57 protein-coding genes and 2 tRNA genes (2 of these 59 cut by a window edge) are annotated in these 55,709 nt (G+C 64.3%); 25 read left to right on the top strand and 34 right to left on the bottom strand.

All coding sequences use genetic code 11. The annotated features are described in order from the left end of the window. The 5 genes from GRI68_RS12405 to glpX form a co-directional block, all read right to left on the bottom strand. Nucleotides 1-755: the 5' portion of an SDR family NAD(P)-dependent oxidoreductase gene (locus GRI68_RS12405; protein WP_160617566.1), read on the bottom strand. 10 nt of this gene lie to the left of the window's left edge; the window shows 755 of its 765 coding nt (coding positions 1-755); it begins with the start codon at nt 753-755; its stop codon lies off the left edge, out of view. Between the two features lie 99 nt (nt 756-854). Further along, nucleotides 855-1,484, bottom strand: coding sequence for an outer membrane beta-barrel protein (locus GRI68_RS12400; protein ID WP_160617565.1), 630 nt, complete (start codon nt 1,482-1,484; stop codon nt 855-857). Nucleotides 1,485-1,583: 99 nt separating this feature from the next. Further along, nucleotides 1,584-2,387, bottom strand: coding sequence for an inositol monophosphatase family protein (locus tag GRI68_RS12395; RefSeq protein WP_160617564.1), 804 nt, complete (start codon nt 2,385-2,387; stop codon nt 1,584-1,586). Between the two features lies 1 nt (nt 2,388). Continuing rightward, nucleotides 2,389-3,324 (bottom strand): ribose-phosphate pyrophosphokinase, encoded by a 936-nt coding sequence (locus GRI68_RS12390; protein WP_160617563.1) that lies wholly within the window; start codon nt 3,322-3,324, stop codon nt 2,389-2,391. A gap of 86 nt (nt 3,325-3,410) precedes the next feature. Next, nucleotides 3,411-4,421, bottom strand: a complete 1,011-nt coding sequence (glpX, locus tag GRI68_RS12385) for a class II fructose-bisphosphatase (protein WP_160617562.1) — start codon at nt 4,419-4,421, stop codon at nt 3,411-3,413. A gap of 77 nt (nt 4,422-4,498) precedes the next feature. On the opposite strand from glpX, the gene GRI68_RS13680 reads away from it, so the two are divergent. Next, nucleotides 4,499-5,035: a hypothetical protein gene (locus GRI68_RS13680; RefSeq protein WP_199799760.1), complete on the top strand. Its 537-nt coding sequence runs from the start codon at nt 4,499-4,501 to the stop codon at nt 5,033-5,035. A gap of 12 nt (nt 5,036-5,047) precedes the next feature. On the opposite strand, the gene GRI68_RS12375 is transcribed toward GRI68_RS13680, so the two are convergent. Continuing rightward, nucleotides 5,048-5,890: a hypothetical protein gene (locus tag GRI68_RS12375; RefSeq protein WP_160617561.1), complete on the bottom strand. Its 843-nt coding sequence runs from the start codon at nt 5,888-5,890 to the stop codon at nt 5,048-5,050. Nucleotides 5,891-6,234: 344 nt separating this feature from the next. Between GRI68_RS12375 and GRI68_RS12370 the strand changes: the two genes are divergently transcribed. From GRI68_RS12370 to GRI68_RS12355, 4 genes are all read left to right on the top strand, one after another. Continuing rightward, a complete protein-coding gene (locus tag GRI68_RS12370; protein ID WP_160617560.1) occupies nt 6,235-6,918 on the top strand; it encodes an energy transducer TonB in 684 nt (227 codons plus the stop codon). Between the two features lie 66 nt (nt 6,919-6,984). Then, entirely contained in the window at nt 6,985-7,797 is an 813-nt protein-coding gene (locus tag GRI68_RS12365) for a MotA/TolQ/ExbB proton channel family protein (protein WP_160617559.1), read from the top strand. An 82-nt stretch (nt 7,798-7,879) separates the two neighbouring features. Then, entirely contained in the window at nt 7,880-8,413 is a 534-nt protein-coding gene (locus tag GRI68_RS12360; protein ID WP_199799759.1) for an ExbD/TolR family protein, read from the top strand. Between the two features lie 48 nt (nt 8,414-8,461). Further along, a complete protein-coding gene (locus tag GRI68_RS12355) occupies nt 8,462-8,926 on the top strand; it encodes an ExbD/TolR family protein (protein ID WP_160617558.1) in 465 nt (154 codons plus the stop codon). A 66-nt stretch (nt 8,927-8,992) separates the two neighbouring features. Here the strand turns inward: GRI68_RS12355 and GRI68_RS12350 are convergent, their stop codons facing one another. The 6 genes from GRI68_RS12350 to GRI68_RS12325 form a co-directional block, all read right to left on the bottom strand. Then, the gene (locus tag GRI68_RS12350) at nt 8,993-11,473 is read right to left on the bottom strand and encodes a ligase-associated DNA damage response DEXH box helicase (RefSeq protein WP_160617557.1); all 2,481 of its coding nucleotides are present in this window, start codon (nt 11,471-11,473) and stop codon (nt 8,993-8,995) included. A 40-nt stretch (nt 11,474-11,513) separates the two neighbouring features. Beyond that, a complete protein-coding gene (locus GRI68_RS12345; protein WP_160617556.1) occupies nt 11,514-12,407 on the bottom strand; it encodes a DUF2059 domain-containing protein in 894 nt (297 codons plus the stop codon). A gap of 53 nt (nt 12,408-12,460) precedes the next feature. Further along, the gene (locus tag GRI68_RS12340) at nt 12,461-12,790 is read right to left on the bottom strand and encodes a DUF4282 domain-containing protein (RefSeq protein ID WP_160617555.1); all 330 of its coding nucleotides are present in this window, start codon (nt 12,788-12,790) and stop codon (nt 12,461-12,463) included. An 81-nt stretch (nt 12,791-12,871) separates the two neighbouring features. After that, on the bottom strand, nt 12,872-14,275 hold the full coding sequence (gene pgmG / locus GRI68_RS12335; protein ID WP_160617554.1) for a phosphoglucomutase/phosphomannomutase PgmG: 1,404 nt from the start codon (nt 14,273-14,275) through the stop codon (nt 12,872-12,874). Next, a complete protein-coding gene (locus GRI68_RS12330) occupies nt 14,272-14,571 on the bottom strand; it encodes a J domain-containing protein (protein ID WP_160617553.1) in 300 nt (99 codons plus the stop codon). The genes pgmG and GRI68_RS12330 overlap by 4 nt, the downstream gene beginning before the upstream one ends. After that, nucleotides 14,568-15,374 carry a division plane positioning ATPase MipZ gene (locus GRI68_RS12325; RefSeq protein WP_160617552.1) on the bottom strand — a complete coding sequence of 269 codons (807 nt, stop codon included), beginning with the start codon at nt 15,372-15,374 and terminating at the stop codon, nt 14,568-14,570. The genes GRI68_RS12330 and GRI68_RS12325 overlap by 4 nt, the downstream gene beginning before the upstream one ends. A 67-nt stretch (nt 15,375-15,441) precedes the next feature. Between GRI68_RS12325 and panC the strand changes: the two genes are divergently transcribed. After that, nucleotides 15,442-16,290 carry a pantoate--beta-alanine ligase gene (panC, locus tag GRI68_RS12320; protein ID WP_160617551.1) on the top strand — a complete coding sequence of 283 codons (849 nt, stop codon included), beginning with the start codon at nt 15,442-15,444 and terminating at the stop codon, nt 16,288-16,290. Nucleotides 16,291-16,403: 113 nt separating this feature from the next. Then, nucleotides 16,404-17,624, top strand: coding sequence for a GGDEF domain-containing protein (locus GRI68_RS12315; protein WP_160617550.1), 1,221 nt, complete (start codon nt 16,404-16,406; stop codon nt 17,622-17,624). 92 nt (nt 17,625-17,716) lie between these two features. Here GRI68_RS12315 and GRI68_RS12310 read toward each other — a convergent pair. From GRI68_RS12310 to GRI68_RS12270, 9 genes are all read right to left on the bottom strand, one after another. Then, nucleotides 17,717-17,790, bottom strand: a tRNA-Gly gene (locus tag GRI68_RS12310). Nucleotides 17,791-17,827: 37 nt separating this feature from the next. Continuing rightward, nucleotides 17,828-18,382 carry an adenine phosphoribosyltransferase gene (locus tag GRI68_RS12305; protein WP_160617549.1) on the bottom strand — a complete coding sequence of 185 codons (555 nt, stop codon included), beginning with the start codon at nt 18,380-18,382 and terminating at the stop codon, nt 17,828-17,830. A 17-nt stretch (nt 18,383-18,399) separates the two neighbouring features. After that, nucleotides 18,400-19,278, bottom strand: coding sequence for a cytochrome c1 (locus GRI68_RS12300; protein ID WP_160617548.1), 879 nt, complete (start codon nt 19,276-19,278; stop codon nt 18,400-18,402). Between the two features lie 34 nt (nt 19,279-19,312). Then, the gene (locus GRI68_RS12295) at nt 19,313-20,605 is read right to left on the bottom strand and encodes a cytochrome b (RefSeq protein WP_160617547.1); all 1,293 of its coding nucleotides are present in this window, start codon (nt 20,603-20,605) and stop codon (nt 19,313-19,315) included. Between the two features lie 10 nt (nt 20,606-20,615). Beyond that, a complete protein-coding gene (gene petA / locus GRI68_RS12290) occupies nt 20,616-21,206 on the bottom strand; it encodes a ubiquinol-cytochrome c reductase iron-sulfur subunit (protein ID WP_160617546.1) in 591 nt (196 codons plus the stop codon). 219 nt (nt 21,207-21,425) lie between these two features. Further along, nucleotides 21,426-22,142 carry a peptidoglycan editing factor PgeF gene (pgeF, locus tag GRI68_RS12285; RefSeq protein ID WP_160617545.1) on the bottom strand — a complete coding sequence of 239 codons (717 nt, stop codon included), beginning with the start codon at nt 22,140-22,142 and terminating at the stop codon, nt 21,426-21,428. Beyond that, on the bottom strand, nt 22,135-24,792 hold the full coding sequence (gene pepN, locus GRI68_RS12280) for an aminopeptidase N (RefSeq protein WP_160617544.1): 2,658 nt from the start codon (nt 24,790-24,792) through the stop codon (nt 22,135-22,137). The genes pgeF and pepN overlap by 8 nt, the downstream gene beginning before the upstream one ends. 68 nt (nt 24,793-24,860) lie before the next feature. Further along, nucleotides 24,861-25,799, bottom strand: a complete 939-nt coding sequence (locus GRI68_RS12275; RefSeq protein WP_160617543.1) for a DMT family transporter — start codon at nt 25,797-25,799, stop codon at nt 24,861-24,863. After that, nucleotides 25,796-26,821: a threonine aldolase family protein gene (locus GRI68_RS12270; RefSeq protein ID WP_160617542.1), complete on the bottom strand. Its 1,026-nt coding sequence runs from the start codon at nt 26,819-26,821 to the stop codon at nt 25,796-25,798. The genes GRI68_RS12275 and GRI68_RS12270 overlap by 4 nt, the downstream gene beginning before the upstream one ends. Nucleotides 26,822-26,869: 48 nt before the next feature. Between GRI68_RS12270 and GRI68_RS12265 the strand changes: the two genes are divergently transcribed. Continuing rightward, nucleotides 26,870-27,169, top strand: a complete 300-nt coding sequence (locus tag GRI68_RS12265) for a GNAT family N-acetyltransferase (RefSeq protein WP_160617541.1) — start codon at nt 26,870-26,872, stop codon at nt 27,167-27,169. A gap of 15 nt (nt 27,170-27,184) precedes the next feature. On the opposite strand, the gene GRI68_RS12260 is transcribed toward GRI68_RS12265, so the two are convergent. Continuing rightward, nucleotides 27,185-27,259 (bottom strand) — tRNA-Thr (locus GRI68_RS12260). A gap of 132 nt (nt 27,260-27,391) precedes the next feature. On the opposite strand from GRI68_RS12260, the gene GRI68_RS12255 reads away from it, so the two are divergent. From GRI68_RS12255 to GRI68_RS12205, 11 genes are read left to right on the top strand one after another with little or no spacing between them, the layout of a single operon-like run. Continuing rightward, nucleotides 27,392-27,556 (top strand): hypothetical protein, encoded by a 165-nt coding sequence (locus GRI68_RS12255; protein WP_160617540.1) that lies wholly within the window; start codon nt 27,392-27,394, stop codon nt 27,554-27,556. 36 nt (nt 27,557-27,592) lie between these two features. Beyond that, complete coding sequence (gene gpmA / locus GRI68_RS12250; protein WP_160617538.1) at nt 27,593-28,279, top strand: 2,3-diphosphoglycerate-dependent phosphoglycerate mutase; 687 nt, start codon at nt 27,593-27,595, stop codon at nt 28,277-28,279. A 1-nt stretch (nt 28,280) separates the two neighbouring features. After that, nucleotides 28,281-28,766 carry a 5-(carboxyamino)imidazole ribonucleotide mutase gene (gene purE, locus GRI68_RS12245; RefSeq protein WP_160617536.1) on the top strand — a complete coding sequence of 162 codons (486 nt, stop codon included), beginning with the start codon at nt 28,281-28,283 and terminating at the stop codon, nt 28,764-28,766. Between the two features lie 23 nt (nt 28,767-28,789). Continuing rightward, on the top strand, nt 28,790-29,851 hold the full coding sequence (locus GRI68_RS12240) for a 5-(carboxyamino)imidazole ribonucleotide synthase (protein WP_160617980.1): 1,062 nt from the start codon (nt 28,790-28,792) through the stop codon (nt 29,849-29,851). Then, nucleotides 29,835-30,347 (top strand): dihydrofolate reductase, encoded by a 513-nt coding sequence (locus GRI68_RS12235; protein WP_325063808.1) that lies wholly within the window; start codon nt 29,835-29,837, stop codon nt 30,345-30,347. The genes GRI68_RS12240 and GRI68_RS12235 overlap by 17 nt, the downstream gene beginning before the upstream one ends. Nucleotides 30,348-30,352: 5 nt before the next feature. Continuing rightward, nucleotides 30,353-31,558 carry a dipeptidase gene (locus tag GRI68_RS12230; RefSeq protein ID WP_160617979.1) on the top strand — a complete coding sequence of 402 codons (1,206 nt, stop codon included), beginning with the start codon at nt 30,353-30,355 and terminating at the stop codon, nt 31,556-31,558. Beyond that, on the top strand, nt 31,555-32,475 hold the full coding sequence (locus GRI68_RS12225) for a bifunctional riboflavin kinase/FAD synthetase (RefSeq protein ID WP_160617532.1): 921 nt from the start codon (nt 31,555-31,557) through the stop codon (nt 32,473-32,475). Before GRI68_RS12230 ends, GRI68_RS12225 begins: the two co-directional genes overlap by 4 nt. A 22-nt stretch (nt 32,476-32,497) precedes the next feature. Continuing rightward, on the top strand, nt 32,498-33,556 hold the full coding sequence (locus GRI68_RS12220) for a glycerophosphodiester phosphodiesterase family protein (protein ID WP_160617530.1): 1,059 nt from the start codon (nt 32,498-32,500) through the stop codon (nt 33,554-33,556). Nucleotides 33,557-33,596: 40 nt separating this feature from the next. Further along, a complete protein-coding gene (locus tag GRI68_RS12215; protein ID WP_160617528.1) occupies nt 33,597-36,716 on the top strand; it encodes an isoleucine--tRNA ligase in 3,120 nt (1,039 codons plus the stop codon). Beyond that, nucleotides 36,713-37,282 carry a signal peptidase II gene (lspA, locus tag GRI68_RS12210; protein WP_160617526.1) on the top strand — a complete coding sequence of 190 codons (570 nt, stop codon included), beginning with the start codon at nt 36,713-36,715 and terminating at the stop codon, nt 37,280-37,282. Before GRI68_RS12215 ends, lspA begins: the two co-directional genes overlap by 4 nt. Continuing rightward, complete coding sequence (locus GRI68_RS12205) at nt 37,279-37,686, top strand: DUF3035 domain-containing protein (protein ID WP_160617524.1); 408 nt, start codon at nt 37,279-37,281, stop codon at nt 37,684-37,686. Before lspA ends, GRI68_RS12205 begins: the two co-directional genes overlap by 4 nt. A gap of 251 nt (nt 37,687-37,937) precedes the next feature. Here the strand turns inward: GRI68_RS12205 and GRI68_RS12200 are convergent, their stop codons facing one another. Then, nucleotides 37,938-39,260 (bottom strand): hemolysin family protein, encoded by a 1,323-nt coding sequence (locus GRI68_RS12200; RefSeq protein ID WP_160617522.1) that lies wholly within the window; start codon nt 39,258-39,260, stop codon nt 37,938-37,940. 139 nt (nt 39,261-39,399) lie between these two features. Here GRI68_RS12200 and GRI68_RS12195 point away from each other — a divergent pair, with 139 nt between their 5' ends. After that, nucleotides 39,400-40,083 carry an OmpA family protein gene (locus GRI68_RS12195; protein ID WP_160617520.1) on the top strand — a complete coding sequence of 228 codons (684 nt, stop codon included), beginning with the start codon at nt 39,400-39,402 and terminating at the stop codon, nt 40,081-40,083. Nucleotides 40,084-40,086: 3 nt separating this feature from the next. Here GRI68_RS12195 and GRI68_RS12190 read toward each other — a convergent pair whose 3' ends face one another. Then, nucleotides 40,087-40,887, bottom strand: a complete 801-nt coding sequence (locus GRI68_RS12190; RefSeq protein ID WP_160617518.1) for a 3'(2'),5'-bisphosphate nucleotidase CysQ — start codon at nt 40,885-40,887, stop codon at nt 40,087-40,089. Between the two features lie 104 nt (nt 40,888-40,991). Between GRI68_RS12190 and sucC the strand changes: the two genes are divergently transcribed. The 3 genes from sucC (at nt 40,992) to GRI68_RS12175 (ending at nt 43,995) form a co-directional block, all read left to right on the top strand. After that, nucleotides 40,992-42,191 carry an ADP-forming succinate--CoA ligase subunit beta gene (gene sucC, locus GRI68_RS12185; RefSeq protein WP_160617516.1) on the top strand — a complete coding sequence of 400 codons (1,200 nt, stop codon included), beginning with the start codon at nt 40,992-40,994 and terminating at the stop codon, nt 42,189-42,191. 105 nt (nt 42,192-42,296) lie between these two features. Continuing rightward, entirely contained in the window at nt 42,297-43,043 is a 747-nt protein-coding gene (locus tag GRI68_RS12180) for an electron transfer flavoprotein subunit beta/FixA family protein (RefSeq protein WP_160617514.1), read from the top strand. Nucleotides 43,044-43,062: 19 nt separating this feature from the next. After that, complete coding sequence (locus GRI68_RS12175; RefSeq protein WP_160617512.1) at nt 43,063-43,995, top strand: electron transfer flavoprotein subunit alpha/FixB family protein; 933 nt, start codon at nt 43,063-43,065, stop codon at nt 43,993-43,995. Nucleotides 43,996-44,123: 128 nt separating this feature from the next. Here GRI68_RS12175 and GRI68_RS12170 read toward each other — a convergent pair whose 3' ends face one another. The 7 genes from GRI68_RS12170 to GRI68_RS12140 all read right to left on the bottom strand — a co-directional run bounded on the left by GRI68_RS12170 (nt 44,124) and on the right by GRI68_RS12140 (nt 51,705). Next, nucleotides 44,124-44,648, bottom strand: coding sequence for a GNAT family N-acetyltransferase (locus GRI68_RS12170; protein WP_160617511.1), 525 nt, complete (start codon nt 44,646-44,648; stop codon nt 44,124-44,126). Between the two features lie 17 nt (nt 44,649-44,665). Then, a complete protein-coding gene (locus tag GRI68_RS12165) occupies nt 44,666-45,874 on the bottom strand; it encodes a DUF445 domain-containing protein (RefSeq protein ID WP_160617978.1) in 1,209 nt (402 codons plus the stop codon). Between the two features lie 65 nt (nt 45,875-45,939). Then, on the bottom strand, nt 45,940-49,152 hold the full coding sequence (locus GRI68_RS12160) for an efflux RND transporter permease subunit (RefSeq protein WP_160617509.1): 3,213 nt from the start codon (nt 49,150-49,152) through the stop codon (nt 45,940-45,942). A 4-nt stretch (nt 49,153-49,156) separates the two neighbouring features. Next, nucleotides 49,157-50,353 carry an efflux RND transporter periplasmic adaptor subunit gene (locus tag GRI68_RS12155; protein WP_160617977.1) on the bottom strand — a complete coding sequence of 399 codons (1,197 nt, stop codon included), beginning with the start codon at nt 50,351-50,353 and terminating at the stop codon, nt 49,157-49,159. A gap of 240 nt (nt 50,354-50,593) precedes the next feature. After that, the gene (locus GRI68_RS12150; RefSeq protein ID WP_407643353.1) at nt 50,594-50,833 is read right to left on the bottom strand and encodes a GlsB/YeaQ/YmgE family stress response membrane protein; all 240 of its coding nucleotides are present in this window, start codon (nt 50,831-50,833) and stop codon (nt 50,594-50,596) included. Nucleotides 50,834-51,042: 209 nt separating this feature from the next. Then, nucleotides 51,043-51,342 (bottom strand): CtrA inhibitor SciP, encoded by a 300-nt coding sequence (gene sciP / locus GRI68_RS12145; protein WP_160617505.1) that lies wholly within the window; start codon nt 51,340-51,342, stop codon nt 51,043-51,045. Beyond that, nucleotides 51,343-51,705 carry a hypothetical protein gene (locus GRI68_RS12140; protein WP_160617503.1) on the bottom strand — a complete coding sequence of 121 codons (363 nt, stop codon included), beginning with the start codon at nt 51,703-51,705 and terminating at the stop codon, nt 51,343-51,345. 118 nt (nt 51,706-51,823) lie between these two features. On the opposite strand from GRI68_RS12140, the gene mnmA reads away from it, so the two are divergent. Then, nucleotides 51,824-52,987: a tRNA 2-thiouridine(34) synthase MnmA gene (gene mnmA / locus GRI68_RS12135; RefSeq protein WP_160617501.1), complete on the top strand. Its 1,164-nt coding sequence runs from the start codon at nt 51,824-51,826 to the stop codon at nt 52,985-52,987. Here the strand turns inward: mnmA and GRI68_RS12130 are convergent. Then, nucleotides 52,984-53,292 (bottom strand): hypothetical protein, encoded by a 309-nt coding sequence (locus GRI68_RS12130; RefSeq protein ID WP_325063807.1) that lies wholly within the window; start codon nt 53,290-53,292, stop codon nt 52,984-52,986. The two genes, mnmA and GRI68_RS12130, sit on opposite strands and share 4 nt — an antisense overlap. 99 nt (nt 53,293-53,391) lie before the next feature. Between GRI68_RS12130 and GRI68_RS12125 the strand changes: the two genes are divergently transcribed. Then, nucleotides 53,392-54,519 (top strand): serine hydrolase domain-containing protein, encoded by a 1,128-nt coding sequence (locus tag GRI68_RS12125; protein ID WP_160617498.1) that lies wholly within the window; start codon nt 53,392-53,394, stop codon nt 54,517-54,519. A 10-nt stretch (nt 54,520-54,529) separates the two neighbouring features. Here the strand turns inward: GRI68_RS12125 and GRI68_RS12120 are convergent, their stop codons facing one another. Next, nucleotides 54,530-55,327, bottom strand: coding sequence for a PhzF family phenazine biosynthesis protein (locus GRI68_RS12120; protein ID WP_160617496.1), 798 nt, complete (start codon nt 55,325-55,327; stop codon nt 54,530-54,532). Next, nucleotides 55,324-55,709: the 3' end of a cation diffusion facilitator family transporter gene (locus GRI68_RS12115; protein WP_160617976.1), read on the bottom strand. Its footprint extends 556 nt past the window's final position; only the last 386 of its 942 coding nucleotides appear in the window; its start codon lies beyond the right edge, outside the window; the stop codon is at nt 55,324-55,326. The genes GRI68_RS12120 and GRI68_RS12115 overlap by 4 nt, the downstream gene beginning before the upstream one ends.

Below are 55,709 nucleotides of genomic sequence, written 5' to 3'. Positions count from 1 at the left end.
TAGATCATCTTCACCGTCATGCCACCATCGACGTTGAGATGCTGGCCGGTCACGAAGCCCGCGCCGTGGAGATATTCGACCGCTTCGGCGATATCCGCGGTCCGCCCCACGCGTCCCGCAGGGTGTTGCTCGTTATCCTTTGCGCGGTGATCGGGCTCGGTGCGCTCGGCCTGCTTCTGCCACGGTCCGGTTTCGATCCATCCGGGCCGAATCGCGTTGACGCGGATATCGGGGCCGAGCGAGACCGCCATCGCATGGGTCAGCGCGTCGATCCCGCCTTTGGACGCCGCATAGGCAAAGGTATCGGGTTCGCTCATCACCGCGCGGGTGGAAGAGATATTGACGATGCTCGCGCTCTCGCCACGCCGCAGCAGCGGGACGGCGGAGCGGCTGACGAGGAAAGCGGCGGTCAGGCTCGCATCGATCCAGCGCTGCCAATCGGCGAGCGCGAGGTCTTCCAGTGGACCGCAATAGGGATCGGCGATGGCCGCATTGTTGACCAGCAGGTCGAGCGGATCGTCGCCCAGCCAATCGCTCAGTTCGTCGAACGCGTCGCAAACCGCCGTCTCGTTACCGACATCGGCCTCGACCAACAGCGCTTCGCCTTCGCGCAGCGCGCCGCGCAATTCTCCGAGCGCCTCTCCATCCGTATCGAACCCGGCAACGCGCCAGCCCTTCCCATGAAAATGCATGACGGTGGCGCGGCCAATGCCGTTGCCTGCTCCGGTGACGAGAATGGTCTTGTGTTCGCTCATTCCGAACCAACGCGGCACGTGGCTCAGCGGTTTCGCAAAAAGAAAGGGGCGCCCTTGGGAAAAGGCGCCCCTACGTGGTCTGAAAAATCAGATGCGGGATCAGAACCGGACGCCGAATGCCGCTCCGATATGGGTGCGCTGGAAATCGAAGCCGTAAATGTCCTGGTTCTCGCCCGAGCCGATTTCGATCCGGCCGTACATGTTGCGGCCGAAGCCCTGTTCATAGCCGACCGCGATCTGGAAGCCGCCGCCGCTCTCGCTTTCGTTCACGGCAATCGCTCCGAGCACCGGATCGTCGATTATCCCTTCGACGTCGATCGTCTGCTGCGAATAGGCGAGCTTCCCATAGACCTGGCTGGTGGGCCCAAGCGCAAAGCCGGCATGCAAGCCCGCCGCGAGATAGCCGTCGCTCGATACGCACAGGTCGAAATCGCATTCCTCCACGCTCGACGCTTCGTAGCTGACGAACGGACCGACCACGACGCTGTCGCTGACCGCAACGTCGTAGCCGATCTCGCCGCCGAAGCCGACGCCCGAGCCGAGTTCGTAATTGATCAGCGCCGCTTCATCCGGATCGTTGATGCGTTCCCACAGGACGCGGCCTTCGATGCGTAGGCCATCGCGCGCGGTGACGACCGGTTCGTCGTCGTAATATTCGTCGGCATCCTGCGCGTGCGCGGGGAGCGGAAGCAAGGCGACACCGGTCGCCGCCAGCAGCAATTTCTTCATGAGCTTACCCTCTGTTCCAAGACCGCCGATAAGCGGACTTGAAAGCTTTAGGGCGAGAAATCTGAACGAAACAGATATGAGATCGAGGAACGTATCGCCTCAATGGTCGTGCGCGTGCGGTGCCATCTTTTCCAGCACGTCTTCGAGCCGCGCCGGGTCGCCGAGCGCGAGCATGGTGCCATCGCTATCGGCATCAAGCGGATTGCCCTGCCAGTCGCTGACCGTGCCGCCCGCGCCTTCGACCACCGGCACCAGCGCGGCGTAATCGTAAACCGCCAGCCCGGCCTCGCAGACCACGTCGATGTGGCCGCTGGCGAGCAGGCCGTAATTGTAGCAATCGCCGCCATAGACGATCGTGCCCTGCCGCTCGTTGCCGCCAACCGCGGCGGCGAGCTGCATGTAGGCTTCGGCGGTGTCGGGGGTGAAGTAATGCGGGCTGCTGGTGGCGAGCACCGCGTCGTCAAGCGATTTGCAGGCGCGCGTGCGCACTGGCGCGCCGTTGAAGGTCGTCGCCTCGCCGATTCGTGCCGCCCAGCGCTCCCTGGCGATCGGCTGGTCGATGATGCCGAGCACCGGCCAACCATCCTGCAACAGCGCGATCAGCGTACCGAAGATCGGCCGCCCGGCCATGAAGCTGATCGTCCCGTCGATCGGATCGAGCACCCAGCGCCGCCCGGCACTCTCGTTCGAAAGCCCGTACTCCTCACCATGGATCCCGTCATCAGGCCGCTCGGCCTCCAGAATGGACCGAATCGCGGCTTCGGCGGCCTTGTCGGCCTCGGTGACGGGCGATTTGTCGGCTTTGCGCTCGCTCGACCAATCGCCGCGAAACAGTGGGCGGATGGCTTCACCCGCAGCATCGGCAAGACCGTGCGCCAGTTTCAGGTCATCGGCGGGCGACACGTCAGTCGAACAGGCTCGAGACCGAGCTTTCGTCGGCGATGCGGCGGACGGCTTCGCCAATCAGCGGGGCGATGGTCAGGTAGCGGATGCGCTTGCTGTCATTGGCCGGATCGGTCGCGCGGATGGTGTCGGTGACGACCAGTTCGGTGAGCGAGCTCTTGTCGACTCGCGCTACCGCGCCGCCCGAGAGCACGCCGTGGGTGATGTAGGCGGCGACCGACTTCGCGCCCTTTTCGAGCAGCGCTTCGGCGGCGTTGCACAGCGTGCCACCCGAATCGATGATGTCGTCGATCAGGATGCAGTGGCGATCCTTCACGTCGCCAATGATGTTCATCACTTCGCTTTCACCCGGGCGGTCGCGGCGCTTGTCGACGATTGCCAGCGGAGCGTTGTCGAGCCGCTTGGCCAGGGCGCGCGCGCGAACCACGCCGCCCACATCGGGCGAGACCACCATCAGGTCCTGGTCGCCGTAGCGGGCTTGGATGTCCGCTGCCATCACCGGCGCAGCGTAGAGGTTGTCGGTCGGGATATCGAAGAAGCCCTGGATCTGGCCGGCGTGAAGATCGACCGACAGCACACGATCGGCGCCCGCTTCGGTGATCAGGTTTGCCACCAATTTGGCCGAGATCGGCGTGCGCGGCCCCGGTTTGCGATCCTGCCGGGCATAGCCGAAATAGGGGATCACGGCGGTGATCCGGCGCGCCGATGCGCGGCGCAGCGCGTCGATGCAGATCAGCAATTCCATGAGGTTGTCGTTCGCCGGATAGCTGGTCGATTGCAGCACGAACACGTCTTCGCCGCGCACGTTCTCGTGGATCTCGACGAAGATTTCCTCGTCGGCAAAACGGCGGACTGACGCATCGGTCAGCGGCATTTCGAGATAGCCCGCAATCGCCCGCGCCAGCGGCAGGTTCGAATTGGCCGACATGATTTTCATGGATGCTGTTCCCGTATTTGCGCCGCGATTCGTGCAACGCGCTCTAGCCGAGAGGGTCGTGAGCGGACAACGCGCTCCGCCCCCTTTTACCCCGTACGGTGTTCGCCGCGAATCCAGCGGACCGTGCCGCTGCTGGCGCGCATGACGACGCTTTCGGTCGTCATCTTGCCGCCGCGCAGGCGCTTCACGCCGTCGAGCAGCGATCCGTCGGTGACGCCGGTGGCGGCGAAGATGCAATCGCCCTTGGCGAGGTCTTCGAGCTTGTAGATCTTGTCGAAATCCTCGTCGGCGATGCCCCATTTGCGCGCGCGCGACTTCTCGTCGTCGTTGCGGAACACGAGACGACCGTTGAACTGGCCGCCGACGCAGCGCAGTGCGGCCGCGGCGAGCACGCCTTCGGGTGCCCCGCCCTGTCCCATGTAGAGATCGATCGTGGTGTCGGGATCGGTCACCGCGATCACGCCCGCTACATCGCCGTCGCCGATCAGGACCACGCCGCAGCCGAGGCTGCGCAATTCGGAAATGATCTCGGCATGGCGGTCGCGATCGAGCACGCAGACCACGATCTCGGACGGATCGACTCCCTTGGCCTCGGCCACCGCCTTGACGTTTTCGGTCGGCGACTTGGCGAGGTCGATGACGCCGTCGGGATAGCCGGGGCCGACCGCGAGCTTGTCCATATAGGTGTCGGGCGCGTTCAGCAGGCAGCCCTTTTCCGCCGCCGCCAGAACGGCCAGCGCATTGGGTCCGGCCTTTGCGGTGATCGTGGTGCCTTCGAGCGGATCGAGCGCGATGTCGATCTTGGGGCCCCCCTTGCCATTTCCATCTTCGGGAGCTCCGCCGACCTTCTCGCCGATATACAGCATCGGGGCCTCGTCGCGCTCGCCTTCGCCGATTACCACGGTGCCATCCATGTAGAGCTCGTCGAATGCCTGCCGCATCGCTTCTACGGCGGCTGCATCGGCGGCCTTCTCGTCACCGCGGCCGACCAGTTTCGAGGCGGCGACGGCGGCAGCTTCGGTCACGCGCACCATTTCGAGAACCAGCACGCGGTCGAGCACCTTGCTCGGCGTCAGGGCTTGGGGTTGGGCAGACATGTTCACTCCCTATTCAGCCCGAAAACATCCAAAAGGCCGGGGCTGTTAGCCCGCGCGCTTAGAGAGGGGCACACAATTTGTCGAGATTAGCCGTGCTGCTTGCCGCAACGGTCCTCCCATTCGCGTCGCCGGCTCTTGCCCAGGGCACGGATGGGGACGTCGATGAAACGGCGCCCTCGGAGGAGCCGCAGGCTGAGCCCGTTACTGCCGACACCATCATCGACGACAGCGAGCCTGTGGTCGGCCCACCGCTTCCGCCCGAATGCGAACCCGATCCACTGCAGAACAGGGTCGTCATCTGCGCTCCGCGCGACAATGCGAAGTTCCGGATTCAGGACGGCCCCGACTGGCGGACGGTGGACATGAAGGGCGACACCCCCCGGGCCCCGGACACGTTCGGCATTCCCAATCACGGCATGGTTGTCGCCCGGGGGTGTTTCATCCCGCCGTGTCCGCCCGAACAGCCGATCATCATCGATCTCGATGCGATTCCCGAAGCGCCCCCAGGCTCGGATGCCGATCGCGTTGCGCGAGGGCTGGCCCCGCGCGGGTATGACGGCGGCAGCGGCATGCCCGATCCCGAGCCGATCGAAGACGCACCGCCGGACGAGTAAGGTCGGTGCGCGTCAGCGCGTACGATTGCACGGGCCCAGCTCGTCGATGACGAAGCGATAGTCCTCCGCCGCCTTTTGCGAAGCCTCGCGATTGCCCGACAGGTCCGCCCCGCGCGGAAGGCTGGCGGGAAGCGCGCAAGCGAGGCGATACCAGGCGAGCGTGTCGCGCCGCGGCGGGTTGTTCACATCCGCCACCAACTCGTTGAACGACACGCCCCAGCGGGTCGGCTGGCCCGGCCTGCGCCGCACGGTGATGGCCGCCGGAGCGCCTCCCGCTTCGAGGAATATCTGCGTCTCGCCCTCGCCTGCCAGATTGCCAGGGACATGGATCGATTCGCGCACGCCCGTGATCCCAGGCGGAGCGTTTTCGGAAGCGAGTTCCTGCAATACGGCAATTACTGCCGGGACCAGCATCGGGTCGGCCGCGGGGAATTGCGCGTCGGGCGCGACGAGCTGCAACTCGCCCGGCCGCTGCGGAACGGGACGTGCGAACAGCAATTGGCTGGTCTTCTCGAGCCGCGGAGGCTTGCCTTTGGCATCGCGCGGCAGATCGACGAGATACTTCACCTGCGCCCCGATCGGGGCGCGCGAGCCGAGCAGGCGGACCGTATCCGCCTCGACATAGAGGCGGACCATTCCCGGTGCGACGCCCGGAGCGCGCTCGGGTTCGAGCGCGATCGCACGGGTGGGCTGCACCTCGATCACGATCGGCGACGATTCGGCGAGCCCAACGAGGTCGGGGTAGGTCAGCCCGGTGCGAGCGGGCGCTTCCTGCGCCGGCGCCGCGGCTGCGAAGGGCACCCCCGAACACGCCGAAGCGAGCAGCAGAAAACCAGGGATAAGCGCGTGTTTCATGGTGTTTGACCGTCCTTTTTGGATGCGCAATAATCGTTACGCGACCCTGCCGATGCAAGACAGGATAGAACGTTGCGCGTGTGAATCGCGAGTTAACACGAAAGCGTTGCGCCGCCACCATCCAACAGCTAGAGGCCCGTATATGCAGGCCGTGGGAGCGGTCGTGGCACAGCAGTGCCGCTCGTGGGGACGGGAGCTCGCCGGGAACCTTTTGGGGGACTCGATGCGTTCGTTTTTCCAGAGTGGTCGAAAATTAACCAAGGAGCACCGCCTTCCCACTCGGGATATCGGTGCCCCCGACCCGGCTCCCCCGCCGGGCCAGACGTTAGGAGTGATGCGGCTGAATGGCTTACGCTGATCAACAGATGAGCGGTAACAAGGTGACCGCTTTCATCATCGTTGCGATCATCCACCTGATCATCGGCTACGGGCTGATTTCGGGTCTCGCCGCGGAAGCGTTCGAGAAGGTGGCTGAACGCGTTACGACCGTGGACATTGAAGAACCGCCCGAGCCGGAAGAGACTCCTCCTCCGCCGCCGCCCGAGCCGCAGCAGGAAGTGTCTCCGCCGCCGGCTTACGTTCCGCCGGCGCCGGTCAACGTCAACCCGAATCCTCCGCCGATCCCCACCACGCGGATTCCGCCCCCCCAGTCGCCGACGGTGTTCAAGATTCCGCCGCCCGCGCCGACCGTGGCACCGCCCCCGCCTCCGGCACCGCCGCCCCCGCCTTCGCAGGCTCGTTCGGCGTCGGCCCAGAACCAGGGACGTTGGGCTCGCCAGATTCAGGATCGTTATCCCAGCCGTGCGATCCGCGAAGAACGTGAAGGCGTCGTCGGTATGCGCATCACGATCGGTACGAACGGGCGAGTCAGCAATTGCTCGGTCACCCGCTCGAGCGGAAGCAGCGATCTCGACAGCGCTGCTTGCAGCGGGATGGAACGGTACGCCAGGTTCAACCCGGCTCTCAACGATGCCGGCAATCCCGTTACCGATACGATGAGCTACTCCTTCGAGTACGTTTTGCGTTAACGTATTTAAAATAGGCGGTTATCTGCCAACACAGCTATGAATGAACTTTCGAAGAGGACCTAACCCATGTTGTTTGAAATCCTGACCGTCGCGGCGGATGCCGAAGCCAAGAAGAACGCTTTCGGTTTCTGGGAAGCGCTCGAACAGGGCGGCGCCGTCGCCTATGCTACCGTCATCATCCTGGCCATCATGAGCTTCGGCTCGTTCTTCATCCTGTTCACCAAGTGGTTCGAACAGCGCAAGATCATGAGCCAGCACAAGAAGATGCGCGGCAATTTCTGGCGTGCGAACAGCCTCAAGGAAGGCGCCACCAAGCTCGAGAAAGACTCGGCCTGGCGCCAGATCGTCGACGACGGCATCGTCGCCGAAGAGCAGCACGCCAAGATGGGCGACAGCCTCGAAGCGCATGACTGGCTGCACGGCTCGCTCGCGCGTTCGGAAGACACGATCAACGCCAAGCTCGCTTCGGGTCTGTCGTTCCTGGCCACCGTCGGTGCGACCGCACCGTTCATCGGTCTGTTCGGTACGGTTGTCGGTATCTACCGCGCCCTGATCAACATCGGCATCGCCGGTTCGGCCTCGATCGACAAGGTCGCCGGCCCGGTCGGTGAAGCCCTGATCATGACCGCGCTCGGCCTGCTCGTCGCCGTTCCGGCGGTGCTCGCCTACAACTACCTGCAGGCGCGCAACAAGCGGATCGCCGAGACGCTGCATGGCTTCTCGACCGACGTGCTTGCCTACATCTCGTCGGACGGCAAGGTGAAGCCGGTCGTCGCCACCGCGGCGCCCGCCAAGACCACGACGACGGCGGCCAAGCCCGCCCCGGCGAAGGTCGGTGCCCCGGGCACCAGCACCACCACCCCGCCGACCAAGAAGTAATCGGGATTACGGGGCGGCGCACGATACCGTGCACCGCCCCTTCCCAACCGCAACGACCAACACGCTAGACAGGATTTAGGTCATGGCAATTTCTTCGGGCGGAGGCGGCGCAGAAACGCCGATGTCGGACATCAACACCACGCCCCTCGTGGACGTGATGCTGGTGCTCCTCATCATCTTCCTTATCGCCGTTCCAGTGGCGATCCAGCAGATCGAGAACCTCCGCATTCCGATCATCGAAACCACCGAATCGGATGACAAGGTGGAGAACCTGCTGCTCACGGTCACGACGACCGACCAGAACGGGCTGAGCGCGGGCCAACCGGGCTATGGCGGCGCGAGCAGGGGCGGCGAGTGCCGGATCTATTTCAACAACGTCACGCCGGTCGATTCCACCGAACTGCAGCAGCGGGCGAGCGACTATCTGCTCAATCTCATCGAGCGAGCCGGTGGTGAAGACGTGCTGATGGAAAACCCGGACATGATTCCGCAGGTCCACATCCGCGCCGACCAGGAAGCCCCGTGGCGCTGCGTCGCCGGTGCGATCTACGGTGTGCAGGTTTCCGGCTACCCGATCGTCGCTTTCATCTCGAACCCGGTCGAACCGGGCATCTGAGCCCCCTCCTGATCCCAAGGGGATCGGGAAAACCAAGGAGAACACCTCATGGCAATGTCCGGCGGCAAAGACGACGGCTCCCCCATGATGGAAATGAACACGACGCCGCTGATCGACGTCATGCTCGTGTTGCTCATCATGTTCATCATCACCATCCCGGTGGCCACCCACGCGGTCAATATCGACCTTCCGGTCCCGTCCGACGCGGATCCGACCGATGTCGATCCGATCAAGAACAAGGTCGTCCTCACCGAAGACGGCCGGATCATGTGGAACGGCGAACAGAAAACCGACGGCGAACTGCTCGGCCTGTTGCAGGCCTCGCTCGATTACCAGGTCGAGCCGGAACTGCAGTTCGAACCGATGGCGAATGCGTCCTACGACCTTTCGGCCAAGGTGCTCGACATCATCAAAGGGTCGGGCGTCACGAAGTTCGGTTTCGTCGGCAACGAACAATATGCCGGGTTCGGTAAGACCGACATCCAGCCTTTCGATGTGAATGCCAGCAACTAGGCGGTTTCATCCAACGACATGAAAGAAGGGGCGGAGCGATCCGCCCCTTCTTTGTTTCCGGTCGACTCAATCGGACAGTCTGCGTGGCTTCTTGCGCCGGCCCTCCTCGCCTTTCTCCGGCGTCATCGCCTGTCCTGCGAGGCTTTCGGCCTCGAGCAGCAATTCATCGTCGGCCGAGCCCTGTGGGGTATGTTCGCGCCCGATCATGACCATGACGGGCACCGCCAGTGGGCTGACCCGGTCCAGCTCGACATGGCACAGCCGATCGGCGGCGGTCTCGAGCACGTCGGCGAGCCTTCCGATATCGGTCATCCGCGCCTTGGCATCGGCCCAGGCAGCTTCGATCAGCACATGGTCGGGCTCGTATTTCCGAAGCACATCGTAGATCAGGTCGGTCGAGAAGGTGACCTGCTTGCCACTCTTGCGTTTGCCCGGGTGCTGGCGCTCGACGAGGCCCGAGATCACCGCCACTTCGCGAAACGCGCGGCGCAGCAGGTGCGAGTTCTGCACCCAGTCGACGAATTCCTCGTCGAGGATATCGGGCGATAGCAGGGCGGCCGGGTCGGCGACCGGTCTCAGGCCCCACACAGCGAGGCAATAATCATTGGCGACGAAGCCCATCGGCGCCAGACCGCGCGCTTCCATCCGCTGGGTGATCAGCATGCCCAGCGACTGGTTCGCGTTCCACCCGGCGAAGGTGTAATAGACCGAGTATTCGCGTTTCCCGTGGGGGAAGCTCTCCACCAGAAGCCGATCGGGCGACGGCATCTGGCTACGCCAATCCTGCACTTCGAGCCATTCGCGCACATCGTCGGGGAAACGTGCCCATCCGCCCGGATCGAACAGCATCTCCTTCACCCGCCCCGCGAGATGGGTCGTCAGCGGCAGGCGCTGCCCGCCATAGGAGGGGATCATCGCGGCCTTGGTCGATGCCTTGACCGTCAACTCCATGTCCTTGATCCGCTCGACCTCGAGGCTCATCCCGGCAAAGGCGAATGTATCCCCGGGCGAGAGCGAGGCGGCAAAGCGCTCCTCAACGCGCCCCAGCGAGCGCCCGTTGCGGAACCGCACATCGAGCATCTCCGAATCGATGATGATGCCTGCATTGAGGCGATGGCGCGCCGCGTGTTCGGGATGGGTCAGCCGCCACTCGCCAACCTTGTCGCGCACGATCCGGCGAAACCGGTCATAGGCCTTGAGCGCGTAGCCCCCCGTGGCGACGAAATGCAGCACCCGGTCCCAGATGTCCGCATCGACCCAGGCGTAGGGCAGCGCTGAGCGGACTTCGGCAAGCAGCGCGTCCTCGCGGAACGGCGCGGCGCAAGCGCAGGCCATGACATGCTGGGCCAGCACGTCGAGCCCGCCGGGACGGAAATCCTCGCCATCGCGCTGTCCTTCGTCGACCGCTTCCTTTGCCGCGGTCGCCTCCAGGAATTCGAACCGGTTGCCGGGCACCAGCATTGCGCGGCTCGGCTGGTCGAGCCGGTGATTGGCGCGTCCGATCCGCTGCAACAGCCGCGAGGAGCCTTTCGGCGCGCCCATCTGGACGACCAGATCGATGTCGCCCCAGTCGACGCCGAGGTCGAGGCTGGCGGTGGCGACCAGCGCGCGCAATTCGCCGCGCGCCATCGCTCCCTCGACCTTGCGCCGCGCTTCTTTCGAGAGCGAGCCGTGGTGGATGCCGATCGGCAGCTTGTCGTCGTTCACGTCCCACAGGTTCTGGAACGTGTATTCGGCCAGGAAGCGGGTGTTGGTGAAGATCAGCGTCGTATTGTTCTGCCGGATCAGCTCGTAGAGCTGCGGGATCGCCCAGGTCGCGGCATGCCCGCCCCAGGGCACCCGCTCCTCGTCCGGCAGCAGGATTTCAACCTCGGCAGGCGCGCCCTCCTCGCCTTCGACAAGTGCAACCTCGTCGATCGCGCCCCACGGCGCGAGCCAGGCGCGAAAGCCCTCGGGATCGGCCACAGTGGCCGACAGCGCCGCGCGCCGCATATCGGGTGCGATCGCTTGCAGCCGCGACAGCGCGAGCGCGAGCAGATCGCCGCGCTTGCCGGTGGCAAAAGCGTGGACCTCGTCGATGACCACGCGCTTCAGCCCGGCAAACAGCTCGAAGCTCTCCGGATAGGACAGCAACAGCGACAGGCTCTCCGGCGTGGTCAGCAGGACATGCGGCGGTTTGGTGCGCTGGCGCTTCTTGCGATCGGACGGGGTGTCGCCGCTGCGAGTCTCGACCCGGATCGGCAGGCCGATCTCCTCGATCGGGGTCAGCAAATTGCGCTGCACATCGTGCGCCAGCGCCTTCAACGGCGAGACGTAAAGCGTGTGAAGGCCTTCGGGCGCCACGTCGCCATCGAGCCGCGAAGGGGCGAAATCGGCCAGCGTCGGGAGGAAACCCGCCAACGTCTTGCCCGCGCCCGTATCGGCCACCAGCAGCGCGTGGCGGCCCGCATCGTCCGCCTCGAGCATGTCCGACTGGTGCCGCCGCACCCGCCACTCACGCGCGTCGAACCATTCGGCGATTTCAGGCGGGACGGTGCTTGTACTCACCCCCTGTCAGCGATCGGACAGCGCAGGCGTTCCTTGCTGGTCAGCTGTCGTAATCGTCCTCCATCGCGCCGGCTTCGTCTTCCATCGCGTCTTCGGCCTCTTCCATGGTAACTTCGTCCGCCAGCGACATCGCTTCTTGGAGCTCGGTTGCGGTCAGGCCGGTCAGCGCGGTGAGCCGGCTGCGTTCGCCGGGCGTGAGTTCGGCGTAGGTCTTGGCCTGCGGCAAGGACTCGATCTTTGCCTGGCCTTCCATCACTGCGCCCATGATCGGTCCGATCAATTCGGGTAGATTATCGAGCATCCCCACCCAGATCCGCGGATCGCTGGCGAGCTTGTAGCTCTTGCTGGCGAAGGATGCGCCCGACGGGGTCGAGAAGAACGCGCCGATATCGGTCAGCTCGGTGCGGGTGAAATTGGCAGCGTAGGCCTTGGCCATGGCTTCGCGCATCGCGGGCTCGAGCGCGGTCATAACGTCGATGATCCCGTCCTCGATCGCCTGCGTCTCGGCTTCCTTGCGCTGTTCGCGCGCCGGATCGATAATCGCGACCACTTCGGCCGATGTGTCTTCGCCCAGATCGTCGCCATCGACATACCATCCCAGCAATTCGCTGGCGGTGCCGGTCTGGCTGTCGCCACCGAGTAGGGCGAAAGGTTCGGTCAGATCCTGGAACATGGCGGAAAACATCTCGCCCATCGCGCCTTGCGGGATCATCGCGCCAACGACGTCGCTCGCCAGCGGGACCAGCGCTTCCTGTTCGGGCGTCAGCGGCTCGGGCTTGAACGCTTCGAGGAATTTCTGGAAGTCCGGATCGGAAGTGATCGCTTCCCCCAGCGCTTCCATGCCGAGTTCTTCGTTCTGTTCTTCGTCCTGCGCCAAAGCCGGCGTCGCGACGGCCAGCGCCAATGCCGAAAGTCCCGCTGCCCAGATCTTCATCTCGAAATCTCCTGAAAATGCGAGGGGCGGCACCGCGCCGCCCCTCCTGCGTGCTATTCGATTGTCGTGTCGTCGCTGCTGGTTCCGCGCAGGTGATCGCGCACCTCGCCAAGCCGCTCGAAGATCCCGAACAGCACCATGTAGACCTCGACCATGATTCGCCAAAACAGGAACGCGAAGGCCGCGCCCAGAATCGCCACGAGCAGCATGCCAATCCCCTGCCCCGGGGCGTAGTCCATGATGCTCAGCGCCCCCGCGAACGCGACCAGCATGTAGATCACGATGCCGGCGAGCCCGATCCAGTAGACGATCTTCAAGACCGTCGGTGCGACCATCCGTTCGAACTGGAACAGGTCGCCCGGCGAAAAACTCTGCTTTGCCATGTAATTCCCCTCTTGCTTCGCGACCCCTGCGATCAAAGGACCACTAAGGAACGAGGCTGTCAAGCGAGGGAGATGCGGGTTTCAGTGCCCCGCCTGTGGCCCGCGTGCGAGGCCGCTGAGGGCGAGCTGTTCGTCGATCTGCGCCATCAGGCGGGCGAGGCCTTCCTCGCTGTCGCTTTCGGCCCGCGCGACCAGCACGTCCTGCGTGTTCGAAGCGCGCAGCAGCCACCAGCCATCGGGGGTGCTCACGCGCACGCCATCGGTGCCGTCGACATCCGAATCGCTGTTGGCGAGCCGTTCCTCGACTTCGCGGATAGCGGCGAATTTCCGGCTCTCATCGACCTGGAAACGCATCTCGGGCGTGTTGATCATGGCGGGCATCGCGCCGCGCAGTTCGGTGACCGAGCGGCCCAGCCGGGCCGCTGCGGCAATCAGCCGGACGCCCGCATAAAGCGCATCGTCATAGCCGTAATAAGTGTCGGCGAAGAACACATGGCCGCTCATCTCACCCGCAAGCGGGCTCGAAGTTTCCTTCATTTTGGACTTGATCAGCGAGTGGCCGGTCTTCCACATCATCGGCTTCCCGCCGTGTTCGGCCACATGGTCGAACAGCGCGCGACTGGCCTTCACATCGGCGATGATCGTCGCCCCGGGCGCGCGCGCGAGCAGGTCTTCGGCATAGATCATCAGCAACTGGTCGCCCCAGATGACCCGGCCTTCGCCGTCGATCGCGCCGATCCGGTCGCCGTCGCCATCGAATGCCACGCCGAAATCGAGGTTCTTCTCGGCGACGAGCGCGCGCAGGTCGGCCAGATTCTCCTCGACCGTAGGATCGGGATGATGATTGGGAAATTCGCCATCGACATCGGTGTAGAGCAGGTGATGCTCGCCCGGCATGCGCGCCGCAAGCGCTTCGAGCGCAGGGCCGGCAGCGCCATTGCCTGCGTCCCAGCCGACCTTGAGGTTCGCGAGGGCCTGCTCGTCTACCTCGTCGAGCCCGGTGAGCAGGCGGTCGATATAGGCGTCCATCACCGCGCGGTCCTCGACCGAGCCAACCCCGTCGTCCCAGTCGCCGGCTGCGGCCATTTCACCGAGGCGGGCGATGTCTTCCCCGAAGAACGGGCGTCCCTGGAAGACCATCTTGAAGCCGTTGTAATTGGCGGGATTATGGCTGCCGGTTATCTGAATGCCGCCGTCCACGTCTTCGGCTGACGCCTCGGCATAATAGAGCATCGGGGTCGGCCCCATGCCGATCTGCACGACGTCGCAACCACTCGCGGTCAGCCCTTCGACCAAGGCGTGTTCGAGGATCGGCGAGCTGGTGCGACCATCATAGCCGACCGCGACCTTCGATCCGCCCGCGCGGCCGATCAGCGTCGCGAAGCCACGGCCGATTGCACGCGCATCGTCGGGACCGAGCGTTTCGCCGACGATTCCGCGAATATCGTATTCGCGCAGAACGGTGGGGTCGAAGTCGTGGCTCATCGTGAATCGCCTTTGTCATCGGGATGGTTCGCCAGCAACGTATCGCGCGCCGCGGTGATTTCGGCAAGGCGCGCATGGTCGCCGCCACGATCGGGATGGATGTCGGACGCGATCCGGCGATAGGCCTCGCGGATCTCGGTGCGGGTCGCGTCGGCGTCGAGCCCCAGCACGCGGCGCGCATCGCGCAAGCGATCGGACCGGCGCGGGGGGGATTGCATATAGTCCCACGGCCACTTGCCCAGGGCCCAGCGACACAGCACGCTCAGCGCAAGGACCAGGATGGCGAATTTGATCATGCGCCCTTGTGGCCGCTCGCGTCACCGATGGGAAGCCGCAGCGCCATCAGCAGCTCGCGCAGTTCCTGCCGCGCGACCAAGTGGCTGGTACCCAGCTCGCCCAAGTGCCCCTTGTCGAGCAGGGTCAGGCCACTGGGGAACAGTTCGCGATAGATTACGCGTTCGGACAGGCCCTGGGCGATACGGAAGCCGACCCGTTTTGACAGCTCGCCCAGCGCGCGTTCGATGCGCTGGCGGTTGCGCGCTTCGGTGTAGCCGGTGCGGTTGCGGACCACGATCCAGTCCATCTCGCGCCGCTGTTCCTCGATCGTGGCGCGGCTGCGCGCGATGCGGGCTTCCCAGATCAGTTCGGCATAGAAGGACAGGCGGCGGACCTTGAAGGTCTCCGCATCGACCTGGCCGATGAGGTCGAAATCAACGAAGCTGTCATTGAGCGGCGTGACCAGCGTATCGGCCTGGGTCGCGACATGGCGCGCCAGCGGATCGTCGCGGCCCGGCGTATCGAAGATGACGAAATCGTGCCCCGCGGCAAGCTCGGCAACCCGCGCTTCGAGTTCGACCGGATCCTCACCGTCATGCACCCCGAAAGTGGCAGTGGGCAGGTCGATCCCCCGGCGCTGGGCGGTTTCGGCGCGATTTTCGAAATAGCGGTGCAGCGTGCGCTGGCGCGGATCGAGGTCGATCGCCACAACCTTTGCCCCGCGATAGGCCAACGCGACCGCGACATGCACGGCGGTGGTCGATTTTCCGGTGCCACCCTTCTCGTTGGCGAAGACAATCCGGTGGGGAGCGGCGGCGGGCATAATCTCTTTCTATCCTGCAAGCGGCCCGTTAGGCCGTCGCAACGCCAATATCGGAGGGGAATAGCCCGTGCAAACCATCGACCGCCTCGGTCCACTGCGCATCGCAGTCGACACCTTGCGCGACAGCGGCACGCTCGCGCTGGTGCCGACGATGGGCGCGCTGCACGAGGGGCATCTGACGCTGGTGCGCGAGGCAAAACGTCTCGCCGATCACGTGGCGGTGTCGATCTTCGTCAATCCGCGCCAATTCGGCGAGGGAGAGGATCTCGACGCCTATCCGCGGCAATTGGCGAAGGATTCGGCATTGCTCGAGAAAGAGGGTGTCGCGCTGCTGTGGGCACCGACGCCCGAGGCGATGTATCCCAACGGCTATGCCACCAATATCTCGGTCTCGGGCGTCAGCGAGGGCTTGTGCGGCGGCGATCGCCCCGGTCATTTCGACGGCGTGGCAACGGTAGTGTGCAAGCTGTTCAACCAGGTTCGTCCCGACATGGCGTTCTTCGGCGAGAAGGACTGGCAGCAATTGGCGGTGATCCGGCGGATGGCGCGCGATCTCGATCTGGTTCGTCCGAAGGCGGATGCGATCCACGGCGTGCCCATCGTGCGCGAGGCGGACGGGCTCGCGATGAGTTCGCGCAATGCGTATCTCTCCGCCGAAGAGCGCGCCCAGGCCGCAGCGCTGCCCCGTGCGATGCAGGCGTCGATTGCGGTGATGAAGCAGGGCGGCGATCCGGCCAACGTGCTGGCGGGACTGAGGGAAGCGCTGCTCGACAGCGGGTTCAGTTCGGTCGATTATGCCGAATTGCGCGATCCGGTATCGCTCGAGCCGATGACGCATGTGGGTGCCCGGCCCGCGCGCCTGCTGGTCGCGGCGCGGATCGGCCCGGCGCGGCTGATCGACAATATGGCGGTGTGATTCCGATGACGGGCGGTCCGAATCTTGTGGTGGACTGGCTTGCCCACTTTACGAGAACTTAAATCCCTCCGTAGATAGACGTTGCGACTTCTTCACGACAGGAATGGGACCCAATGGACGCGGTGGTCGTCAGACTTACGTTATCGCTGATCGGGCCGGGTATCATGATAGTATTCGGCCTGGCCTTCGTCGGCGCCTGGTTGGTCGATCGTCGGCGGCCCTATCTCCTCCTGCTCGCTCTGACATGCGCCCTGTTTGCGGTCGGCGCTATTTCCCAGATCGTGTACTGGCCCAATTCGACCGGCTTGAATGCACTTGTCTCCGGTGCGTTCTATACGTGCGCGGTCTTACTCGGTGCGCAGGCGATCCTGTTGCGCTCGCGACGCCCGTTTCCCTGGATCTGGTTTCCCGTGGTACTTGCAGGATTCCTCATCCTCACCGCCTATTATTTCTATATCGAACGCAATTTGCTGGCGCGGGTGTACATCCAGAATTTCGGCTACGGGCTTGTGCTGCTGGCCGCAGCGCTGCGCCTGAAAACCGCGCGGCTGGAGCGGACTGCCGATCGTATCCTGTTCTGGACCTTGCTGGTTTTCGCTCTCCATTTCTTTCCTAGAACGCTTCTAACGATAGGTTTCACCGCGCCAGTCGGGGAGAAAGCCTTTGCCAATTCCGCGTTCTGGCAGACCTTGCAACTCTCGCTTTCGATCCTGGGCGTAAGTCTGGCATTGGCCATCTTCAATGCCGCCTTCTCCGATCTTCTCGAAGACATGCGGACGGAGCGCAACACCGATGCTCTTACCGGAACCCTGAACCGAAGAGGCTTCGAGGAAGCGGCTACGGGCCTATTGAAAAGGTCGGGGGGGCAGGGAGCGTTGGTGCTGCTCGACCTCGATCATTTCAAGCGTATCAACGATGCCTATGGCCATCATGTCGGCGACCACGTTCTAAGGGACGTCGGGCAGCTTATCCGTCGGAACACCCACACACAGGACATTCTGGGTCGATTCGGCGGAGAGGAGTTCATGATCCTGATCGCTGACGGCGATGTCGATGCGGCCAGATCGTGCGCGGAGCGCTTGGCACTTGCATTGGCCAATCACCGCTTTGGAGGGATCGCCGATAACAAGACGATCACGGCAAGTTTCGGGGTCACCGCGCTTTCACCAGGCGAAGCTTGGGAAACCGTATTCAACCGCGCCGACAAGTGCCTCTACGCTGCGAAGACTGCGGGCCGGAATCGAATAGCGACCGAGACAGGTACGGAACTTCCGCGATCCACGGAATCACTTTTTGAACCTGGTCGAGCCCGAAGGACGCGCGAACTAAGCTGATCGACAGACGAAGCCAAGGCCTGTGCGCATGCGCACATGGCACGACATCACCGAAGGTTTCACGCGCAATGGGAAATGGTGCGGAAAGTGGCTGGAGCGGGTAAGGGGAATCGAACCCCTCTAGCCAGCTTGGAAGGCTGGAGCATTACCACTATGCTATACCCGCCCGCTCGACGCCCATGTGGCGCGGGAAATCGAAAAAATCAATCGCCTTCGAAGTCCATCAGCGCATCGACGCCGATATCCTCGGCGCGAAGGCGCTGGGCGCCGCCCAGATCGGGCAGATCGATGACGAAAAATGCATGGTCGACCACCGCACCGGCCTTGCGCAACAACGCGGCAGAGGCACAGGCCGTGCCGCCGGTGGCGATCAGATCGTCGACCAGCGCGATGCGCGCGCCGTCTCTCACCGCGCCGGGATCGATCTCGAGCCGGTCTGCGCCGTATTCCAGCGCGTAATCCACGCCCATGGTTTCGACCGGGAGCTTGCCCGGCTTGCGGACCGGCAGGAAGCCGATGCCGAGCCGTGCGGCGACCGCTGCACCAAAGATGAAGCCGCGCGCTTCCATGCCGGCGACCATATCGGCGCCGCTTGCTTCGACACGCCCGGCAAGGTGCGCGATCGTGGCCGCAAGGCCCGGGCCATCGGCAATCAGCGTGGTGATATCGCGGAACTGAATACCCGGTGCCGGAAAGTCCGGCACCGTGCGCACGAGTGCTTTGAGTTCAGCGCAGGAGAGCGCGGGGGCGTCCGTCATCGGGCTGCCCCCGGCTTTCAATCGTCGAGTGCGGTCTTTTCGCCCACATCGCCACCCTTCACCCGCGACCAAACCTGCTTCTTCGAGAAGTAGGCAAGCAGCGTGGCGAACAGCAGGAAGGCGAGGAAGGCCCAGCCCGTCTGGCGACGCTTCACCAGGGTCGGTTCGGCCGTCCAGGTGAGAAAGGCGGACACGTCTTCGGCCATCTGGTCGATGGTCGGATCCGGATTGCCGGGGCCGAAGGTCACCTGACCTTCGCTGGTCAGCGGCGGCGCCATCGAGATGTTCAGCGAATGGAACACCGGGTTGTAATACTGGCCGGCCGCGGTCTTCGTGCCGGGGAATTCTTCGACCAGTGCGGCCGGCTGTTCGCGATAGCCGGTCAGCAGCGCGTAGACATAGTCCGCCCCGCCATGACGGCTCTTGGTGATCAGCGAAAGATCCGGCGGGATCGCATTGTTGTTGGCTGCGCGGGCCGCAATGTCGTTAGCATAGGGCGACGGGAAGTAATCGGTCGGCGTGCCGTCGACGAGCGTGGCTTCACCGGTCTCTCCATCGATACCCGGCACCTGCCAGGCAGCGGCTTCCGCCTTCACCTGGCCTTCGGTGTAGCCGATCTCTTCGAGGTTGCGGAACGCCACCTGCTTGAGCCCGTGACAGGCCGAGCAGACTTCCTTGTAGACCTGGTAGCCGCGCTGCAGCTGCGCATAATCCCATTTGGCGAACAGGCCTTCGTGGGCAAAGCCGCCTTCGGGGCCCTCGGCCTCTTCGTGATAGATATGCTCGGCCGTTTCGGGCGCGGGCTCGACGAAGCCGGAATAGGTGTCGTTCCCCCACGACCACAGGACTGCGATGGTGAAGAATAGGCCGGTCAGGATGCCGAAGATGCGGATCATGATACTCGTCTTTCGCTAAATCTCAGGCCCGGGTTCAGGCTGTGGCCGGCTTGTTGCCGATCGGACTGTCCGGATCGTGTCCCAGAACGGCCTCGGTGATCGAATAGGGCATCGGCTCGGGGCGTTCGACCAGCGAGACGATCGGCAGGATCACGAGGAAGTGCAGGAAGTAGTAAGCGGTCGCCAGCTGGCCGAGGAACACGGTCCAGAAGGTCAGGTGCGCGCCGCCGCAATAGCCGAGCACCACGATGCAGGGCAGCAGGCCGAACCAGAAGAACTTGCGGAACAGCGGGCGATAATGGCCGCTGCGGACCGGCGACTTGTCGAGCCAGGGGAGGAAGAACCACACCAGGATCGAGGCGAACATCGCGAGCACGCCCATGAGCTTGGCCGGGACGAAGAAGAAGTCCGCGGTGAAGCTGCGCAGGATCGCGTAGAACGGCCAGAAATACCATTCGGGAACGATGTTCGCCGGGGTCGAGAGCGGGTTGGCCGGGATGTAGTTGTCCGGGTGGCCAAGCGCATTCGGCATGAAGAACACGAATGCGAAATAGATGATCAGGAAGACGCCGAGACCGAAACCGTCCTTGGCCGTGTAATACGGGTGGAAGGGCAGCGTGTCGCTTTCCTTCTTCACTTCCACACCGGTCGGGTTCGACGAACCCGGGATGTGCAGCGCCCAGATGTGCAGGATCACGACGCCCGCGATCACGAAGGGCAGCAGGAAGTGGAGGCTGAAGAAGCGGTTCAGGGCAGCGTTATCGGGGGCGAAGCCGCCGAGCAGCCAGTTCTGCAGGCCTTCGCCGACCAGAGGAATGGCACCGAACAGGCCGGTGATCACCTTGGCACCCCAAAAGCTCATCTGGCCCCAGGGCAGCACGTAACCCATGAAAGCGGTCGCCATCATGAGCAGGAAGATGACCACGCCGAGCAGCCAGATCATTTCGCGCGGGGCCTTGTACGAACTGTAATAGAGGCCGCGGAAAATGTGGATGTAGACCACCACGAAGAACGCGCTCGCGCCGTTCGCGTGGGCATAGCGCATCAGCCAGCCCCAATTGACGTCGCGCATGATGTGCTCGGTCGAATCGAAGGCAACCAGCGTGTTGGGCGCATAATGCATCGCGAGCACCACGCCGGTGACGATCTGCAGCATCAGGCAGAAGCCTGCCAGCACGCCGAAATTCCAGAAATAGGAAAGGTTGCGCGGCACGGGGTAACCGGCGCCGACGGCGTTGTAGACGAGGCGCGGCAAAGGCAGCTTCTCGTCGAAGAACTTCATCACGCCGTTGGTCGGCTCGTAGTGCTTGGCCCAGGGAAAGCTCATCGTATCTACCTCAGCCGATGCGGATCAGGGTGTCGGACGGGAACGTGTATTCCGGAACGACCAGATTGGTAGGCGCCGGACCTTTGCGGATGCGGCCGGCAGTGTCGTAGTGCGAGCCGTGGCAGGGGCAGAAATAGCCGCCATATTCGCCGCGGTTCTCGCCTTCGCCCGCGCCCAGAGGAACGCAGCCCAGATGGGTGCAGACGCCCATGGTAACGAGCATGTTGGTGTGGCCTTCGAGCGTCCGCTCGGCCAGCGTTTCGGGATCACGCAGGGCCGACAGGGAAACACCGTTGGCTTGCGCGATCTCCTGCGGCGTCAGCTTGCGCACGAACAGCGGCTGCTTGCGGAAAACCGCCTTGATCGCCTGGCCTTCCTCGAGCGCCGACACATCGACCTCGGTGCTGCTTTCGGCCAGCACGTCCTTCGACGCCGACATCTGGCTCACCAGCGGCACGATCACGGCCACTCCGCCGACACCCGCCGCCGAAATCGCCGCGATATTGATGAAATCGCGCCGACGGACGCCGGCGTCGGTTCCGTCACCTTTGGTGACGACCGTCGCCGCACTATCGTTACCGGCAATCGCCTGATCTGCCATGTGCTTCGCCTTGCCCTCTTTATTCTCCCGGATCCGGGAGCATGCAGTCCAGCCGATACCCGATGGTGGCCCCCGGAACGGGGATCGTCCCGACACGCGTTTGCGCTTTGCGGGCTCGACTTTGGCGCGGCTGATAGCCGCGAAACCCCGCACCATCAACCGCAATTTCGGCACCCTTTGTCCGCAACCGTGCAAGGGTCGCCTGGGCGAAGCCAAGTGTCAGTCCGGCGAAAGGCCGATCAGCGAGACCTGCCGCCCGTGGCACACCACATCGCGGTGGGTATCGCGGCGGTAGGAATAAAACCGCGCCTCGTCGGCATAGGTATCGGTATGGGAGGCCTCGACGATCGCGATCCCGGCCTGGACCAGCCGTGCCATGAGATAGCCTTCGAGATCGAAGTGCACCTTGCCCGGCTTGCCCTGGCGGAAAAAGCGCGCATTGCGGCGATCGGCGGTGAGGAACGCGTTGCCGAAATCGTCGCCCACTTCGTAATTCGCCTGCGCGATGCACGGCCCGATCGCGGCGCGGATTTTCGCACGATTGGCGCCGAGGCGTTCCATCGCGACGATCGCCGCATCGGTCACGCCATAAAGAGCGCCCTTCCACCCGGCATGGGCTGCGCCAATGACGCCGTTTTCGGCATCGGCGAGCAGGACCGGGGCGCAATCGGCGGTGACGATGCCGAGCAACAGGCCCGGCACCTTGGTCGCCAGCGCATCGCCTTCGGGGCGCTCTTCATGATTCCAGGCTCGCTCGACGATGATCGCCTGCGGCGAATGCGTCTGCCGCAACATGGCGAAGTCTGCGCCGGGCAGAACGGCCTCGCGCTCGGCCTCGAAAGGCCTGTCCGCTTCCGAATCGCTTTCGCGGCCGAAGAAACCGTGCGGAATGCCGCGCAGCGCCTCGGCGCGAAGGGGCGAAAACAGGTCAGCCAAGGCTGCGGTTCACTTGCTCGTAGGTGTCGCGCGACAGCCCGTCGGCGGCGGCAATCCTTTCGAGCTGCTCCCGCATCATCGTGCCATGCGGTTCGGCCATCCGCTTCCAGCGCCCGAATGGCGGCACGAAACGCGCCGCGGTCTGCGGATTGATCGGATCGAGAGCAAGGATCAGGTCGGCGATCAGGCGATAGCCCTCGCCCGAGGGATCGTGGAAGCCGGCCTTGTTGGCAGCGAAGGCCATGTAGAGCGAGCGCACGCGATTGGGGTTGTTGAGGCGGAAATCGGGGTGATCGGCCAACGCCTTCACCTGCGAAATCACATCGGGATGGAGCGACCCCGCCTGCAGCGCGAACCATTTGTCGATCGCCAGGTCGTTGCCGTCGAAACGCGCGTGGAAATCCTCCAGCGCCGCGTCGCGCTCGGGCTGTTCGAGCCCGGCCAGCACCATCAGCGCGCCCTGCCGATCGGTCATATTGCCGGCGCGATCATACTGCGCCTTCGCGCGCGACGCTGCGGCAGCGCCGTCGGCTGCTGCGAGATAGACCAGCGCCTGCGTCTTGACCTTGCGCGCGCCACGCGCCTTGCGGTCGAGCGAATACGGTACCGCGCTCGCGCGGTCGTGCATCGCTTCGAAGCGATCGCGCAATTCGCTGCCGAGCCAGGCCTTCAATCCCTCGCGCGCTTGGTGCAGCGCGACCGGATCGGCGACCAGCACCTGCTCGCACAGATAGGCCACCGGCGGCAGCAGCAGCATCTCGCCGCGCATCTGGTCGTCGAGCGCCCCATCATCGACCACCCCGTCGTCGAGAATGGCAGCGAAGGCTTCGCCCAGCGCCGCGCGACTCGTATCATCGCTGCGCGCCGCGCCATCGGCACCCGCTTCGGCGAGAAGATGGCCGATTACGAGCTCCTGCAAAGCCTCGTACCGCGCGAACGGATCGTCGTCATTGGCGGCAAGGAAGACGAGATCGCCCTCGCCCCGTTCGACATCGAGCGCGACCGGCGCGGTAAACCCGCGATTGATCGAAAGCACGGCATCGGCAGGCGAATCTTCAAAGCTGAAGCTCGCTTCACTTTGGTCGAGGACGACGAGTCGCTCGCCCGCACTTTTCCCCGTGGAACGGTCGAACAGGGCCACCCGCAGCGGGATCACGGCGGGTTGCTTGTCGGGCTGGCCGGGGGTCGCGGGGACCTCCTGCGTTAACTGCAATTGTCCATCTTTGAACGCGGCCGAGACGCGCGGCGTGCCCGCCTGTTCGTACCAGCGGCGGAATTGCTTGAGGTCCAGACCGGCCCCGTCCTCGATCGCGGTGATGAAATCCTCGCAGGTCGCCGCTTCGCCGTCGTGCCGTTCGAAATAAAGGTCGGAGCCTTTGCGAAACGCCTCTTCACCCGCCATCGATCGCATCATGCGGATGACTTCGGCGCCCTTGTTGTAGACCGTCGAGGTGTAGAAGTTGGAAATCTCCTGGTAACTGTCGGGCCGGATCGGGTGCGACAGCGGGCCGCTGTCCTCGGGGAATTGCACCGCGCGCAGCACGCGGACATCCTCGATCCGCTTGACCGCTTCGCCCTGCATGTCCTGGCTGAAGAGCTGGTCGCGCAACACGGTGAAGCCCTCTTTCAGCGAGAGCTGGAACCAGTCGCGGCAGGTCACGCGATTGCCCGACCAATTGTGGAAATATTCGTGCGCGATCACGCCTTCGACGCCGTCGTAATCGCCATCGGTCGCGGTTTCGGGGTCGGCCAGCACATACTTCGTGTTGAAGATGTTGAGGCCCTTGTTCTCCATCGCACCCATGTTGAAATCGCCGACCGCGACGATGTTGAACACGTCGAGATCGTATTCGCGGCCAAAGGTTTCCTCGTCCCACTTCATCGATTTCTTGAGCGAATCCATGGCGTGCTGCGTGCGGCCGAGATCGGCCTCGCGCACCCAGATCGCGAGATCGACCTCGCGCCCACCCATGGTCGTGAAGCTGTCCTCCAGTGCGACAAGGTCGCCCGCCACCAGCGCGAACAGGTAGGACGGCTTGGGCCACGGATCATGCCATTCGGCCCAGTGGCGCCCGCCATCGAGATCGCCCTCGCCGGTCTTGTTGCCATTGCACAGCAGCACCGGCAGCACGTCCTTCGGCGCTTCCATCCGCACGGTGTAGGTCGACAGCACGTCGGGCCGGTCGGGGAAGAAGGTGATGCGCCGGAATCCCTCGGCCTCGCACTGGGTGCAGAGCATGCCGTTGGAGGCGTAGAGACCCATCAGCTTGCTGTTCTGGTCGGGCGTGAGTTCGGTGGTGATCGAAAGCAGCGCTTCGTCGCCTTCGATGCTGACGAGCAGGTCGTTGCCGTCCATCGTCCAGCTTTCGCACGGCTTGCCGTTGCAGAGCACCGTTCGGGGCTCGATTTCGTCGCCGTTCAGGCGGATGTTCGGCGCCCGATCAGACGTATGATTGCGTACTATTTTGAGCTCGGAACGGACCACCGTTTTCTCGATCCCGAGATCGAAATGGAGGGCGACTTCGGGGACCAGCCAGGCGGGCGGGGTGTAATCCTCGCGCCGGATCGTCGCCGGAACGTGCGGCTCGGGCGGCGCATCGGCCATCATCGGGTTGCCGTCGGCGGTCGAGGGAGTGCGTGCTACGTCCATGGTAATCCTTCAAACTCGGGTTTTGTGGCCACAACGCGCGTGGGCCGCGATCGTTCAATCGCGCAACGCTACGGCGCCTTGGGTGGAGAGGTGATCCGCCCCGGATCGCGGGCCTGCAACGCGATCAGCATGCCGACCATCGCCAGCGCGGCTCCGCCGGCAGCCAGCACAGTCCATGCAAAGCCTTCGAACAGCGTCGACAGCACCATCGCCACCACCGGCACCAGCACCGAGGAATACGCGGCCTTGCCCGCGCCTACGGTGCGAACCAGGGGATAATACAGCGGAAACGTCGCCACCGAGCCCAGCAGGCCGAGGTATAGAATGCCGAGGCCGTAGCCCGGGCGCGGGTCCCACACCGGCGGCCCGAAAAAGGTGAAAGCGACGACGGCGTTGAGCACCATCCCGACGGTCATCGACCACGCCAGCAATGTCAGCAAGGGCAGCGCCTTCCCCCGCTCGGTCGCTTGCAGGATGTTGGCGAACGACGCGCCGAGAATACCGCCAATGGCCAGCGACGCGCCGAAGATCACATCCCACAACCCGGCAGGCGATTCGCGGTATTCGTGCAGGAACAACAGCGCGATACCGCTGGCGGCGACCAGCGAGCCAATGACGAAATTGCGCGTGATCGACTGGCCGAGAAAGATGCGCCCCAGGATCGCGTTCGGCACGATCAGCAGGGCGAATATCACCGCGACCAGACCAGACGTCACGAATCGTTCGGCATTGTAGACAAAGGCGAAATTGACGAAGAACTGCAGCACGCCCATCCAGAAGGCGATGACCCAGCCGCCCCGCGGCAAACGCCATGGCTGACCGCGCAAGCGCGCGAGCAGGAACATGCCAACCAGCGCTACCATGAAGCGATAACAGATCGACCAGAAGGACGGGACGCTCGAAAGCTGGTCCTTGATGATGATCCAGGTCCCGCCCCAGATCAGCGTTACGAGCAGGAAGGGCAGCAGATACCGCGGCTGAGCCAGGCTCGGCGTTTCGGCGCTCACAGATCGGCGATCGCATCGGCGAGCTGGCGCGCAGCTTGCTGGTCGGTATTCCAGGCACTCACGAAACGCGCGGCATCCTCGCCCCAATCGTAGAAGCCGAAGCCCTTTTCGCGCAGCGTCTCTCGCTCGCTGGCAGAGCAGCGCAGAAACACCTCGTTGGCCTCGACCGGGTGGAGCAGCCTGTCGTCTTCCGCGGCCTTGGCGGCATCCCCGATCGCGCGCGCCGCTTCGTTCGCGGCAGCGGCATTCTCGAGCCACAGATCGCCTTCGAGCATGGCGAGCACCTGTGCGGCGAGATAGCGCCCCTTGGATTGCAGGTGCCCGGCGCGCTTGCGGCGATAGCGAGCGACATCGGCCAGTTCGGGATCGAAGAACACGATCGCTTCGGCACTCATTCCGCCATTCTTGATGAAGCCGAAACTCAGCGCGTCGACATGATCCACCCCAGCCGCGCTGGCCGCACCTTCGCCGAGAAACGCCGCCGCATTGCCGAATCGCGCGCCGTCCATATGCAGCTTGAGACCGCGCTCCTTCGCCAGTGCGCCGATCGCGGCAATCTCGTCGCGGCGATAGCTGCAGCCATATTCGCTGGCCTGGGTGATCGAGATCGCGGCAGGCTGGACCTGATGCACATCGTCGCGAATCGGATCGATCACGCGGGCGATGGCATCCGGCGTCAGTTTCGCGTGATCGCTCCCGTCGCTGGCTCCCCCGAGCAAAAGCTTCGCGCCATGGAGGTAGAATCCCGGCGCGCCGCCTTCGTCCATCTCTATATGCGCCTCGCGATGACACACCACGCCGCCATGCGGAGGGCACATCGTGGCAAGCGCGAGGCAGTTCGCTGCCGTACCGGTCGCCACCCACATCGCGGTGCACTCCCGCCCGAACAGCGCCGACATCTTGTCGTCGAGCTGCTGGGACAGCGCATCGCCATCATAGGGCGCATCGGTCGCGTCGGCAGCGCGCATGGCTTCCCACAGCTTGGGATGAACCGGCGCCGCATTGTCGGAGAGGAATTGCATGGAACGCTCCTAACCGCGCGCCCGTTGGGAGGGAAGAAGGAGATTCCCATGAGTGCAGACGGCGTAGACATCACCCACGAGAACAGCGGCGACAGCGGCGAATATCGCGCCACCGTACCGGACAGCGACAAGATCGGTCGCCTGACCTGGAAGCAGCGCGAGGAAGGGGTCCGGGTTGCCGATCACACCCTCGTGCCCCCGGAGATCGGCGGACGCGGGATTGCCGCAGCACTGGTCGATGCGCTGGTGGAGGACGCGCGCGAGCAGGGCTTCAAGATCGTGCCCCAATGCAGCTATGTCGAAGCGAAGTTTCGCAAGAACCCGAGTTGGAGCGATCTGCGCGCCTGACCTGCGGGAAAGCAATGGTGCCACGAGAGAGAATTGAACTCTCGGCCTCACCCTTACCAAGGGTGCGCTCTACCACTGAGCTACCGCGGCGTACCATATTGCGATCGGAACGGCGCGACAGAACATGTCTGCGCCGACCGGCGCGCGCTATTGCCATCGCCCGAACAAATGTCAAGCGAACCTGCGCTTGAATCGTACGCGCCGACACGCCAAACCGACCGCATGAGCTCCAAGGACGATAAGATGTCGCGTGAAGAACGGCTCGCCGCCAAGCTGCGGGAAAACCTGCGGCGTCGGAAGGCGCAGGCACGTGCAATCGGCAGCGAAGCGAATGCGCCGGGCCACGAGCGCGCCCAGGCGCTTCCCAAAACCGATTCGGATCGCTAGGCCACGGCGCTCTCGCAACGCCACAGGAGAGCGCCCTTGCCCCGTCTCATTCTCGTTCGTCACGGACAGAGCGAATGGAACCTTGCCAACCGCTTCACCGGATGGTGGGATGTCGGCCTGACCGACACGGGCGTTGCCGAAGCCGAAGCGGCCGGTCGCCTGCTCGCCGAAAAGAACATGTTGCCGACGGTCGGATTCACTTCCTTCCAAACGCGCGCGATCAAGACGCTGAATCTCGTGCTCGAGGGCTGTGGCCGGCTGTGGATCCCGACGCGCAAGAGCTGGCGGCTCAACGAGCGCCATTATGGTGGCCTCACCGGGCTCGACAAGCAGCAGACCCGCGACAAGCATGGCGACGAACAGGTCCATATCTGGCGGCGCAGTTTCGATACGCCGCCCCCGCCGATCGAGCCGGGCAGCGAATTCGATCTCTCGAGCGATCCGCGCTATGCGGAGGTCGAGGTTCCTGCGAGCGAAAGCCTGAAAGACACGATCGCGCGCGTCCTTCCCTATTACACCGAGAACATCGAACCGACGCTGCGCGGCGGAGAGACCGTGATCATCTCGGCCCATGGCAATTCGCTCCGCGCGCTCGTGAAACACCTCTCGGGCATTTCGGACGACGAGATCACCGGGCTGGAAATCCCCACCGGGCAGCCGATCGTCTACGAACTGGACGACAATCTCGCTGCCACCGAACGCTATTATCTATCGGAGCGCTGAGATGAGCGGTTCCGCCAAAGTCGCCATCGTGATGGGCAGCCAGTCCGACTGGGAAACCATGCAGCGGGCCGCCGATGTCCTGGCCGAACTCGAGGTGGAGACCGATATTCGCATCGTGTCCGCCCACCGCACCCCGGAACGGATGGCCGAGTTCGCAAGAGGCGCCGAAGAAAGCGGGTTCCACGTCATCATCGCAGGTGCCGGCGGGGCTGCGCATCTGCCGGGCATGATCGCGGCGCAGACGCATATTCCGGTGCTGGGCGTGCCGGTGAAATCGCGCGCGTTGAACGGCCAGGATTCCTTGCTCTCGATCGTCCAGATGCCCGCCGGAATCCCGGTCGGCACGCTCGCGATCGGCGAGGCAGGCGCGACCAATGCCGGACTGCTCGCCGCGGCAATCCTCGCCAATGGCGATGGAGACCTCGCCACACGACTCAAGGACTGGCGCGCCGCGCAGACCGCGCGCGTCGCCGAACGCCCCGAATAAAGGCCAACCGAATGAGCGCGACCATCATTCCGCCGGGATCGACCATCGGCATTCTCGGCGGAGGCCAGCTGGGCAAGATGCTCGCCACCGCCGCCTCGCAGCTGGGCTACCGGGTCGAGATCTATTCCCCGGAGGAAGACAGCATCGCCGCGGAAGTGGCGCTGCATTCGACCACCGCAGAATGGGACGATATCGCCGCGCTCGAACGCTTTGCCCGCGAATGCGCGGTAGTGACTTACGAGTTCGAGAATGTGCCGGTCGCTCCGCTGGCGGCGATCAAGGACATGAACCTGCGCCCGGGTCTGCGCGCGCTCGAAGTGGCGCAGGACCGGCTTGCCGAAAAACGTTTCGCCGAGGATCACGGAGGCAGCCCTGCGCCCTACGCTGCGGTTTCGGACCGCAAGGAACTCGAAAAGGCGATGAAATCGATCGGGACGCCCGGCATTCTCAAGACCCGGCGCGAAGGGTATGACGGCAAGGGCCAGTGGCGCACAGGGGCGGACGGCGAACCCGACGACGGGATCGAATTTCCCGAGACCGGCTGCGTCTTCGAAGGGTTCGTCGATTTCAAATCCGAATTCTCGGTCATCGCCTGCCGCGCGCTCGACGGGACGGTCGTGTTCTACGACAGCGCCGAAAACGATCACGAGGGCGGTATCCTCGCCCGTTCGACCCTGCCCGCCTCGCTCGCGATCACCGGCCAGGTCGAGGAAGCGCGCGCGCTCACCGCGCGGATTGCCGAAGCGCTCGACTATGTCGGCGTGCTGACGATCGAATTCTTCGCCACCGAGGGAGGCCCCGTGTTCAACGAAATGGCCCCGCGGGTCCACAATTCGGGCCATTGGAGCATCGAAGGGGCCGTCACCAGCCAGTTCGAAAACCATATCCGCGCGATCTGCGGCCTGCCGCTGGGCGACACCTCGCTGACCGGAAGCCGGGTGGTGATGGACAATCTGATCGGCGAAGCGGCCAATGGCTGGGAAGACATCCTCGCCGATCCGCACGCCGCACTGCATCTCTACGGCAAGGGCGAAGTGCGCGAAGGGCGCAAGATGGGACATGTCACGCGTGTCGAACGCCACTAGCGCCGCATCCTCCCCCGATATCGTCCTCGTTGCTGCGGTTGCCGAGAATGGCACGATCGGCCTCGATGGCGGGCTGCCGTGGCACATCCCGGCCGATCTCAAGCGCTTCAAGGCGCTGACGATGGGCAAACCCATGGTGATGGGGCGCCGCACTTTCGAATCGCTGCCAGGCCTGCTGCCCGGCCGGCGCCATATCGTGCTCACTCGCGACGCGACGTATCAGGCCGCCGGAGCGGAGATCGCCGCTAGCCTCGACGATGCCTTCGCTCTCGCCGACGCGCCCGAGATCGCGGTCATCGGCGGCGGGCAGATTTACACTGCCGCCCTCCCCCGCGCGACGCGGCTCGAATTGACCGAAGTCCACGCACAGATCGAGGGCGACACCCATTTTCCGGCGATCGGCGACGACTGGAGCGAGACCTTCCGCGAACGTCGTGATGGTGGGGACGACCGTCCCGCCTTTTCATTCGTTACGCTGACCCGAAAGGCGGATTGACGATGCTGAAGAAAGTCACCCTCGGGCTCGTCGCGCTGGTCGCCATAGCGCTGATCGTCTTTTTCGCATTTGCGCCCCGCTGGGCGGACGAATCGATGAACACGATCGACGGCAAGGCGCTGATCGAGGTTTCCGACGAGGCCCGCGATCTTCACGCTTCGCTCACCATCGTCGATCTGCATTCCGATACGCTGATGTGGGATCGCGATCTCTCGGAGCGCTCCGGTCGCGGCCACATGGACCTTCCTCGACTGGAGGAAGGCAATGTCGCGCTGCAGGTGTTTTCCAGCGTCACCAAGACCCCGCGCGGCCAGAATTACGACGGCAACGATTCGGATACCGACAACATCACGCCGCTCGTGATCGGGCAGATGCAGCCGGTGCGCACGTGGTTCTCGCTGCTCGAACGCTCGCTCTATCACGCGAAGAAGCTCGACGCCGCGATCGCCCGATCGGGCAACGGCATCGTCCCGATCGAAAGCCGCAGCGACATCGACGGGCTACTGGGCAGAAGAAGGATCAAGGGCAACGGCCTAGGCGCCCTGCTGAGCATCGAGGGATTGCACAATCTCGAAGGCGATCCGGCCAATCTCGACCAGCTCTACGCCGCAGGCTTCCGCATGGCGGGCCTCGTGCATTTCTTTGACAACGCACTTGCCGGTTCGATGCACGGGCTGGAGCGCGGGGGCCTCACGCCAATGGGCAAGCAGGTCATCGGGCGGATGGAGGATCTCGGCATGGTGGTCGATATCGCGCATTGCAGCCATGCGTGCGTGGCCGACATCATCGCCATGGCGCGGCGCCCGGTGGTTTCGAGCCATGGCGGCGTTCAGGCAACCTGCCCGGTCAATCGCAACCTCTCGGATGAGGAAATCCGCGGCGTGGCGAAAACGGGCGGGATCGTTGGCGTCGGCTATTGGGAAGGCGCGGTGTGCGACACCTCGCCGCGCGCGGTGGCTAAGGCGATGAAGCATATTCGCGACCTCGTCGGCATCGAACATGTCGCGCTCGGCAGCGATTACGATGGTGCGACCACGGTGCGGTTCGATACATCGCAACTGGTGCAGGTGACGCAGGCGCTGCTCGACGAAGGCTTCAGCGAGGACGAAATCCGCGCGGTGATGGGTGGCAATGCGATCCGGGTTTTGACCGCCGGGCTGGCGCCGCTCTCCGAATCGCCCGCGCCTAGCCGCGAAGAGCCTGCCGCATGATCCGCCTCCACCATCGCGATTCGATCCCCGAGCATTTGCGCGGCGCGGTGATTGCGCTCGGCAATTTCGACGGGTTTCACATCGGCCACCGCCGCGTCGCCGGAGAAGCGATCGCCTGGGCGAATGGCGAGGGACGCCCCGCGATCGTCGCGACGTTCGATCCGCATCCGGTGCGCCATTTCAGGCCCGGTGCGCCGCCGTTTCGGCTCACCACGCTCGACCAGCGGCAGGAATTGTTCGCCGATGCCGGGGCCGATGCGATGCTGGTGTTCGATTTCGGTGACGAACTCGCGCAGACCAGCGCCGAAGGCTTCGTCGACCTGCTGGCCAAACGGCTCGGCGCGGCAGGCGTGGTGACCGGCGAAGACTTCTCCTTCGGCAAGGGACGCAGCGGCAATGTCGAGGTCTTGCGCGAACTGGGTGCCGAACGGGGCATGGAAACACGACAGATCGGGCCGGTGTCCGAGGGCGACGAGGTCGTCTCCTCGAGCCGCATTCGCGAGGCCCTCAAAGCAGGCGATTGCGCCACCGCGACGCGGCTGCTGACCCGGCCCTTCGCGATTCGCGGCGAGGTGATCCATGGCGAAAAGCGTGGCCGCGAGCTCGGCTATCCCACCGCCAATCTAGCGCTGGGGCATTATCTGCGCCCCCGCTTCGGGATCTACGCGGTGACCGGACGTCTGCCCGATGGACGCATCCTCAAAGGCGCCGCCAATATCGGTATGCGCCCGCAATTCGGGGCCGAGGAAGAGCTGCTCGAGCCCTATTTCTTCGATTTCTCGGGCGATCTCTACGGGCAGGAGATCGAAGTCGCGCTGCACCATTTCCTGCGGCCCGAAGCGACTTTCGATTCGCTCGATGCGCTGACCGACCAGATGGAGCGGGACTGCGACCGCGCGCGGGAATTGCTCGGCTGATCAAGGCTTTGAGGGGGATGACATGAAACTAGGCGTGTGGCCAAAACGAATCCTGTTCGTGCTCGCGGCGATCTTTCTCGTGGCGACGTTCGTGCATGCGAGCTGGATCGCGCCGACGCCGCGCGGCATGCCCAAGCTGATCGCCCATCGCGCGCTCGGCCAACCGCTGTTGCAGCATGGCGCGACCGGGGATGAAGAGTGCCTCGCCGCGCGGATCGAGGAGCCGTATCACGACTTCTTCGAAGACACCCCGAAATCCGCGCAGAAGGCGAGCTATACGGGGGCGAATCTCGTCGAAATCAACGTCTTGCCGACCGGCGATGGCGATCTCGTGCTGTTCCATGACGATGACCTGAAATGCCGCACCGGCAAGGACGGCAAGGTCAGCGAAACGAGCGTCGAGGACCTGAAAAAGCTCGATATCGCATGGGGTTACGTCACCGAAGACGGCGCGCATCCATTGCGCGGAAAAGGCGTCGGGAAACTGCCGACGCTCGATGAGACTTTGGACCAGGCGCGGCAGCCGCAATACCTGTTTCACCTCCTGAGCGACGACCCTGCCGACGCCGATCTGCTGGCGGAAAAACTGAAGGCCGCGCCGCGCGCCGTGCGCGAGAACGAGCACGCATTCGTCGGCGAAGGCATGTCAATCAAGCGCTTGATCGAGCTGTTTCCAGACGCTTGGGTGCTCGATCTCGACCGAGCACGCGCTTGCACCTCCGAATACATGAAAACCGGCTGGCTCACCCTGGTGCCCGAGGCGTGCGAGAACGGCACGCTGCTGGTGCCGATCAACCGCCAGTGGATGTTCGCCGGCTGGCCCAACCGCACCATCTCGCGGATGGAAGAGGTCGGCGCGAAGATCGTGGTGGTGGGACCTTACGATGGCGAACACGTGACCTACGGGCTCGACCTGCCCGAACAGTTTCACGACATTCCGAACAGCTTCAACGGCTACATCCTGGTCGACGATCTCTACATCCTCGGTCCGGCGCTGCGGCCCAGCCTCAATCGCTGGGGCAATGAAGAACGCGACCGGATGACAGAGGTGCTCGATCGCCGACGAAAAGCGCGCGACTGATTGCTTTATCCGCGCGCCGCTTTGTTCTAACGGCGCAGGCATGTCCGAAAAGCGCGATTACAAAGATACGGTTTTCCTGCCGAAGACCGATTTCCCGATGAAAGCCGGCCTTCCGCAGAAGGAGCCGGGCATTCTGGCGCGTTGGGAAGAGATCGGGATTTACGAACGCTTGCGCGAAGCCCGCGCGGGCCGCGAGAAGTTCATCCTCCATGACGGCCCGCCTTATGCCAATGGCGACATGCATATCGGCCATGCGCTGAACCATGTGCTCAAGGACACGGTGGTGCGCACCCAGTCGCTGCTGGGCAAGGACGCGCCCTATGTGCCCGGTTGGGATTGTCACGGCCTGCCGATCGAATGGAAGGTCGAGGAAAAGTACCGCAAGAAGAAGAAGGACAAGAAGGAAGTCCCCGCGGCCGAGTTCCGGCAGGAATGCCGCGAATACGCGCAGCACTGGGTCGACGTACAGCGCGAGCAGCTGCAGCGGCTGGGCATCGGCGGACGGTGGGACAAGCCCTACCTCACCATGCGGCCCGAAGCCGAGGCCGACATCGTGCGCGAGCTCCACAAATTCGCCGAGACGAACCAGCTCTATCGCGGTGCCAAGCCGGTGATGTGGTCCCCGGTCGAGGAAACCGCGCTGGCCGATGCCGAGGTCGAATACCAGGATTTGACCGACAGCCCGCAGATCGACGTCGCGTTCGAGATCGTGGAATCGCCGATCGAAGAACTGGTTGGCGCGCATGCGGTGATTTGGACGACGACACCTTGGACGATCCCGGTCAATCAGGCTCTCGCCTATGGGACGGAGATTGAATACGCGATTTTCTCGCTCGTAGTCGACCTGAGTGGGTTAACGGACGGGAAGTCTGGTGGCGAGATCGCCGGCGATGTGAACGAAGCAGAGAAGCGATTGCACGAAGCAGGTCTTGCTTTTGACGGCAGGCGGGTTTTGATCGCAAAAGATCTCGTGCCAAGTTTCATGGCTAGATTGAATGCATTGGCTGCCAACGTCGATGTAAGTGACCTCGGTGCCAAGAATGCTGTATTTGAGATTACGGGCGAATGGCTTGGTGAACAACGTTCGGCACCATTCGAGCGTATGCTTCATTCGATCAAAGGCAAAGACCTAGCCGGCACCATCGTCCGCCACCCGATGCACCATCTCGGCGGGTTCTACGCCAAGCCGCGCCCCATGCTTGCGGGCGATTTCGTCACCACCGATAGCGGCACTGGCATCGTCCATATGGCGCCCGATCATGGCGAGGACGATTTCGACCTGTGCAAGGCGAACGGCATCGATCCGGTCTTCGCCGTCATGGGCGACGGACGTTATCGCGACGACTGGTTGTGGCTCGGCGCCGACGATCTGGGCGAAGACGGCAACGAACGTCGCCGCAGCGTGATCAACAAGCCGTTCAATTCGCCCGAAGGCCCGATCTGTTCGGACCTGCGCGAGGCCGGCGCGCTGCTTTCCGCAAGCGCGGATTACCAGCATTCCTACCCGCATTCGTGGCGCTCCAAGGCCAAGGTCATCTACCGCTGCACCCCGCAGTGGTTCATCGGGATGGATGGTGATCTTACGCCCTCTCTCCTTCAGGGGAGAGGGAGGAGCGACGAAGTCGCGGAGGGAGTGGGGGAGCCGGGCGAAGCATCGCCTGCCAGCCCCCACCCCCCGACCCCCTCACCTGAAGGAGAGGGGGAGAACACGCTGCGCTCGATCGCCATGTCCGAGATCGGGCGCGTGCGCTTCGTGCCCGAAAAGGGCCGCCGCCGCATCGGATCGATGGTGGCTGACCGGCCCGACTGGCTGATCAGCCGCCAGCGCGCCTGGGGCGTGCCGATCGCGCTGTTCGTCCATCGCGAAACTGGCGAATTGCTGGTCGATGCAGAGGTCAATGCGCGCATCCAGTCGGCCATCCGCACCGACGGGATCGATGCCTGGGAAGAAGGCCGCGCGGCCGAATTCCTCGGCCCGGATCGCAACCCCGACGATTACGAAATGGTCGGCGACATCCTCGATGTGTGGTTCGACAGTGGCTGCACCCATGCCTTCGTGCTCGAATCGGACGAATGGCCCGAGCTGCGCAGCCCCGCCGATCTCTATCTCGAAGGGTCCGACCAGCATCGCGGCTGGTTCCAGTCCTCCTTGCTCGAAAGCTGCGGCACCCGCGGCCGCGCGCCCTACGAGGCGGTGCTGACCCACGGCTTCACGATGGACAACAAGGGCATGAAAATGTCCAAGTCGCTCGGCAACACCGTCGATCCGCTGAAGGTGATGGAGCAATACGGCGCGGACATTATCCGCCTGTGGGCGCTGTCGGTCGATTACACCGAGGACCACCGAATCGGCGACGAAATCCTCAAGGGCGTGGGCGACCAGTATCGCCGCCTGCGCAACACGTTCCGCTATCTCCTCGGCGCGCTCAATGGCTACGATGCGGAACGCGAAGCGGTCGATCCGGCGCAGATGCCCGAGCTCGAACGCTACGTGCTGCACCTGCTGGCCGGGCTCGATGCCAGGCTGCGCCGCGCGGTCGATGCCTTCGATTTCAACGCCTATACCCGCGCGCTGGTCGAATTCGCGAACGAGGACCTGTCGGCCTTCTTCTTCGATATCCGCAAGGACCGGCTCTATTGCGACGATCCCGAAGGGACCGCGCGCCGCGCCTATCGCACCACGCTCGATCACCTGTTCCAGGCGCTGGTGCGCTATGCCGCGCCGGTGCTCGTCTTCACCGCCGAGGAAGTGTGGGGCACGCGCTATCCCGAGGCCGCGAGCATCCATCTGCAGGAATGGCAGGCGATGCCCGACGAATGGCACGATGACGATCTCGCCAAGGGGTGGGACGCATTGCGCGAGCTGCGCGAGGACGTGAACGAAGCGATCGAACCGCTGCGGCGCGAAAAGACGATCCGGTCCAGCCTCGAAGCCGATGTCGTGGTGCCCGCCGATGCGGTGCCCGCAGGGTTCTCGGACGAGGACCTCGCCGAATTGTTCATCACCGCGTCAGTGAAACGCGGGCAGGAGATCAAGGTGACCCGGACCGACGACCACAAATGCGGCCGCTGCTGGCGGCTCCTGCCCGAAGTGGCCGAGGACGGCGATCTGTGCGATCGCTGCGAAAGCGTCGTCGCCAAGCTGGATGACCCGGCATGAGCGTGCTGTCCCAAGCGGTGTGGAAACGGCGCTGGATGGGTCTCGGGCTCGCGATCGTCATCTTCGTGCTCGACCAGCTGGTGAAATGGTCGATGATCGGCCCGCTGGCGCTGCGCGAGAAGCGGCAGATCGAGGTTCTCCCGTTTTTCGACCTGACCTGGGCCGAGAATTACGGCGTCTCGCTGGGCCTGTTCCGCGCCGACAGCATGGAACAGCAGATGATGCTGATCGGGGTCACCGGGCTGATTGCCGTGATCGTGTTCGTGTGGATGCTGCGCGAGAAGAACGGCTGGGATATCGCCGCGCTCTCGCTGATCCTGGGCGGGGCGCTCGGCAATATCCGCGACCGGGTGAATTACGGCTATGTGGTCGATTATGCCGACCTCCATATTGGCAGTTTCCGGCCTTTCCTGATCTTCAATCTCGCCGATGTCGCGATCACTTTCGGCGTCATCATCATCCTTGCGCGAAGCTTCTTCTTCAGCGACAAGGACCCCATGAAAGACCCTTCGCTGCTCGATGCGAAGGACGATACGGGCGAAAGCGCCCCGGAGAAGACTGCATGAATCTCGCCAAAATCGCCACTGTCGCCGGCCTCGCAGCCATGCTTGCCGCGTGCGGATCGACCGGCGTGTTCAACCGCGAACGGCCCGATGAATTCGCCGTGCAGCGCCAGGCGCCGCTGGTGATCCCGCCCGATTTCAACCTCGTGCCCCCGGCCGAAGGCGCCCCGCGCCCCGCCGATGGCAGCGCCGCACAGCAGGCGCTCGAGGCCCTGTTCGGTGGCCCCGCCCAGCGCAGCGGCGTCGAAACCAGCGCGCTCGATCGCGCCGGTGCCGCCGAAGCGGGCATCCGCTCGCAAGTCGGCGATCCGCAGACCAACACCGTCGACAAGGGTGCCATCACCCGCGACATCGTCGCCGCGCCCGAGAGCGAAGGCGTCGTGGCCCGGGCGGTTATTCCTTCCTGAGGTTTCGCTTCGCGCTAGTCGCGCTCAGGCGACCGCCTTGGTCGTATCCGCTGGGCGCTCCATCGCGATATCCGTCCTAAACTTGCACGCGGTAGCGTGCACGCGTGCGACCGCACGCCGCCGCTTATGCGGCGAAGCCAAGGCGGACGGATGTCCGCCGCCCGGCGTCTGAGGGACTAAAACAAAGACTCAGGCGACAAGCGCAAGCGCCGCATGGGCGTAACCACAAAACTCAACACACCCGACGCGCCCTACTCCTCGACAGCGCTCTCCGGCTCGGGTTCGACCCGCGTGACCAGCAGCTTGTCGATCTTCCTGCCATCCATATCGACGACCTCGATCCGCCAGCCCTCGTCCTCGAAGAACTCGCCGGCTTGCGGGATCTGCTTCATCATCGCGAGGACATAGCCAGCGGCGGTTGCGTATTCGCGTTCGTCTGGCAGGGTCATGCCCAGACGCTCGGCCAGCGCATCGGCGGGCATCGCGCCCGAGACGAGCAGCGAACCGTCCTCGCGCTCGACCACTTGCGGACCGTCGCCCAGATCGCGGTCGCTGGCAAATTCACCGACCAGCGCCTGCAGCAGGTCCGCCGGGGTCACGATCCCGTCGAGGTGGCCGTATTCGTCGTGCACCATCGCCATCGCGACGTCCGATTGCTGGAGCATCCGCAACGCGTCGATCGAATCGAGCTGGTCGGGCACGACCTCGGCCCGCGCCATCAGCGAGGCGAGTTGCGGCACCCGGCCGTCGACGATCTGGGCGAGGACTTCGCGCGTCTTGACCACGCCGATCACATCGTCGGGCGAACCCTTGGCGACGGGCATCAGCGAATGCGGCGAATCGGCGATCGCGGCCTTGATATCCTCCAGCGAGGCATCGGCATCGATCCAGTCGATCTCGGTGCGCGGGGTCATCACTTCGCGGACTGGGCGATCCGCGAGCCGCATGATCCCGGTCATGATCGCGCGCTCTTCCTCTTCGAGCACGCCGCTGCGCGTGGCCTCGGCGAAGATCATGTGCAGCTCTTCATCGGTCAGCTGGTTCTCGTCCGAGCGCTTGGCGCCGAACAGTCGCAGCAGCAGGCCCGAGGATCGCTCCAGCAACCAGACGAGCGGCGCGGCGAGCCGGGCGAGGAACGACATCGGCGGCGCGGCGAGCATCGCGAGTTTTTCGGGTGCGCGCAGCGCCAGCTGCTTGGGCACCAACTCGCCGACCACCAGGCTGGCATAGGTCACCAGCAGGATCACCAGCGCGAATCCGGCATTGTCGGCATATTCGAGCGGGACGCCCAGCGCGGCGAGCCTTTCGCCGACCGGCCCGCCAAGGCTCGAACCCGAATAGGCACCGGCGATGATCGCGACCAGGCTGATGCCGATCTGGACGGTCGAAAGGAACTTGCCCGGCGATTCGGCCAGCTGAAGCGCCTGCTTCGCGCCGGCCCGGCCCTCGTCGATCGCCACTTTCAGCCGCGCCCGCCGCGCGGAAACGATCGCCAGTTCGCTTGCCGCGAACAGGCCATTGAGGACGACGAGCGCCACGATGATTGCCAAATCTGCCCAGGGAAAGGGTGTCACGCGGATATCGCTAGCAGAAAGTTGGTGGAGGTGGAAAGGATTGGAACGCCCATGCGGCGCGAGCGTTTCCACAACCGACCCTTATTTGACGGGTCCGCCCCGCAAGTATCGGGCGCGCCCACGGGAAAAGGATAAAAACATGAAATCACCCAAATTCGCAATCGCGGCCGCCTGCGGCCTTTCGCTCGTCACTGTGGGCTGTGTCACCGATCCCAATACGGGTGAAAAGACCTGGTCGCGTACCGCGGGCCTCGGTGCCGGCGGCGCGCTCGCCGGGTATCTTCTCGGCGGCCTGATCGGCGGCAAGACCGCGCGTATCGTTGGCGCGGGCATCGGCGGCGTTGCCGGCGGTGTGGTCGGCTACAAGATGGACCAGCAGATCAAGGAACTGAAAGAGCAGACTGCCGGATCGGGCGTCGACGTTACCAGCGACGGCGAATCGATCCTCGTCAATCTGCCCGACGGCGTCACCTTCGATGTCGGCAGTTCGACCCTGAAGCCGAGCTTCCGCAACACGCTCGACAATGTTGCGCAGAGCATGATCGAATATCCCAACAGCCTTATCGACGTCTACGGACATACCGATTCGACCGGTTCGGATTCGTTCAACCAGGCCCTCTCTGAACGTCGCGCCAAAGCTGTCGCCGACTACCTGATCGCGCGCGGTGTCGACAGCCGCCGCATCATGACGCAGGGCTTCGGCGAAACGCAGCCAGTCGCCGACAATGGCACCGAAGCGGGCCGGCAGCGCAATCGCCGCGTCGAAATCAAGATCATCCCGATCACCGAAGACGACGTCTCCGAAGCGCAGTCGCAGCAGTAAGCCTCACTGGGACGGGTGCGCGGTGTCCTCGGCGATATCGCGCGCCCTACCGCCCCAACGCTCCAGCGCCGGTCCGTGCAGGGCCGGCGTTGTCGTAAGTGTTCCGAAAATGCGCGGGTCCGGCTTGTTGAAGCGATAGGGCTCGCCGGTCGCGGCGGTCGAGATAGCCCCCGCCTCGCGCGCCAGCAGCACGGCAGCGGCAAGATCCCACTCCGCTCCCCAGCGCATCGTCAGCACCATGTCGGCTTCGCCCGCCGCCACCATGGCGAGGCGCAGCGCAATCGAATTGGGCTGGAACACCTTGGTGAGATCGCGCTCGCTCTTGGGCAGATCGTGGATCGGCACGCGCGCGCCCACCAGCTCGGCGCAATCCGAACAGCGTAGGCGCTCGCCATTGCGGAAGGCGCCCTCGCCCTTCGCTGCAATCCAGACCTCATCGCGCGCCGGAGCCTCGAGTCCGGCCAGGACCGGCTCGCCATCCTCGACCAGCGCGACCGAAACGCACCAGCCCGCGCGGCCGCGGAGAAAATCGCGCGTTCCATCGATCGGATCGACCACCCAGCACCGCCGCCTCTCGGCCCGCGCCGTGTCGTCGACCGTTTCCTCGGACAGCCACCCGGCATCGGGCGCGAGTGCGCCGAGGCGCTGCTTGAGGAAGGCATCGACCGCCAGATCGGCTTCGCTCACCCGGTCGCCGGGACCCTTTTCCCAGGATTCGACCGTCTGGCCGACCCCCGGCCATTGCGCCATGGCGAGGGCACCTGCTTCGCGCAGAATCGGTGTCAGGTCGGCTGTCGTGAGCATCGCAACACCGCTGCGGCGTAACCGCGCACTTTTCAAGCCGCGCCGCATATGCGAAGGCGCGGCGCAAACCCTTTCCCGACTCTTTCAAGAGAGAGACCCTCCTCATGAACATTCACGAATACCAGGCCAAGGAACTGCTCGCCGAACACGGAATCGCCGTGCCCAAGGGGCATGCCGCGCTCACCGTCGAAGAAGCGGTCGAGGCCGCCAAGCAGCTTCCCGGCCCGCTCTATGTCGTGAAGGCCCAGATCCACGCCGGCGGACGCGGCAAGGGCAAGTTCAAGGAACTCGACGCCAACGCCAAGGGCGGCGTTCGCCTCGCCCAGTCGATCGACGAAGTCGAGGAAGCGGCGCGCGAAATGCTCGGCAACACGCTGGTGACCGTGCAGACCGGCGACGAAGGCAAGCAGGTCAACCGCCTCTACGTGACCGACGGCGTCGATATCGCCCACGAATACTATCTCTCGCTGCTGGTCGACCGCGCGAGCGGCAAGGTCGCCATGATCGCCTCGACCGAAGGCGGCATGGATATCGAGGACGTCGCCCACAACACGCCTGAAAAGATCACCACGATCACGATCGACCCGGCGCAGGGCTTCATGCCGCACCACGGCCGCGCGGTGGCCTTCGCCCTGAAGCTGACGGGCGACACCAACAAGCAGGCCCAGAAGCTCGCCAAGCAGCTTTACGAGGCCTTCCTGCAGCTCGACATGGAAATGCTCGAGATCAACCCGCTGGTCGAAGACAAGGAAAGCAACCTCCTGGTGCTGGACACCAAGATGAGCTTCGACGGCAATGCTCTCTATCGCCACAAGAACGTCGAAGAGATGCGCGACGAGACCGAGGAAGATCCGGCCGAAGTCGAAGCGAGCGAATACGATCTCGCCTACATCAAGCTCGACGGCAATATCGGCTGCATGGTCAACGGCGCGGGCCTCGCCATGGCGACGATGGACATCATCAAGCTGAACGGCGCCTTCCCGGCCAACTTCCTCGACGTGGGCGGCGGCGCCACCACCGAGAAGGTGACCGCGGCGTTCAAGATCATCCTCAAGGACCCGGCGGTCGAGGGCATCCTCGTCAACATCTTCGGCGGCATCATGAAGTGCGACGTCATCGCCAACGGCATCGTCCAGGCAGCCAAGGACGTGAACCTCTCGGTTCCTCTGGTCGTGCGCCTCGAGGGCACCAATGTGCAGGCGGGCAAGGAAATCCTCGAAAATTCGGGCCTCCCGATCGTCAGCGCCGACGATCTGGGCGACGCGGCGAAGAAGATCGTCGCCGAAGTGAAGAAAGCGGCCTGAGCGGCAGTTCTTGACGGGCGCGCCCCGGAACGCGAAGGCGCGCCCATCATTGTTTAATCGAGCGGCTAAACCCCGCGACATCGTTTCAACGAAGGACCTGAACCCATGAAAATCCTCGTCCCCGTCAAACGGGTGATCGATTACAACGTGAAGCCCCGCGTCAAGGCGGACGGCTCCGGCGTCGATCTCGCCAACGTCAAGATGAGCATGAACCCGTTCGACGAAATCGCCGTCGAAGAAGCGATCAAGATCAAGGAATCGGGCAAGGCCGACGAAGTAGTGGCCGTGTCGATCGGCCCGGCCAAGGCGCAGGAAACGCTGCGCACCGCGCTCGCCATGGGTGCCGACCGCGCGATCCTGGTCGAAACCGATGATGCGGTCGAACCGCTCGCCGTGGCCAAGATCCTGAAAGCGATCGCCGAAGAGGAAGAGCCCGGTCTCGTGATCCTCGGCAAGCAGGCGATCGACGACGATTCGAACCAGACCGGCCAGATGCTGGCGACCCTGATGGGCCGTCCGCAGGGCACCTTCGCCAACACCGTCGAGGTGGACGGCGACAGCGTGACCGTGAAGCGCGAAATCGACGGCGGTCTCGAAACGGTCAAGCTGACCCTGCCCGCCATCGTTACCACCGACCTGCGCCTCAACGAGCCGCGTTACGCCTCGCTGCCCAACATCATGAAGGCCAAGAAGAAGCCGCTCGACACCAAGAGCCCGGCCGATTTCGGCGTCGACACCGCACCCCGGCTCAAGACCACCAACGTCTCCGAGCCGCCGGTTCGCCAGGCTGGCGAAAAGGTCGAGGATGTCGATGCGCTCGTCACCAAGTTGAAGGCGCTCGGCGTCGCTTAAGAATTTCGAGGACAGAGATATGAAGACTCTCGTACTGGTCGATCACGACAACAAGACACTCGGCGACGCCACGCTCGCCGCCGTCACCGCAGCTTCGAAACTGGGCGAAGTGCACCTGCTCGTCGCGGGCAAGGATTGCGGCGCGGTGGCAGAAGCCGCCGCCAAGATCGAAGGCGTGGGCAAGGTCCATGTCGCCGACGATGCCGCCTATGAGCACCAGCTGGCCGAGAATGTCGCGCCGCTGATCGTCGACCAGATGGGCCATCACGACGCGTTTCTCGCGCCGGCCACCACCACCGGCAAGAACATCGCCCCGCGCGTTGCCGCCGGGCTCGACGTCATGCAGATTTCGGACATCCTGTCTGTCGAAGGCGACAAGACCTTCACCCGCCCGATCTATGCCGGCAACGCGATCGCGACCGTCGAAAGCTCGGACGAAAAGCTCGTCATCACCGTGCGCGGCACCGCTTTCGACAAGGCCGTCGCCGAAGGGGGTTCGGGCGAGATCGAAGCGATCACCGGTCCTGGCGATGCGGGTATCTCCACCTTCGTCAGCCAGGAAATCGCCGAAGGCGGCGATCGCCCCGAACTGACCAGCGCCAGCATCATCGTATCGGGCGGCCGCGCGCTGAAGGATGCTGCGACGTTCGAGGAATACATCATGCCCCTCGCCGACAAGCTTGGCGCTGGCGTGGGCGCGAGCCGCGCCGCGGTCGATGCGGGCTATGTGCCCAACGACTACCAGGTCGGCCAGACCGGCAAGATCGTGGCACCGGACGTCTATATCGCGATCGGCATTTCGGGCGCGATCCAGCACCTTGCCGGCATGAAGGATTCCAAGACCATCGTCGCGATCAACAAGGACGAGGACGCGCCGATCTTCCAGGTCGCCGATATCGGCCTGGTCGCGGACCTCTTCAACGCGGTGCCGGAGCTCACCGAAAAGCTCTGATCCGGCCTTCAGGCTGACGCAAAGAGCCCTCCGACACTCTTGGGTGCCGGGGGGCTCTTTGCATGGTTGCTAGGCGATCGATTTCCAGAATAGCCATCGCGCGCGCGACGGGTCCTCGACCGGATGGACTAGGTGGTCTCTGCCCGCCGTTGCTGAGGCAGCCGCTCCAGCAGTACCAGGTCCACGCCTTCCATCGCCGCCTTGCGAAACGCGTGGAAGCCCAAGTGCGCAGCCAGCGCGAAGCTCGCCACATTGCCCGGCTCGATCATGGCGGTGATGCGCTGCGGGCCGTGGGTCTTGTCGAACCAGGCCAGCGCCGCCTCCATCGCTTCGCGGGCATAGCCCTTGCCCGCATAGGCGGCATCGATGATCCAGCCCGCTTCGGGGCCGTCGTCCATATCCGCGCCCAGGCCGCGATAGGTGTGGAACACGCCGCAATTGCCGATCACGTTTCCGCTCTCGCGCTCGCGCACGATGAAAATGCCGTAGCCGGACAGGAACCAGCTGCCGGCATTGCGCTGCGAGCGCACATAGTGGGCTGCGAAATCGTCGGGCGGGCCGAGGAAGCGTTGTGTATCGGGGTGGCTGACGATCGCGTGCATTGGCGCGATGTCGTCGCGGGTCGGCAGGCGCAGATCGAGCCGCTCCGTCACGAGATGCGGCCGATCCGTCAGAACAGGTAGCCCAATGCGTGCAGCGTGAGGCCCACCAGCCCGCCCACCAGCGTGCCGTTGATGCGGATGAACTGGAGATCGCGGCCCACCGCGCCTTCGACCCGATCGGTGATCGTCTGCGCATCCCAGCGGCGCACGGTTTCGGAAACGAGGCGCACGATATTGTCGCCATAGCGGGTCGCCACGCCCACGGCGGTGCGGCGGGCGAAGCGATTGACCATCACCTGCAGGCGCGGGTCCTTGGACAGGGCGCTGCCCAGTTCGCGGACCATCTTGCCGATCTCCCCCTGCATCGCGCGATCGGGATTGCGCGCGGTGTCGAGCATGGCCCTGCGCGCGCGTTCCCACACGCCCTGCCACCAGTCGCCGAGCGCCGGATTATCGAGCAAATCGTTCTTGGCCTTTTCGACCCTGGCGCGAAGCTCGGGGTCATCCTGCAGATCCTGCCCCAGCTTTTCGAGGCTCTCCTCGACCTTGGTGCGGATCGGATGCTCGGGATCGACCAGCGTTTCGGCGAGCAGCTTGTAAAGGCCGTCGATCACCGAATTGGCGAGGCGCTCGTCCAGCCCGGTGAAGCGCAGCAGCGTGTTGGCGCGGCGATGGATCATCTCGCGCACGAGATCCTCGTTGTCCTCCAGCGCGAGCGCGACCCAGCGGATCACCGAATCGATCAGCGGGCGATGGCGACCGTCGACGATCGCGGCCTCGATCATCTTGCCCGCTGGCGGGGCAACCTCGATCCGCGACAGCGTGGCCTTCAGCCCGGCGCGGACCTGCCCGCCCATCCGTTCGGGATCGAGCGATTCGAGCATGTCGGCAAACAGGCTCGCTGCACCCGCCGCGATCCGCGAGCCTTCCGATTTGGGCGGCTTGTCGAGGAAATCGCCGATCGCACCGGCCACGTTCATGCCGATCATCCGGCGCGCGACGACGGCGGGAGTGAGGAAATTGTCGCGCAGGAAATCCGCCATCGTGTCGGCGATGCGATCCTTGTTTGTCGGGATGATCGCGGTGTGCGGGATCGGGATGCCGAACGGGTGCCGGAACAGCGCGGTCACCGCGAACCAGTCCGCAATTCCGCCGACCATCGCGGCTTCGGCAAAGGCATGGACGAAGCCCCAGACGGGATGCGCATCGAGATAGAAGCCCGAGATCACGAACACCGCCGCCATCACGGCGAGCATGCCGGTGGCCACGATCCGCATCCGGCGCGCGCGATCGGGCGGGATCGGCGCTCCCGGATTCGGGCTAAGGGTCAGACGCTTGCCACTCACTCGGCGGGCAGTGCGCCCTTGTCCCGCCTGTCGTCAAGGTCCCCCGGATAACGGGCGTTCTCGGCGTCTTTCGGATCGTAGCTCAGCAGGCGGGTGCGCAGCCAAGGGCCGACCCGCTTTTCGATGCCGTCCGCCAGGCTGAACCCGGCCGGGACGATCAGCAGCGTGAGGAAGGTCGAGACGATCAAGCCGCCGATCACGGCCACGCCCATCGGCTGGCGCCAGGCCCCGTCGCCCGACAGCGCGAGCGCGGTCGGCACCATGCCGGCGGTCATCGCGACGGTCGTCATTACGATCGGTTGCGCGCGCTTGCGCCCGGCTTCCATGATGGCATCGTATTTGCGCTTGCCCTCGGCCATGGAATCGATTGCGAAGTCGACCAGCAGGATCGAGTTCTTGGCAACGATACCCAGCAGCAGCAGCAGGCCGATGAAGAACGGCAGCGAAACCGGCTGCCCCACCATCTTGATCGCGATCACCGCGCCGAGCGGCGCCAGCAGCAGCGAGCCCATATTGACCAGCGGCGACATCAGGCGCTGGTAGAGCAGCACCAGCACCGCGAAGACCGAGAGGATGCCGGTCAGCAGCGCGATCTGGAAATTCACCAGGAACTCTGCCTGCCAGCGATCCTGCCCGGAGGGTGCGTTCGACACACCGGTCGGCAAGTTCTGCAAAATCGGCAGTTCGTTCACCTTCGGCTTTGCAACGCCTTCTTCAGCACCCGGCGCGAGATCGGCGCTGACGAACACGCGCCGCTGGCGGTCCTCGCGCTGGATCGTCGTCGGACCGGCGCCGAAACGGATATCGGCCACCCGCTCTAGCGGCACGGAGCCGCCCGAAGCCGTCTGCACCGGCAGGTTGCGAATGGTGGAAAGGCGGTCGCGCGATTCCTCCGGCAACATCACCCGGATCGGGATCTGGCGACCTGCGAGCGAGAAACGCGCGGCGTTCTGGTCGATTTCTCCGATAGTGGCGATACGGATCGTCTGGCTGAGCGCAGAGGTCGTTACGCCGAGCGAGGCCGCGAGTTCTGCACGCGGGGTGATGATGAGCTCGGGACGCTGGAGGTCGGCCTCGACCCGCGGAGAAACGAGCTCATCGAGTGTGCCCATCTGTTCGACCAGCGTCTGGGCGGTAGATTCCAGCAATTCGGGATCGCTACCCGACAGCATGACGTTGATCGGACGGCCGCTGCCGCCACCGCCGCCGCCCTGGAAATCGGCAAAGGTGATACGCGCGTCGGGAATCTTGCTGAAGGCGACAGCCATGTCACGCTGGAATTCTTCACTGCTGCGTTCGCGATCGTCCTTGAGCGTAATCGATACCGACCCGCTGCCCTCGCTGGCCGACACGATCGTGCTTTCGACCTCGGGCTGTTGCTCGATCAGCGCATTGACCTGCTCGGCCACGGCAGTGGTCTGTTCGAGCGTCGTACCCGGCACCATCTCGAACTCCGCGCGCGCCGTGTCCTGATCGACATTGGGGAAGAACTGCGCCGGCGTCGTCGCGAACAGGAAGAGCGTCACGATGAAGGAAAGAAGACCGATCCCCATGATCCAGGCACGGTGGTCTCCGCGCAAATGCGCCCAAAGCTTGCCGAGAAATCCGATACGCCCCTTCCGCTCGATCTTGCGCTGCTTGATCGCGCGCGCCTTATCGCGGTCCAGTGTCCAGGCGAGGATACGGGCATAGCGATCGATCCACGGCCCGTTGGCGTGATCGGCCGTGCCGTGCTCCTTGAGGAAATAGGCCGCCAGCATCGGCGTGATCATGCGCGCGACGGCGAGGCTCATCAGCACCGAGACGACCACGGTCACACCGAAGTTCTGGAAGAACTGACCGGCGATACCCGGCATCATCGCGACCGGCAGGAACACCGCGACGATCGAGAAACTGGTGGCGACGACCGCCAGCCCGATCTCGTCGGCGGCATCGATCGAAGCCTGATAGGCGGACTTGCCCATGCGCATGTGCCGGACGATGTTCTCGATCTCCACGATGGCATCGTCGACCAGCACACCGGCAACCAGCCCCAAAGCGAGCAGGCTCATCTGGTTGAGCGTGAAGCCCATCGTGTAAAGGAAGAAGAAGGTCGGGATGGCCGAGAGCGGGATGGCGATCGCCGAGATGATCGTCGCACGCCAGTCGCGCAGGAAGAAGAACACCACGATGACGGCCAGGATCGCGCCTTCGATCAGCGCCGCCATCGAGCTTTTGTACTGCGCCTTGGTGTAATCGACCTGGTTGAACAGTTCGACGAATTCGATGCCGGGATTTTCCTCGGCAATCTTGGCGAGGACGACCTGCGCCTCGTCATAGACGGTGACGTCGGATTCTCCGCGAGCACGCGCAATCCCGAACGTCACGACCGGACGCCCGTCGACGCGCGAAATGCTCCGGATTTCGCTTTCGCCATCGCGCACCTCGGCGATGTCGCTGAGCTTCACCGTGCGGCCACCCCCCAGCGAAATCTGGCGCTGGCCAAGCTCGTAGGCAGTTGCGGCATTGCCGAGGACACGCACGGCCTGGCGCGATCCGGCGATTTCGGCTTGGCCGCCGCCGGCATCGAGATTGCTCTGCCGCAGCACGGAATTGACCTGCGACGCGGTGACACCCAGCGATTGCATCCGCGCCGGATCGAGAATTACGCGGATCTCCCGATCGACACCGCCGCGACGGCTTGCCTGCGACATGCCGGGCACCGCCAGCAATTGCTTGGTCACCGTGTCGTCGACGAACCAGCTGAGCTGTTCCATCGTCATGTCGTCGGAAAGCACCGCATAGCGGGCAATCGTGTTTTCGTTGCGCGCCTTGAACACGCGCGGCTCGATGATCCCGTCGGGCAGATCGCCGCGAATCTGGTCGACCTGCGATTTTACCTCGTTGACGAGATCGTCGACGTCGCGACCGATCTCGAACATGATGAACGTGGTCGAGTTGCCTTCCGAGACGGAGCTGTTCATCCGCTCGATGCCTTCGATCGAACTGAGCGAATTCTCGACCTTCTCGGTGATCTGGGAATCGAGCTCGGTCGGCGCCGCACCCGGCTGCGAGATCGAGATCACGACCGCCGGAAATTCGATGTCCGGATCGTTCTGCACTTCGAGCCGGCTGAACGCGACCAGGCCGGCCAGCGTCAGCGCCACGAAGAAAACGAGCGGAACAACAGGGTTCTTGATCGACCAAGCAGAGAGATAGCGCAGATTCATCGGGTCACTTCCGCCTTTTCTGGACCTGCGGCGAAACCTTTTCGCCCGGCTTCAGGAACCCGGCCGCGCGCAGGACCACGCGCTCGGTGCCGTCGAGCCCGTCGACAATCGCAATCCCGTCATCGGTGATCAGGCCGGTGGTAACGTCGCGGCGGACGATCTTGTCGTCCTTGTCGACGATGTAGACGTAGCTTTGGCCGTCATCGTCCTGAATGGCACTTTCGGGCAGCCTCGGTGCGACCACCGCACCCGACGCGATCGTGGCGGTGGCGAAACCACCCGGCTTGAGGCCCGGCGCATAGGACAGCGCGATGCGCGCGGTGCCCTGGCGGGACTGGGAATCGATCACGGGATCGATCTGCCATACCTGGCCGGTAAAGGTGCGGTCGAGACCGACGGGCGTTACCTGGGCCGTCACGCCGGTGGAAATACGCGCCAGATCGTCTTCGCCGAGCTGCGCCATCAATTCCATTTCGCCGCCGCGCGCCATGAGGAAGACCGCACCGGTACCGCCGCCAACGACCTGACCGGGTTCGATATTGCGCTCGAGGATCAAGCCGGCTGCCGGGGCCACGATGCTGAGCTGTGCGGTGCGCGCCTGCAATTCGCCGAGCTGGGCCTTGGCCACTTCGACCCGCGCGACGGCCGCATCGCGGGTCGCGGTCAGACGGTCGACATCGGCCGTCGAGATGAAACCACGGTCGACCAGCTTGAGCGCGCGATCGAGATTGGCCTGCGCCAGTCGTGCATCCGATTCCGCGACGCGCACCTGCGCGCGCTGCTGCGAAACCTGCTGGCTCTGCACCGAGCGATCGAGCACCGCGAGAATCTGCCCCGCATTCACCCAATCGCCGGCATCGACCAGCACGCGGGACACCTGTCCGCCCGAGCCCTGGACCCCGACCGGCATTTCCCGCCGCGCGGCCAGCGTGCCGGTGGCGTTGATCTCTCCCTCGATCGTGGCGCTGCCGGGAACCATGACGGTGATGGCGGGGCCGGCCTCTTCCTGTTCCTGCACTGCGGCCGGAACCTGTTCTTCCCCACCACGGGTCAGAAACCACAGACCGCCGGCAACCAGCACGACGATCGCGCCGAGCACGATCCAGAGGCGGCGGCGCTTGCGGCGCTCATCGGCGTCCAGCGCGAACGGATCGTCCACCCGTGCAGCGTCCTGCGTTTCGATTTGCATTTCGGCGTTCATGTCGATCCCCATGGTGGAAATGGTGTATTACATTTCTATCACACCAATCTCAAGTCCGGGTTACGCTGCAGCGCGAAATACGACAATACCGCCTTCTGCGAACGGCTTATAATCGACGGCGAGCGATGCGTGCCCGCCACTGTCGAAACCCCGCTTGCACCGGACAAACGAAACGGGCGGCCCCGCAAGGGAGCCGCCCGTCGAAAGTCGCACCGGAGTGCGATTACCTATGGCGTAGCGTTATCGTACGCGACCACGCTGAACGAGATTGATGATTAGCAGCAGTACCACCGCGCCGATGAAGGCGGTGATGAGATAGTTGATCCACTCAGCGCCGACATTGATGTAGGCACCGAGCAGGAAACCACCGATCAGGCCGCCGATAATACCGACGACGATGTTGAGAAGAATTCCCATCGAGGCATCGCGTGCCATCACCATGCTGGCGAGCCAGCCTGCGATACCACCGACAATAATCATTACTAGAAAACCTGGCATTGCGTGCATCCTCCTGTTGCGTCCTAATTTCGGAACGGACCTGCGGGCGGGTGCGCGCTGTTGCCCGTCCCATCCGGTCAATCAAACGGTCGGTAAGGAAGATGTGTTCCCGTTGAGGCACCTAAATACCGAAAGGGCGCCCGCTCCCGGGTGGGAGTGGGCGCCCTGTCAGCTGTCAAATACCGGAAAATTCAGTATTTATGCTGGCGTTCGTACAAGTCTCGATAATGCTGGATGCGCGTCACCCGCAGGCCCTGCATGCCCGAGCGGTCCACCGCCCGTTGCCAGGAAGCGAACTCTTCAAGCGTGAGGTTGTAGCGTTCGCAGACCTCGTCGATCGTCAGCAGACCGCCATTGACGGCAGCGACGACCTCTGCCTTGCGGCGCACGACCCAGCGACGCGTATCGGGCTTCGGCAAGTCTTCGAGCCGCAGGGGCTCTCCGAGCGGGCCGATCACCGATTCCGGTCGTATCTTCTGGTTCTCGATCATCTAATCCCTCGTGTGGCCGGGCAAAGCTGTCCCGGCCTCCTCAGCCCCGTCTGACACCTGCGGCTTGCCATTGGTTGAAACCCTATGGTTAACGCCGCGTTTACCTTGGTTAACGCCACCCCCCGGGGCGCTGTGCGAATCTTCTGCCGTTTCTTCTCCCAGCGAGCCGATGCTTTCCGCCGATCCGGGCGAAAAACTGCCATTGCGACCCGCTTTTGCAGCCTCGTCGCCTGTCACCCGCACGCTGTGGGCGGCGTCGAGTCGGGCCCGCAGGGTTTCCCATTCCGGCCCCGGCGACTCGTCGGAATCCCGCGATTCCCGCGGCAATTGAGGCCATTCCGTCGGTGAGAAACCCATGGTCATGAGACTCGGCCTAGCAACACATGGCAAACGAAAGGTAAACCGTTCGAGCAAGCGATTGCGATGCCCCTGCCCACGCCCGGGAATTGCCGAGGCGCGCTCGAACGCCTATGTGAGCGCCATGCCCTCCACCGCCAGCCTTTCCAGCGCCGATCCGGCCGCGCTGTTCCAGCTTGCCGGCAACCTCGCCGACAAGCGCATCGTCGTCGCCATGTCGGGCGGGGTCGACAGTTCGGTCGTTGCCGCGCTCGCCGCGCGAACCGGGGCCGAGGTGATCGGGATCACCCTCCAGCTCTACGATCATGGCGAGGCCGTGGGCCGCGCGAAGAGCTGCTGCGCAGGCGACGATATCCGCGATGCCCGCCTGGTGGCCGATCGTCTGGGCATCGCCCATTACGTCTTCGACCATGCCTCGAGCTTTCGCGAAGAGGTGATCGACCAGTTCGCAGACGACTACATGCAGGGCCGCACGCCGATCCCCTGCATCCGCTGCAACATGGGCCCCAAGTTCAAGGATTTGCTGGGCATGGCGAAGGAACTGGGGGCGGATTGTCTCGCCACCGGCCATTACGTCCGGCGCGAGATAGGGCCTGCCGGGGCAGAACTGCACCGCGCGCTCGATCCGGCGCGCGACCAGTCCTATTTCCTTTACGCCACGACCGAGGAACAGCTCGACTATCTGCGCTTTCCTCTCGGCGGCCTGCCCAAGCAGGATGTGCGCGCACTGGCCGAAGAGGCCGGCCTGGTGGTCGCCAACAAGCCAGACAGCCAGGACATCTGCTTCGTGCCCGATGGCGATTACGCCCGCGTGGTGCGCAAGGTGCGCCCCGATGCCGAGGATACCGGCCCGATCGTCCATGCCGAAACCGGCGAGGAACTGGGCACACATCGCGGGGTGATCCACTACACCGTCGGCCAGCGCCGCGGGCTCGAAATCGGCGGACAGGCCGAGCCGCTTTACGTGGTCCGGATCGATGCCGAAAAGCGTGCTGTGGTGGTCGGCCCCAAACGCCTGCTGGGTGTTGCCGCGGCGCGGATCATCGAAACCAACCGGATCGGCCCGGTGCCCGAAGCGCCGCTCACCGCCAAGGTCCGTTCGCTGTCCAAGCCGGTGCCGGTCACGCTCGACGGGCCGCTGGGCGATGGCGCGGCGGTCTCGATCCGGTTCGAAACGCCCGAATACGGCGTCGCGCCGGGACAGGCGGCGGTGATCTATGCCGGGGACCGTGTCATCGGCGGGGGCTGGATCTCTTCGACCGAGCCTGTCGCCACCAGCGACGCCTAGTTCTCCCACTCCTCGAGCACGCAGCCATAGCCTTTGCGATAGGTCGCGGTCTGGCTCGATACGAGCGGGAAGGTCGCGGTCACGCTTTTCGCTTCGGGATCCTCGCTCAACCGGATGAGCTCCATCCCGTCTTCGAAATCCTTGCGGCAATCGCCGAGCGAGCGCCCGCCGATATACCGGCACGAACAGGCGACGCGCGCGCCGTAGGACGTGCCGGTCACGGCAAAGTCCGACACCGTCTTTCCATAGACTGCCCAGGCCGCGCCCAGCGCCAGTACGATCAGCAGCGCCACCCAGCCGAGCACGCTCGGCCAGCGGCGGCGGGGCCGTGGCGTTGTGCGAGGCGGGTCGGGGGGCACGTTTGCGGTTGCCATGGCGCGAGGCTTTGCGCATCAGTCGCCGCGATGTCCAGCCGCTTGCTCGCCACCCTGCCGCTCCTGCCCGCTTTCCTGCTCGCAGCATGTTCGGGCGATCCCGAATACGACCCGGAAACATCGCCCCTGGCCGAATCGGCGTATGAAGGTGTGGTGGAAGAACCCAACGTTTCGCGTGAGGCGCTGGCGCGGCGAGTCGATGCGCTGTTCGCCGAGGATGTTGCGGAAACGCGCGCGGTCGTTGTGGTGCACGACGGGGCGACCATCGTCGAACGATACGCCCCGGGATACGATGCCGAGACCCGCTTCGTCAGTTGGTCGATGGCCAAGACCGTCACCGGGGTCCTGATCGGCATGCTGGTCACCGATGGCCTGCTCAGCCTCGATGAAAGCGCGCCGGTGCCGGCCTGGACGCGGCCCGGCGATCCGCGCGGCGAGATCACGCTGCGGCAATTGCTCCAGATGCGGTCGGGGCTCACCCACACCGAAGCGGGCGATCCGATTTACGAATCGGACGAGGTCCGCATGCTGTTTACCGACGGACGCGACGACATGGCGGCCTATGCCGAGGCGCAGAGTCTCGAGGCCGACCCGGGCGAGAAGTTCGAATATTCGAGCAACACCACCGTGATCCTGGCGGACATCGCGGCGCGCACGCTGGCGACTGCGGATACGCCCGAGGTGCGCCGCCGCGCGGTCGACGACTATCTGCGCACCCGCCTGTTCGGCCCGCTGGGGATGGATTCGATGGTCCCCGAATACGATGCCTCGGGCACGCTGGTGGGTGGCAGTCTGATGCACGCAACCGCCCGCGACTGGGCGAAGTTCGGCGAATTCCTGCGCCGGGGCGGCAATGTCGGCGGCGTGCAGGTCGTTCCGCGCCGCTGGATCGACTTCATGATCACGCCGAGCCCGCGCGCACCCGATTACGGTGCGCAGATCTGGCTCAACCGGCCATCGGGCACCGAGCGGAAATCGCTGTTCCCCGATGACGCGCCGCAAAGCGCCTTCGCGATGATCGGCCATCTGGGTCAGTATGTGTTCGTTTCACCGAGCCAGCAATTGACGGTGGTACGGCTGGGCAAGACCCCGGACGGCGATTTGCGAAACGGCGTGGTACGCCGGATCGCGCGGCTGACGCAGCTTTTCCAGAACTGAAGCGGCGAAATTACAGTCTGAACGTTCCCTCGACCACCGTCACGCAGGGGCCGCCGAGCCACACGCGCGCGCCGTCGACACCGCAACGCACGTGACCGCCGCGTGCGGATGCCTGGAAAGCGGTGAATTCGTCGCGGCCGAGCCGCTCGGCCCAGAATGGAGCCAGCGCCGCATGGGCGGAGCCGGTCACGCTGTCTTCCGGAACACCCCATGCCGGCACGAACACCCGGCTGACGACATCGGTCGAATCCCCGGGCGCGGTGCAGATCGCCATCCGGTCGATCTGCTCGAGCGCTCGCATGTCGGGCGCGAGTGCGCGCACTTGCGATTCGTCGTCGAGCAATATGATTGCCGTCTGCTCGGCCCCCTGGACCGTATCGAACACCGCGGCATCGCCAGTGCCTAGCGCGCCCGACAGGTCGGGCATGGCGCGCTGCTCGACGCGACTCGTCGGCAAGGCGAGCTCATAGGCCCCGCCTTGCCTGCGCACTTCGAGCACGCCGGCGTTCCTCGTGCGGAACAGGACCTTCTCTCCTCCATCCCGCGACAGCACCACGTGCCCGCTCGCCAGCGTCGCGTGGCCGCACATCTTCACTTCGCTGGTCGGCGTGAACCAGCGCAACTCCCAGTCGGCCACGCCGCTGTCGTCGCGAACGAGGAAGGCGGTTTCGGCAAAATTATTCTCGGCCCCGATCGCCTGCAAGGTCGCATCCGGCAACCACTTGTCGAGCACCATCACCGCCGCCTGATTGCCGCCGAACGGGGCATCGGCAAAGGCGTCGACGTGCCAATAGGGTATCGCCGTCATGTCTTGTCCTCCAGCGCTTCGAACTCGTCCTGTTCGACCAGCGGATTGTCGGGTTCATCGACATGGCCCATCGGATCGATATGAATCAGCAATTCCATCTCGGGGAAATGCGCGCACAGATCGCTCTCGACCCGCTCGATGATCTCGTGCGCCTGCTCGACCGTCATGTTCCCCGGCAGATCGACATGGAACTGGACGAAATCCTGCGAGCCACTCGAACGCGTGCGCAGATCATGCAGGTTCGACAATTCGGGGTGGCGCGCGGCGAGTTCGACGAAGCGAAGGCGCTTCTCGTCCGGCCATTCGCGATCGAGCAATTGGTCGACGGCCTCGGTTGCGGCGCGGAAGCCCCCCCACAGCAGCCATAGCGCGATAGCGAAGC

Origin of the sequence: Alteriqipengyuania halimionae, assembly GCF_009827575.1 — a bacterium.
GTDB lineage: Bacteria > Pseudomonadota > Alphaproteobacteria > Sphingomonadales > Sphingomonadaceae > Alteriqipengyuania_A > Alteriqipengyuania_A halimionae.
The sequence above is the reverse complement of the archived record's forward strand: the minus strand, read 5'-3'. Positions and strand labels throughout refer to the sequence as shown.

What these genes read in the sequence shown, in the direction of transcription:
- GRI68_RS12325 (WP_160617552.1), bottom strand. Translation starts at nt 15,374, where the DNA reads ATGCCCGCCGCCGCTCCCCACCGGATTGTCTTCGCCAACGAGAAGGGT.
- GRI68_RS12120 (WP_160617496.1), bottom strand. Translation starts at nt 55,327, where the DNA reads ATGACGGCGATACCCTATTGGCACGTCGACGCCTTTGCCGATGCCCCG.
- GRI68_RS12305 (WP_160617549.1), bottom strand. Translation starts at nt 18,382, where the DNA reads ATGACGGACGCCCCCGCGCTCTCCTGCGCTGAACTCAAAGCACTCGTG.
- petA (WP_160617546.1), bottom strand. Translation starts at nt 21,206, where the DNA reads ATGGCAGATCAGGCGATTGCCGGTAACGATAGTGCGGCGACGGTCGTC.
- GRI68_RS12180 (WP_160617514.1), top strand. Translation starts at nt 42,297, where the DNA reads ATGAAAATCCTCGTCCCCGTCAAACGGGTGATCGATTACAACGTGAAG.
- glpX (WP_160617562.1), bottom strand. Translation starts at nt 4,421, where the DNA reads ATGTCTGCCCAACCCCAAGCCCTGACGCCGAGCAAGGTGCTCGACCGC.
- sucC (WP_160617516.1), top strand. Translation starts at nt 40,992, where the DNA reads ATGAACATTCACGAATACCAGGCCAAGGAACTGCTCGCCGAACACGGA.
- GRI68_RS12390 (WP_160617563.1), bottom strand. Translation starts at nt 3,324, where the DNA reads ATGAAAATCATGTCGGCCAATTCGAACCTGCCGCTGGCGCGGGCGATT.
- lspA (WP_160617526.1), top strand. Translation starts at nt 36,713, where the DNA reads ATGAGCGTGCTGTCCCAAGCGGTGTGGAAACGGCGCTGGATGGGTCTC.
- GRI68_RS12270 (WP_160617542.1), bottom strand. Translation starts at nt 26,821, where the DNA reads ATGCAATTCCTCTCCGACAATGCGGCGCCGGTTCATCCCAAGCTGTGG.
- GRI68_RS12265 (WP_160617541.1), top strand. Translation starts at nt 26,870, where the DNA reads ATGAGTGCAGACGGCGTAGACATCACCCACGAGAACAGCGGCGACAGC.
- GRI68_RS12190 (WP_160617518.1), bottom strand. Translation starts at nt 40,887, where the DNA reads ATGCTCACGACAGCCGACCTGACACCGATTCTGCGCGAAGCAGGTGCC.
- mnmA (WP_160617501.1), top strand. Translation starts at nt 51,824, where the DNA reads ATGCCCTCCACCGCCAGCCTTTCCAGCGCCGATCCGGCCGCGCTGTTC.
- sciP (WP_160617505.1), bottom strand. Translation starts at nt 51,342, where the DNA reads ATGATCGAGAACCAGAAGATACGACCGGAATCGGTGATCGGCCCGCTC.
- GRI68_RS12220 (WP_160617530.1), top strand. Translation starts at nt 32,498, where the DNA reads ATGAAACTAGGCGTGTGGCCAAAACGAATCCTGTTCGTGCTCGCGGCG.
- GRI68_RS12175 (WP_160617512.1), top strand. Translation starts at nt 43,063, where the DNA reads ATGAAGACTCTCGTACTGGTCGATCACGACAACAAGACACTCGGCGAC.
- GRI68_RS12340 (WP_160617555.1), bottom strand. Translation starts at nt 12,790, where the DNA reads ATGGCAAAGCAGAGTTTTTCGCCGGGCGACCTGTTCCAGTTCGAACGG.
- GRI68_RS12295 (WP_160617547.1), bottom strand. Translation starts at nt 20,605, where the DNA reads ATGAGCTTTCCCTGGGCCAAGCACTACGAGCCGACCAACGGCGTGATG.
- GRI68_RS12300 (WP_160617548.1), bottom strand. Translation starts at nt 19,278, where the DNA reads ATGATCCGCATCTTCGGCATCCTGACCGGCCTATTCTTCACCATCGCA.
- GRI68_RS12205 (WP_160617524.1), top strand. Translation starts at nt 37,279, where the DNA reads ATGAATCTCGCCAAAATCGCCACTGTCGCCGGCCTCGCAGCCATGCTT.
- GRI68_RS12330 (WP_160617553.1), bottom strand. Translation starts at nt 14,571, where the DNA reads ATGATCAAATTCGCCATCCTGGTCCTTGCGCTGAGCGTGCTGTGTCGC.
- GRI68_RS12215 (WP_160617528.1), top strand. Translation starts at nt 33,597, where the DNA reads ATGTCCGAAAAGCGCGATTACAAAGATACGGTTTTCCTGCCGAAGACC.
- purE (WP_160617536.1), top strand. Translation starts at nt 28,281, where the DNA reads ATGAGCGGTTCCGCCAAAGTCGCCATCGTGATGGGCAGCCAGTCCGAC.
- GRI68_RS12125 (WP_160617498.1), top strand. Translation starts at nt 53,392, where the DNA reads ATGTCCAGCCGCTTGCTCGCCACCCTGCCGCTCCTGCCCGCTTTCCTG.
- GRI68_RS12345 (WP_160617556.1), bottom strand. Translation starts at nt 12,407, where the DNA reads ATGAAGATCTGGGCAGCGGGACTTTCGGCATTGGCGCTGGCCGTCGCG.
- GRI68_RS12195 (WP_160617520.1), top strand. Translation starts at nt 39,400, where the DNA reads ATGAAATCACCCAAATTCGCAATCGCGGCCGCCTGCGGCCTTTCGCTC.
- GRI68_RS12150 (WP_407643353.1), bottom strand. Translation starts at nt 50,833, where the DNA reads ATGATTATTGTCGGTGGTATCGCAGGCTGGCTCGCCAGCATGGTGATG.
- GRI68_RS12370 (WP_160617560.1), top strand. Translation starts at nt 6,235, where the DNA reads ATGGCTTACGCTGATCAACAGATGAGCGGTAACAAGGTGACCGCTTTC.
- GRI68_RS12315 (WP_160617550.1), top strand. Translation starts at nt 16,404, where the DNA reads ATGGACGCGGTGGTCGTCAGACTTACGTTATCGCTGATCGGGCCGGGT.
- GRI68_RS12365 (WP_160617559.1), top strand. Translation starts at nt 6,985, where the DNA reads ATGTTGTTTGAAATCCTGACCGTCGCGGCGGATGCCGAAGCCAAGAAG.
- GRI68_RS12155 (WP_160617977.1), bottom strand. Translation starts at nt 50,353, where the DNA reads ATGAACGCCGAAATGCAAATCGAAACGCAGGACGCTGCACGGGTGGAC.
- GRI68_RS12165 (WP_160617978.1), bottom strand. Translation starts at nt 45,874, where the DNA reads ATGCGGATCGTGGCCACCGGCATGCTCGCCGTGATGGCGGCGGTGTTC.
- GRI68_RS12360 (WP_199799759.1), top strand. Translation starts at nt 7,880, where the DNA reads ATGGCAATTTCTTCGGGCGGAGGCGGCGCAGAAACGCCGATGTCGGAC.
- GRI68_RS12160 (WP_160617509.1), bottom strand. Translation starts at nt 49,152, where the DNA reads ATGAATCTGCGCTATCTCTCTGCTTGGTCGATCAAGAACCCTGTTGTT.
- GRI68_RS12225 (WP_160617532.1), top strand. Translation starts at nt 31,555, where the DNA reads ATGATCCGCCTCCACCATCGCGATTCGATCCCCGAGCATTTGCGCGGC.
- GRI68_RS12375 (WP_160617561.1), bottom strand. Translation starts at nt 5,890, where the DNA reads ATGAAACACGCGCTTATCCCTGGTTTTCTGCTGCTCGCTTCGGCGTGT.
- GRI68_RS12140 (WP_160617503.1), bottom strand. Translation starts at nt 51,705, where the DNA reads ATGACCATGGGTTTCTCACCGACGGAATGGCCTCAATTGCCGCGGGAA.
- GRI68_RS12355 (WP_160617558.1), top strand. Translation starts at nt 8,462, where the DNA reads ATGGCAATGTCCGGCGGCAAAGACGACGGCTCCCCCATGATGGAAATG.
- GRI68_RS12400 (WP_160617565.1), bottom strand. Translation starts at nt 1,484, where the DNA reads ATGAAGAAATTGCTGCTGGCGGCGACCGGTGTCGCCTTGCTTCCGCTC.
- pepN (WP_160617544.1), bottom strand. Translation starts at nt 24,792, where the DNA reads ATGGACGTAGCACGCACTCCCTCGACCGCCGACGGCAACCCGATGATG.
- GRI68_RS12255 (WP_160617540.1), top strand. Translation starts at nt 27,392, where the DNA reads ATGAGCTCCAAGGACGATAAGATGTCGCGTGAAGAACGGCTCGCCGCC.
- pgmG (WP_160617554.1), bottom strand. Translation starts at nt 14,275, where the DNA reads ATGAGCCACGACTTCGACCCCACCGTTCTGCGCGAATACGATATTCGC.